Raw genomic sequence first — 57,671 nt, 5'->3', positions numbered from 1 at the left:
GGGAAAGAGGTATACATTTTTTCGGTGCAGGACATCATGCTACAGAGCGTGGCGGTATCCAAGCATTAGGCGAATGGCTAAAACGTCATCATGGATTAGAGGTGACTTTTATTGATATTGAGAATCCCGTTTAGGTTAACGCCTTAAATACTCATAAAAAGATGATGTTCTCTTAACCCTTTCACAAATAACTGATAATGTAATCTAACGTATCATTGACCTATTGTGACAGTCACTAGGGAGTGAGCCTTGTTAGAGACGCGTTATTATATGTTGGGAGAAAAGACACTGGTCATCGAATCACCACCGCCAGTGTCTCTTTCTGTCCAACAACGTATTTGGGGACTTGCACAGACGGTCATTCATGAACCGACAGTGGCGGAAGTGGTTCCGGGTATGAATAACATTACCATCCATCTCACGCATATACCCACCTCTAAGCAGGAAGCGATAGCCTGTCTAAAACGTTGGTGGAATGATGCAGAATCTTACCAACCCCATTCTCGCAATATTGATATTCCGGTTATTTATGGTAAGCACTACGGCCCGGATCTTTTGTCGATGGCAGAGCAGGTAGGATTGACTCCCCAACAGGTTGTCGAACAACATACTGCAGCGCGCTATACCGTCTTTTTTATTGGGTTTCAGCCAGGATTCCCTTACTTATCGGGACTCTCTCCTGCACTAGCCTGTCCACGTCTTGCTGTTCCACGATTGCGGGTCCCAGCAGGCAGTGTAGGCATAGCGGGTAGCCAGACGGGAATCTATCCTCTTGCCTCTCCTGGAGGATGGCAAATCATTGGTCAAACGTCTCATCAATTATTTGATGAGAAAAGAGCTGACCCTTTCTTGCTCAGACCGGGTGATACGGTACGTTTTTTACCGCAAAAGGAGGGCGTATGCTAACGGTGATTAAAGCGGGTTTAGCTACGTCACTGCAAGACCAAGGACGTTTTGGTTTAGCGCAATTTGGGGTAGGTCGATGTGGCGCACTTGACCTTCCAGCAATGCAGACCGCGAATTTGCTGGTGGCAAATCCGAGAGAGTCAGCGGTAATTGAAATCACACAAGGTAATGCGGTATTTCAATTTGAGCGTGACTGTTGGTTTGCTTTGACCGGTGCAGAGTGCCAAAGTACCTTATCTGGACAAGCGGTGGTCACGGGATGGCGATATCATGCACGTGCGGGAGAGTGTTTACGATTACACTCCCCAATAAGAGGGATGCGGAGTTACTTAGCGGTCAGTGGCGGATTTAACTTACCGACCGTGATGGGGTCACAAAGCACTGATTTAAATGCTGGTTTCGGTGGATTTCAAGGTCGATTCTTGCAAAATGGTGATGTCCTGACCTTTAATGATCCATCACGAACCTTCAAGCGTTCGGTAGGGGTAAGACAGATCCTTTGGGGAAATCGTGTCAGGGTTATTCCCGGACCCGAATTTAAACAGTTTAGTCGTGACTCTCAACTGGCGTTTTGGCGTACTGGATGGACAGTGACGACGCAAAGTAACCGTATGGGACATCGACTACAGGGTCGAGTGCTAAAATTGACTCATCATCAAGAGTTACTTTCTCATGGAGTATTACCTGGAACCATTCAAGTCCCCCCCAGCGGTCAACCCGTTGTCCTATTAGCCGATGCCCAAACTACCGGTGGCTACGCTCGCATAGGGCAAGTCATCGATTGTGATCTTTATCATTTGGCACAATTGCGTCCACGTGAGCCGTTACATTTTATCTATTGTACTTTGGAGCAAGCTAAGATCGCTGCACGCGCACAGCAGCAAGTGCTGACGATGATCGAGTGGGGCGTTACACGAAATCAGTAAACGATAATTCTGCGCTATCTCATTGTTTTGAAGTGGCTATCTGAGAGTAAAACATGCACTTTTAGTGTCACGAGGGTGTTGTAGTTGACATTTGTTGACTACACTTATCCTATATTACTCTGGCTACCGTATTTAATAGGTACCGGTCCCATTAAATTTAACAAGGAGTTTTCACGTGGCAAAAAAAATTAATTTTCTGAGTGATCTCACCGGCTCGTTCTCTACACCTTGTAGTGAAAATCCAACGGTACGCATGATCGAAGCGGCTTACCAGAACGAAGGGATGAACGCGCGTTTTATCACTTGCGAAGTGGGACCCGAAACATTGTCACATGCGATCAATGGCGCGATTGCTATGGGATGGAAAGGATTTAGCTGCTCGCTGCCAAATAAACAAGAAGTCATTCAATATCTTGATGATTTAGATACCTCAGCACAGGTAATCGGTGCCGTAAACTGTGTAGTGATTAAAGAAGGGAAACTGACAGGGTATAACACGGACGGAAAAGGATTTATCGAAGCGCTTTGTGATATTACATCGGTTAAAGGAAAACATATCACGTTGTTAGGTGCGGGAGGGGCGGCCCGAGCCATTGCTGTCGAGGCGGCCTTAGCTGGAGCAAAACATATCACCCTCGTTAATCGTAATCAGGAACGTGGTGAAGCTCTTGTGAAGTTGATAGAAGAAAACACTAAAGCTAAAGCATCGTTCGTTAAGTGGACTAAACATGTCAGCATAGAAAGTGAAACTGAAATTTTGGTTAATGCCACCTCCATTGGCCTTAATGATGCACAAGCGATCCCTGATATTGATATGGATAGCCTTCACAAAGAGATGATTATCGCAGATGTGATCCCAAACCCACCGGAAACCAAGTTACTGCGTGAAGCCGCGAAGAAAGGGTGTACAACGCTTAACGGACTAAATATGTTGGTGAATCAAGGTGCGCAAAATATTTATAATTGGTTTGGAAAAAAAGTAGATCGTGAACCTATGAAAGCCTCTCTTAAAGAGATATTCGAGGCCAAATAAGTAAAAATGGGGAGCTAAAAGCTCCCCATTTTTACTGGATATGTTTAGCGTTTCGATTCAAATTTGCGTTCAGCATATCCGGTATACAGTTGACGAGGTCGTGCGATTTTCATTCCCTCTTCATGCATCTCGATCCAGTGAGAAATCCATCCAACTGTTCTCGCCATAGCGAAAATAACCGTAAACATAGAGGTTGGTATTCCCATTGCTTTCAAGATCAATCCTGAGTAAAAATCCACATTAGGATAGAGCTTACGTTCGATAAAATAAGGATCATTAAGGGCAATATGCTCAAGCTGCATCGCGACTTCTAAAAGATCGTCTTTCATACCGAGTTCTTCAAGAACTTCGTGGCAGGTTTCACGCATTACCGTGGCACGTGGGTCGTAATTTTTGTACACGCGATGCCCAAATCCCATTAAGCGGAATGAGTCATTTTTATCCTTCGCTCGACGTACGAACTCAGGAATATGCTCAACGCTGCTAATTTGTTCAAGCATATGCAAGGTTGCTTCGTTAGCCCCTCCATGAGCGGGCCCCCAAAGTGAAGCAATACCCGCAGCAATACATGCAAATGGGTTTGCACCTGAAGAACCAGCGGTTCTGACTGTAGACGTCGAGGCATTTTGTTCGTGATCAGCATGTAGGATAAGAATACGATCCATCGCTCGTTCAAGAACAGGGTTAATTTTGTACTCTTCACAAGGTGTGGCAAACATCATGTGTAAGAAGTTACCGGCATAAGAGAGATCGTTGCGCGGATAAACAAAAGGTTGACCGATTGAATACTTGTAACACATTGCTGCGACGGTTGGCATTTTAGAGAGAAGTCGGAAAGCAGCGATTTCCCGATGGCGAGGATTATTAACATCCATCGAATCGTGATAAAACGCGGCTAATGCGCCCGTAACGCCACACATGACAGCCATTGGATGTGAATCCCGACGAAATCCATGGAACAGTCGAGTAATTTGCTCGTGGATCATCGTATGGCGGGTCACTTGTGTTTTAAATTGCTGGTACTGTTCAGCAGTAGGAACTTCACCATTCAGGAGTATATAGCAAACTTCAAGGTAGTCAGATTGAGTTGCTAATTCGGCAATTGGGAATCCGCGATGTAGTAGGATACCTTCCTCACCATCAATATAGGTAATTTTAGATTCGCAAGAGGCGGTAGATGTGAAACCAGGATCGAAAGTGAAGACGCCATGAGTTCCTAACGTACGTACATCTATAACATCTTGGCCTAATGTTCCTTTAAGTACATTAAGGTCGACGACTGACTCACCGGAGCCTAGTGTAAGTGTCACCTTTTTATCTGTCATTTATTGCCTCCAAAAAGAACGGTTGGAACGGTATCCCAATACAGTTTCGCGAAATTGTTAAATTTTTGTCATCAATTTATATCAAAACTGAGTAAGGTCGTATAGAGCTCATCATGGGCTAAAATAAGGCGTTATCCTACGATATTTTCGTAACTAAGTAGGATGCCCTTGTTTTAAAATCATTTTACTTAATATTGCTGGATTTGAATGCTCAATAAAAAAAATCAGTTTCGTGATCGGGTCGATGGTTTCATAACCTTTAGCTATGAAACCATCGGCTCACAATAACAAAATTTCATTTTATGTTTTAGTGTGATTAGCTGTAAGAATAGTTATTTATTTACATCAAATCAGTAGATTAGCAATCGGTAAATATCAGTTATAGTGAGAGAGATCACTGATTTGTTTTTATTTACACAAAGAAATTGTAGAGTAATTGTAATAATAATGTGATCTATCTATAATCCCTACTAGGTCTCCGGATTTACCTGTTTCAGGAGGCAGCCAGCGTTTTTCGTCTAACACTGGATGTAACTGTTCTGTGCGTGAGCTTCACCAGAAGCTGGCAAACAGCAGGGCCGGAGGAGACAAAATAAAAAAGAGCTGTGTGGGCAAAACCGTGAATAAACAAAGACCTGTCAACTTGGATCTCTCGACGATCCGGTTTCCCGTTACTGCAATAGCATCCATTCTCCACCGTGTTTCAGGGGTTATTACCTTTGTTGCACTAGGTATTCTTCTTTGGCTGTTAGGGCTCTCTCTCTCATCTCCAGAAGGTTTCGATAAAGCCGCCGCTATTATGGGAAGTTTCTTCGTGAAATTCATCCTATGGGGAATTCTGACTGCGCTGGCTTACCACATTGTCGGAGGTATCCGTCATCTACTTGCGGACTTTGGCTTTATGGAAGAAACGATGGTTGCTGGCAAACGAAGTGCAATCGCTTCATTTGTTATTGCCGCCATATTGTCGATTTTAGCGGGGGTTCTCGTATGGTAAACAATGTATCCGCACTGGGAAGGAATGGCGTCCATGACTGGCTATTATTGCGTGCGGCAGCGATAGTCATTGCATTGTATGTAGTCTATATTCTCGGTTTTTTTGTTGTAAGTGGTCCAATAAACTACGATATATGGCGTGGGTTCTTTGCGACGTCATTCACTAAAGTCTTTACGCTCCTTACCCTACTGTCCATTCTTATTCACGGCTGGATCGGCATGTGGCAAGTCTTGACTGACTACGTTAAGAATTTAGCCATCCGTCTTGTTGTGCAACTGATCATCATCGTCGCATTAGCTAGCTATGCGATCTATGGAACATTTGTCGTGTGGGGTGCGTAATGAAACTGCCTGTTAGAGAATTTGATGCCATTGTTATTGGTGCGGGTGGCGCAGGAATGCGTGCCGCATTACAAATTTCAGAATCTGGTCAAAGTTGTGCATTATTGTCCAAAGTCTTTCCAACGCGTTCACATACCGTCTCTGCACAAGGTGGGATTACCGTTGCACTAGGAAATACTCACGAAGATAACTGGGAATGGCATATGTATGATACCGTCAAAGGTTCCGATTACATCGGCGACCAAGACGCGATCGAGTATATGTGTAAAACCGGCCCGGAAGCGATCTTAGAACTTGAACATATGGGGCTGCCGTTCTCTCGTCTGGAAGATGGACGCGTTTATCAACGTCCATTTGGTGGGCAATCCAAAAATTTCGGCGGTGAGCAAGCTGCACGTACCGCAGCGGCGGCTGACCGTACTGGACATGCTCTACTGCATACGCTGTATCAACAAAACTTAAAAAAGCAGACAACTATTTTTTCTGAATGGTACGCTTTAGATTTGGTGAAAAATGCCGATGGAGCAATAGTTGGTTGTACGGCCATTTGTATTGAAACTGGAGAAGTGGTCTATTTTAAAGCGCAAGCGACTGTTCTTGCGACGGGTGGCGCAGGGCGTATTTATCAGTCGACGACGAATGCACACATTAATACTGGCGATGGTGTGGGTATGGCGCTACGCGCGGGTGTGCCAGTTCAAGATATGGAAATGTGGCAATTCCACCCAACGGGTATTGCAGGTGCCGGCGTCCTCGTCACTGAGGGATGTCGTGGTGAAGGTGGCTACTTATTGAACAAGCATGGTGAGCGTTTTATGGAGCGTTATGCACCTAACGCCAAAGACCTTGCGGGTCGTGATGTCGTCGCGCGTTCGATGATGATAGAAATCCGTGAAGGGCGCGGGTGTGATGGTCCTTGGGGACCCCATCTGAAGCTTAAACTGGATCATCTCGGCAGTGAGGTGTTGGAATCACGTCTTCCCGGTATTCTTGAGCTATCACGTACCTTCGCGCATGTCGATCCAATTAAAGAGCCAATCCCAGTTATCCCAACTTGCCATTATATGATGGGCGGCATCCCAACCAAAGTATCAGGTCAAGCCTTGACGGTTGACGAGCAAGGTAATGATGTCGTCATACCAGGATTGTTTGCTGTGGGTGAGATTGCTTGCGTATCGGTACACGGGGCAAACCGCTTAGGTGGGAATTCGCTATTAGATTTGGTCGTTTTTGGCCGCGCTGCCGGTATACACTTACAAGAATCGATCACATCTCAAGGTAAACTGCGTGACGCTACGGAAGAAGAGATTAACCAAGCGATGAGTCGTTATCAGCGTTGGGAAAACAACCGTGAAGGTGAAGATCCTGCTGAAATTCGCAAAGCGCTTCAAACCTGTATGCAGCATAACTTCTCAGTTTTCCGTGAGGGGGATGCGATGGCAAACGGTCTTGAAGAGCTTAAATCTATCCGTCAACGTTTACAAAATGCACGTCTTGATGATCGTTCGCCAGATTTCAACACACAGCGTATTGAATGTCTTGAACTCGATAACTTGATGGAAACGGCCTATGCAACCGCGGTTGCCGCTAACTATCGTACGGAAAGTCGTGGTGCACACAGTCGTTTTGATTATCCAGATCGTGATGACGAAAAATGGTTATGTCATAGCCTCTATCTGCCACAGAGTGAGAGTATGACCCGGCGAGAGGTGAATATGCAGCCTACACTGCGTGCACCATTCCCTCCTAAAGTGCGTACTTATTAATTGGCGGAGAGACCGATGAAACTCGAATTTTCTGTATATCGCTATAACCCAGAAGTCGACGATGCTCCGCGTATGCAAGATTATACGCTGGAGGCGGAAGAAGGGCGTGACATGATGTTGCTGGATGCGCTCATCAAGTTAAAAGAGCAAGATCCGACCTTAGCTTTTCGTCGCTCATGCCGTGAAGGGGTTTGCGGCTCCGACGGCATCAATATGAATGGTAAGAATGGGCTGGCTTGTATTACCCCGGTATCTGCCCTATCAGGAAAAGGTAAAATTGTCATTCGTCCCTTACCTGGTTTGCCGGTTATTCGTGACCTAGTAGTCGATATGGCACAGTTTTATACTCAATATGAAAAGATTAAACCTTTCTTGTTGAATGATAATAAAAATCCACCAGCGCGTGAATTTTTACAATCACCTGATGAACGTGCTCATCTTGATGGGTTATATGAATGTATACTTTGCGCGTGTTGTTCCACCTCGTGCCCCTCTTTCTGGTGGAATCCCGATAAATTTATCGGTCCGGCTGGGTTACTTGCAGCTTATCGATTCCTGATCGATAGCCGAGATACAGAGACGGAATCGCGCTTAGATAATTTGGACGATGCATTTAGTGTATTTCGTTGCCATAGCATTATGAATTGTGTCAATGTTTGTCCTAAAGGGCTCAATCCTACTAAAGCGATTGGTCATATTAAATCCATGTTACTAAAACGTGGTGCATAAAGCGGATTTACGGGGGGAATTTCCCCCCGTTTGCTTATGGATGCTTTGCCAATTGGACTAAAGACTGTCAGTCTGCTTGGCAAAGGTTCCCCTACGGGAGCAGGATTTATCGCACTCGTATTGCTGGACCGTTAGAACAGAGAGGTTTCTGTTCGGGTATCTCCGTTTAACGGTGAAATTATATTACGAAAAGCATAGCATTGCTTAAGGGATCACCATGCAGAATAGCGCAATGAAATCCTGGCTAGACACCTCTTGGCTGGCCGGCGCGAACCAGTCTTATATCGAACAGTTATACGAGGACTACCTCACTGATCCTGATTCGGTAGATAGTGTCTGGCGTGAAAGGTTCGCTCAGTTCCCCGCGGACGCTTTAAAACCTGATCAATTTCATTCCACAACTCGAGAGTATTTTCGGCGATTAGCCAAAGATGCGACGCGATACACCACATCAGTCAGTGATCCTGAAACTAACTCTAAACAAGTTAAAGTATTACAGCTGATCAATGCCTACCGCTTCCGTGGCCACCAAAAAGCGAATTTAGATCCGCTAGGGTTATGGCAGCAAGAAGATGTCGCGGATCTGGATCCCGCTTTTCATGGTTTAAGTCCTAGCGATTTTGACGAGAGTTTCAATGTAGGGTCTTTTGCATCGGGCAAAGAAACCATGAAACTCTCGGAAATTTATGCAGCATTGAAACAAACTTATTGCGGTTCAATTGGTGCAGAATATATGCATATCACCAATACCGAAGAGAAGCGTTGGATCCAACAACGTATTGAGTCAGTCGCGGGTCAGGCGACGTTCAGTACAGAAGAAAAGATTAAATTCCTAAAAGAACTCACTGCTGCTGAAGGCATGGAAAAGTATTTGGGGGCTAAATTCCCAGGAGCAAAACGCTTCTCGCTGGAAGGTGGGGATGCACTCATTCCCATGCTGCGCGAAATGATCCGCCATGCTGGGAAACAAGGTACGCAAGAAGTGGTCTTGGGCATGGCTCACCGTGGCCGCCTTAACGTTTTAATCAACGTACTGGGTAAGAAGACTCAAGATCTTTTTGATGAATTTGCAGGTAAGCACCATGAGCATCTCGGGGCAGGAGATGTGAAGTACCATATGGGCTTCTCATCAGATCTCGAAACCGAAGGTGGGCTAGTTCACCTAGCTTTAGCGTTCAACCCCTCGCATTTAGAAATTGTTAGCCCGGTGGTAATGGGGTCGGTACGAGCACGTTTAGATCGTCTGGACGAGCCTTCATCCATCAACAAAGTATTGCCCATTACTATACACGGTGATGCGGCGGTGATAGGGCAGGGTGTTGTTCAAGAAACGTTGAACATGTCACAAGCACGTGGGTTTATGGTTGGCGGTACGGTGCGTATCGTAATTAACAACCAAGTTGGTTTCACCACCTCTAATCCAAAAGACGCACGTTCGACCCCTTACTGTACTGATATTGGAAAGATGATCCAAACGCCAATCTTCCATGTCAATGCAGATGATCCAGAAGCCGTTGCTTTTGTCACGCGCTTAGCGCTGGATTACCGCAATACCTTTAAACGTGATGTCTTTATTGATCTCGTCTGTTACCGTCGTCACGGACATAACGAAGCTGATGAGCCAAGTGCGACTCAGCCTTTAATGTATAAAAAAATCAAGCAACATCCGACACCACGTAAGATCTATGCCGATAAACTGGCAGCACAAAACATCGTCACTGCGGGTGAAATCACCGAATTAGTGAATATTTATCGTGATGCGTTAGATGCTGGTGAGTGTGTCGTTGAAGAGTGGCGTCCGATGACAGTCAACTCTTGCACGTGGTCACCTTATTTGAATCATGAATGGGATGAAGCCTATCCGGCAACAGTTGACCAGACTCGTTTAAAACAATTAGCGATTAATCTTAGTCAAATTCCCCATGAAATCGAAGCACAGTCTCGTGTTAAAAAAATCTATAACGACCGTCATGAAATGGCTGAAGGGAATAAACCCTTTGATTGGGGTGGCGCGGAGAACTTAGCCTACGCAACGCTCGTTGACGAAGGGGTTTCTGTGCGTTTATCTGGGGAAGACTCGGGCCGTGGGACATTCTTCCATCGCCATGCGGTAATCCACAATCAAACCAATGGTTCAACGTTTACGCCGCTGCATCATGTGCGTAAAGGGCAGGGCGTATTTAAAGTCTGGGATTCGGTACTTTCTGAAGAAGCCGTATTAGCTTTCGAGTATGGTTATGCAACGGCTGAGCCGCGCACCCTGACTATTTGGGAAGCGCAATTTGGCGATTTTGCAAACGGTGCCCAAGTCGTTATCGACCAATTTATTAGTTCTGGTGAACAAAAATGGGGGCGGATGTGTGGGCTGGTGATGTTATTGCCTCATGGCTATGAAGGGCAAGGCCCTGAGCACTCTTCTGCGCGTCTCGAGCGTTATTTACAGCTGTGTGCCGATCAGAATATGCAGATCTGCGTTCCTTCAACGCCCGCTCAGGTCTACCATATGCTCCGCCGTCAAGCCTTACGCGGGATGCGTCGCCCCTTAGTCGTCATGTCGCCAAAATCGTTACTCCGTCATCCGTTAGCGATTTCAACGATGGATGAACTGGCTCAGGGTGAATTTCTCCCAGCGATTCCTGAAATCGATAGTTTAGATCCGCAGGGTGTGAAGCGCGTGGTACTTTGCTCAGGAAAAGTCTATTACGATCTGTTGGAGCAACGCCGGAAGAATGAGCAAGAAAATGTTGCCATCATTCGTATTGAGCAGTTGTATCCCTTCCCTCATAAAGCAGTACAGCACGCAATTAGCGCTTACAGTCATGTCACCGATTTTGTTTGGTGCCAAGAAGAGCCATTGAACCAAGGCGCTTGGTATTGTTGCCAACATAATTTCCATGATGTTGTCCCTGCGGGCGCCAAATTACGTTATGCAGGCCGAGCCGCTTCTGCTTCGCCAGCGGTCGGATATATGTCTATTCACCAAAAGCAGCAGCAAGAATTAGTTAATGATGCGCTGAACGTTGATTGTTAAAAAGGAAAGACAATGAGTAGCTTAGAAATTTTCGTTCCCGATTTGCCGGAATCCGTTGCCGATGCCACTGTAGCAACATGGCATAAGCAGCCCGGTGACAGCGTCCAGCGCGATGAAGTGCTGGTTGAAATCGAAACCGATAAAGTGATTTTAGAAGTTCCAGCGGCCGCAGACGGCATTCTCGAAGCGATTATTGAGGCAGAAGGTGCAACGGTTGTTGCTCGTCAACTACTCGGACGCCTGAAAGAAGGAAACAGTGCCGGTAAAGAGAGCTCTGTATCACCAACGACGTCTCAAAGCCCAGCCGTCGCGCCGACAGATTCTTCGGTTACCGCTGATGAAGAGTCCAATGACTTCTTAACGCCGGCGATCCGTCGTCTTATTGCGGAGCATACGTTGGATGCTACGCAAATTAAGGGAACGGGAGTAGGTGGGCGAATCACGCGTGAAGATGTTGAGAAACATCTTGCGGCAGCAAAACAGTCGCCAAAACCCGAGACAACGGTACCAACCACCCCAGTCCCGCTCTCTAATCGTAGCGAAAAACGCGTACCGATGACACGTTTACGTAAACGTGTTGCGGAACGTTTACTGGAAGCAAAAAACAGTACAGCCATGTTGACCACGTTTAACGAAGTCAATATGAAGCCAATCATGCAAATGCGTAAGCAGTATGGCGAAGCCTTTGAGAAACGTCATGGTGTCCGTTTAGGTTTTATGTCTTTCTATATAAAGGCTGTGGTTGAAGCACTCAAACGCTACCCGGAAGTCAATGCGTCAATCGATGGCGACGATGTTGTATACCACAACTATTTTGATGTCAGCATTGCCGTCTCAACGCCTCGTGGACTGGTAACGCCAGTACTAAAAGACGTGGATGCGCTGAGTATGGCGGATATCGAGAAAAAAATTAAAGAACTGGCAATCAAAGGTCGTGATGGCAAATTAACCGTTGAAGAGCTCACCGGTGGTAACTTCACCATTACAAATGGGGGCGTATTCGGTTCGTTAATGTCGACACCAATTATCAATCCGCCGCAAAGTGCAATTCTCGGTATGCATGCGATAAAAGATCGCCCAATGGCGGTAAATGGCCAAGTTGAAATTCTGCCGATGATGTATTTGGCCCTCTCTTATGACCATCGTTTAATTGACGGGCGCGAGTCTGTGGGTTATCTCGTTGCTATTAAAGAACTGCTCGAAGATCCTGCCCGCCTATTACTGGATGTTTAATTACTGTAGGCGCGTGTTAAGCGCGCCTCTTTTTTGACCTGAATGGATAATACCCTATGAATTTACATGAATATCAGGCGAAACAGCTCTTTGCACGTTATGGTCTACCTGCTCCAACAGGTTACGCGTGCACGACGCCACGTGAAGCAGAAGAAGCTGCATCAAAAATAGGTAACGGCCCTTGGGTTGTAAAATGCCAAGTTCATGCGGGCGGGCGTGGCAAAGCGGGCGGCGTAAAAGTTGTTCATAGCAAAGAAGAAATAAGAAGTTTCGCTGAAGGTTGGTTAGGTAAGCGCTTAGTGACTTATCAGACTGATGCCCAAGGCCAGCCTGTTAACCAAATTTTAGTCGAAGCAGCGACCGATATTGATAAAGAATTATACCTTGGTGCGGTGGTGGATCGTAGTAGCCGTCGCGTTGTCTTTATGGCCTCCACTGAGGGTGGGGTTGAAATTGAGAAAGTGGCAGAAGAAACGCCACACTTAATTCACAAAATGGCGGTAGATCCGTTAACGGGTCCAATGCCTTATCAAGGCCGCGAGTTAGCATTTAAGCTTGGTCTGGAAGGCAAACAAGTCGGTCAATTTGCTAAAATTTTTATGGGATTAGCTAAACTTTTCTTAGAGCGTGATTTAGCCCTCGTGGAAATTAACCCATTAGTTATCACGACCCAAGGCGATCTCATCTGTTTAGATGGTAAGCTCGCTGCGGACAGTAATGCGATGTTCCGCCAGCCCGAACTCCGTGAAATGCACGATCCAAGCCAAGAAGATCCGCGCGAAGCACATGCAGCGCAGTGGGAACTAAACTATGTTGCGCTTGACGGAAATATCGGCTGTATGGTCAATGGTGCTGGCCTAGCTATGGGCACAATGGATATTGTCAAGCACCACGGTGGTCAACCTGCTAACTTCCTTGATGTGGGTGGCGGTGCGACGAAAGAACGCGTTACTGAAGCCTTTAAAATTATTCTTTCTGATGACGCGGTAAAAGCGGTGTTGGTTAATATTTTTGGGGGTATTGTACGCTGCGATCTAATTGCCGATGGTATTATCGGGGCGGTTGAAGAAGTAGGTGTAAGTATACCCGTCGTTGTTCGCTTGGAAGGAAACAATGCTGAGCTAGGGGCACAACGCCTTGCGCAGAGTGGGTTAAATATCATTGCTGCGACCAGCTTAACGGATGCTGCCCAGCAAGTTGTAGCGGCGGCGGAGGGGAAATAATGTCTATTTTAATCGATAAAAATACCAAAGTGATCTGCCAAGGCTTCACGGGGGGGCAAGGAACATTTCACTCCGAACAAGCTCTCGCTTATGGCACACAAATGGTCGGTGGTGTGACTCCTGGTAAGGGCGGAACGACACATTTAGGTCTACCAGTCTTTAATACCGTTCGTGAAGCTGTCGAGGCCACGGGAGCGACGGCTTCCGTCATCTATGTACCGGCTCCTTTCTGTAAAGACAGTATTTTGGAAGCAATCGATGCGGGAATAAAATTAATCATCACTATCACTGAAGGGATCCCAACCTTAGATATGTTGACGGTGAAAGTTAAATTAGACCAAGCTGGTGTCCGCATGATCGGCCCTAACTGTCCAGGGGTTATCACACCGGGTGAATGTAAAATAGGTATCATGCCAGGTCATATTCATCAACCGGGACGTATTGGGATTGTTTCTCGTTCAGGAACCTTGACATACGAAGCGGTTAAACAAACGACGGATATTGGCTATGGCCAATCGACTTGTGTGGGAATTGGTGGTGATCCTATCCCAGGTTCAAGTTTTATCGACATATTAGCCTTATTTGAACAAGATCCGCAGACTGAAGCCATAGTGATGATTGGTGAGATAGGTGGGAGTGCGGAAGAAGAGGCAGCAGCCTATATCAAAGCCCATGTCACTAAACCTGTGGTGAGTTACATTGCTGGTGTGACTGCCCCTAAAGGTAAACGTATGGGCCATGCAGGCGCAATTATCGCTGGTGGTAAGGGGACCGCAGATGAAAAATTTGCAGCCTTAGAAGCCGCTGGAGTGAAAACGGTTCGCAGTCTGGCCGATATTGGTGATGCCGTAAAAGCGGTACTGCCTGCTAAATAAAAAAAAGTGAAGTCACTACCAAGCCATCGAAATATCGGTGGCTTTTTTTATTAAAAATAAAACAAATTTAAAGCATAAATTTAACATTATACTTTTCTAAAAATATAGTTATAAAAATATAGATCAAGATCAATTTACCCTTCGCTAGTTTCTAGAAATAATTAATCACTAAGATTACATTATCTTTCACTATCTACTTGTTGATCCTAAATCGTCCAAAATAATTAGCATTTTCAGCACACGTTAATAATTGGTTTTTAGGAAAAAAAGTGGATAACGAGCAGCCTAACAATAATTGATATTCATTAATATTACGCTGGGTTATTAACACTCTTAATTTAGATTTCATTAAGTTTATTGCAACTACCTTCCAGTAACTGGTGAAAACTAGAGTTAAACAAGGAGTAAGAATGTTTGATATTGTCGAACTCTCTCGCCTACAGTTTGCTTTGACTGCAATGTACCATTTCCTTTTCGTACCCCTGACCCTCGGTATGGCGTTTTTGCTCGCCATTATGGAAACGGTCTATGTATTTACTGGAAAGCAAATTTATAAAGACATGACGAAATTTTGGGGAAAATTGTTTGGGATCAATTTTGCTCTGGGTGTAGCGACCGGTTTAACCATGGAGTTTCAATTCGGTACTAACTGGTCTTATTATTCGCATTATGTTGGGGACATATTCGGTGCGCCGCTCGCGATTGAAGGGTTGATGGCGTTCTTTTTAGAATCAACTTTTGTTGGCTTATTTTTCTTTGGTTGGGATCGTTTAGGTAAAATTCAACATTTGGCGGTAACGTGGCTAGTCGCACTGGGATCAAACCTCTCTGCGCTCTGGATATTAGTGGCAAATGGATGGATGCAAAATCCAGTCGCATCAGAATTCAATTTTGAAACCATGCGCATGGAAATGGTAAGTTTTTCTGAATTAGTCCTAAATCCTGTTGCACAGGTAAAATTCGTCCACACGGTGGCGTCAGGTTATACCACTGGTGCAATCTTTGTGTTGGCAATTAGTGCATGGTATTTACTTAAAGGGCGAGATATCGCTTTTGCGAAACGTTCATTTGCGATTGCGGCCAGCTTTGGTATCGCAGCTGTGCTTTCGGTCATTATCCTGGGTGATGAATCTGGCTATGAAATGGGGGATGTACAAAAAACCAAATTAGCGGCCATTGAAGCGGAGTGGGAAACCCAACCGGCGCCGGCTGCTTTTACTCTTTTTGGAATTCCTGATCAACAAGCTGAGAAAAATCACTATGCTATCCGAATCCCGTATTTACTCGGACTAATTGCTACTCGTTCAACGGATAAGCCGGTATTAGGGTTAAAAGATCTGCTTGCCGAGCACGAAATTCGTATCCGTAATGGTATGAAAGCGTATGAATTACTGAGTGAACTGCGTAGTGGCAACCAAGAAAGTAGCGTGCGTGAAGCCTTCTCCCACTATAAAAAAGATTTGGGATATGGTTTGTTGCTTAAACGCTATACGCCTAATGTAAGCGATGCGACGGAAGCCCAAATTCAACTCGCGACAAAAGACTCTATTCCGAGTGTTGCACCGCTCTATTTTTCATTCCGAATTATGGTGTTGTGCGGCGTGTTAATTTTCTTAGTGATAGCAGCTTCGTTTATTTCGGTCATCCGTAACCGTATTGGACAAAATCGCTTCTTACTTAAAGCTGCAATCTGTGCGTTACCGCTACCTTGGATCGCTGTCGAATCAGGATGGTTTGTTGCCGAATATGGCCGTCAGCCTTGGGCGATCGGTGAAGTATTACCGACGGCTGTGGCTAACTCATCGCTAACGGTAGGTGACTTGCTCTTTTCCATGACACTCGTGCTGGGTCTTTATACCTTATTCATTATTGCCGAAATGTATTTGATGATTAAGTTTGCCCGCTTAGGGCCGTCAAGTTTAAAAACGGGCCGTTACCATCATGAGCAATCTACGGATAAAGCTTAAGTCTCAATAATCGAGGACGCATTCATGTTTGATTACGAAGTATTACGCTTTGTGTGGTGGCTACTCATCGGTATCTTATTCATTGGTTTCGCTGTAACCGATGGTTTTGACATGGGGGTCGGGATGCTAGGGCGACTCATTGGTCGCACTGATACCGAACGCAGAATCATGATCAATAGTATTGCTCCCCATTGGGATGGTAACCAAGTATGGTTGATCACCGCAGGGGGGGCACTATTCGCCGCATGGCCAATGGTATACGCCGCAGCATTTTCAGGATTTTACGTTGCAATGATTTTAGTGCTTGCATCGTTATTTTTCCGCCCAATTGGTTTTGATTACCGTTCAAAACTCGAAGATCCAAAGTGGCGTGGTATGTGGGATTGGGGAATTTTTATCGGAAGTTTTGTTCCCCCCCTAGTGATTGGGGTCGCATTTGGAAATCTGTTACAGGGCGTTCCTTTTCATTTTGATAACGACCTACGTTTATTTTACACCGGTAACTTTTTTCAACTGTTGAATCCGTTTGCGTTGTTAACCGGGATTGTCAGCCTTACGATGATTTTAACTCAAGGGGCTACTTATCTGATGATGCGTACTGATTCGGTGCTATTGAAGCGTAGTCAACGCGTAGTGCAAATCAGTTCAGCGGTAATGTTTATCTGCTTTGCATTAGCTGGCATTTGGTTAGCAGTGGGTATTGACGGTTATCAATTAGCCTCGACACTTGATCACGCTGCGCAATCGAACCCGCTAGGTAAAGAAGTGGTCACCGAGGTGGGATTATGGATGACGAATTATTCAACCACGCCAATTTTATGGATTTTCCCAATCGGTGGGCTGCTCTGCGCGATAGTGACCTTCTTACTCGGCTTTACGCGACGTGGCGGTTGGGCTTTCTTGAGCTCATCATTGACGATTGCCTGTGTCATTATGACCGTAGGGGTGACCATGTTTCCATTTATTATGCCGTCCAGTACCGTTATTAATAATAGCTTAACGATGTGGGACGCAACGTCGAGTCAGTTAACTCTAACCACCATGACATTTGCCGCAATCATATTCGTACCGATCGTCTTGGCATATACCATTTGGTGTTATTACAAAATGTTTGGTCGGGTGACTCATCAAGACATTGAAAAGAACACACACTCACTGTACTAGGAGAAAACGGTCATGTGGTATTTTGCTTGGATATTAGGCACATTGTTGGCCTGTTCATTTGGCGTAATGACGGCTTTAGCATTAGAAAACAGTGAAAAAGAGAAAAACCCTAATTCTCAATAACCTTTTCTTGATGAAGTTTGTTTAACTCTCTATCTAACCCCATTGCTTAAAAACGATGGGGTTTTTTACGTTAAAAGTTAACACTTTGATTATTAAGGCTATTAAATTTTAATTTATACCGGTTAATGCTATCAATACGTAAAGAAAAATAATTATTTTATCAAGCAGAGTTTGCCCCATTCCCAAGCTCATTGCTCTTGCGTATAGTAGCAACGTTTACACTATTATAGGGATGTGGAGTGAGTCAAATGCTGTTTCGTTGGCCAATCAGAGTTTACTTTGAAGACACTGATGCCGGAGGCGTGGTTTACCATGCAAGCTATGTCGCATTTTATGAGCGTGCAAGAACAGAAATGTTACGTGCCAAAGCGATTAATCAACAGCTTTTACTGGAAAACCAAATAGGTTTTGTGGTGCGAAAAATGAGTATTGATTACCGCGCGGCTGCCCGTTTAGACGATATGCTTGAGGTGACAACTGAAGTTGTCAAAATGACACGCGCCACCATTACTTTTCTCCAGCGAATAGTAAATGCTCAAGGAGAGGTAATTAATGAAGCAGAGGTGTTGATTGCCTGCATTAATTTACACCAGATGAAGCCAATTGCGCTTCCTACGTTTATTGTCGCGGAGTTCAAGCAGTGACTGACATGAATATTCTTGATTTGTTCCTCAAGGCAAGCCTTTTGGTCAAATTCATCATGTTGATTTTAATAGCTTTTTCAATTGTTTCTTGGGCTATTATTATTCAGCGCACCCGGATTCTCAATGCAGCTTCGCGTGAAGTTGTTGAATTTGAAGAGAAATTTTGGTCTGGTGTTGATTTATCTAAATTATATCAAGAGAGCCTCGCGAGGCGTGATGAGTTAACCGGTACAGAGCAAATCTTCTATTCCGGCTTTAAAGAATTCGCGCGTTTGCACAAAATTAATACTCCAGCACCTGATGCTGTCGTCGAAGGCGCGACGCGTGCTATGCGTATTTCTACTAATCGTGAACTAGAAACGCTGGAAGCCCATATCCCCTTCCTTGGAACGGTGGGATCGATCAGTCCTTATATTGGATTGTTCGGGACTGTCTGGGGGATCATGCATGCCTTTATTTCCCTTGGTGCCGTCAAGCAAGCTACTTTACAAATGGTTGCTCCCGGCATTGCTGAAGCACTTATTGCTACAGCAATCGGTCTTTTCGCGGCGATCCCTGCGGTAATGGCCTATAACCGTCTTAATCAACGCGTTAATAAGCTTGAACAGGGTTATGACAATTTTGCAGAAGAATTTACTGCCATATTGCATCGCCAGGCTTATAGCAGCGAAGTGACCAAGTAATTAGGGGTTGACTCATGGCAAGATCGCGCGGTCGCGCACGTCGTGACTTAAAATCAGAAATTAACATCGTCCCATTATTGGACGTTTTACTTGTTTTATTACTGATATTCATGGCAACGGCTCCTATCATTACGCAAAGCGTAGAGGTAAACCTGCCAGATGCGACGGATTCTACAACGGTATCGAGTGATGATAATCCACCGGTCATTGTTGAAGTCGCAGGGGTCGGTCAATACAGTATTATTGTCGATCATAATCGTATGTCACAGCTTCCACCTGAACAGGTAGTGAATGAAGCACAGCGTCAATTAGAACAAAATCCTAAAACGGTTTTTCTAATTGGGGGTGCGAAAGAAGTGCCGTACGACGAAATTATTAAGGCGCTGAATCTCCTACACCAAGCAGGAGTAAAATCAGTAGGCTTAATGACACAACCCATTTAATAGCGAATCAGATCGGGAATCGTGAGTGTCGAAGTTAACGGAACAAAACGATAAGTTAAAAAGGGCTATCATTATTTCAATAGCATTGCACGTTGTGCTTTTTGCTATTTTGATTGTTAGCTCAATGAACGAACATATCGAAACAAGCTCTGGTGGCGGTGGTGGTAGTGACATTGATGCAGTAATGGTAGATCCCGGCGCCGTAGTGGAACAATATAACGCATCAAAACAGAGTCAACACGACTCTAAGGCAGAGCAGGCGAAGGAAGACGCCGAACAAGCAAAAGCCGCCGCTGCTCAAGCGAAGGCAGAAGCGGCTAAACAGCAGAAAGAAGCCGCGGCCCAAGCGAAAGCAGAAGCCGCAGAAGAAGCTAAACAAGCCGCCGCTCAGGCGAAGGCAGAAGCGGCTAAGCAGCAGAAAGAAGCTGAGGCCCAAGCGAAAGCAGAAGCCGCAGAAGAAGCTAAGCAAGCCGCTGCCCAAGCGAAAGCAGAAGCCGCTGAACAGGCTAAGCAAGCTGCCGCTCAAGCGAAAGCAGAAGCCGCTGAACAGGCTAAGCAAGCCGCCGTTCAAGCGAAAGCAGAAGCCGCTGAACAGGCTAAGCAAGCCGCTGCTCAAGCGAAAGCAGAAGCCGCTGAAGAAGCCAAACAAGCAGCCGCTGAAGCAAAACTAAAAGCGGCGCAAGAAGCTAAAGCACAAGCTGCAGAGGCAAGAGAAAAAGCAGCCCAAGAGGCTAAAGCTCAAGCTGCAGAGGCAAAAGAAAAAGCAGCCCAAGAAGCGAAAGCACAAGCTGCTGCAGAGGCAAAAGAAAAGGCGGCTCAAGAAGCAAAAGCCGCTCGGGAAGCGAAAGCACAAGCGGCTGCTGAGGCAAAAGCGAAAGCTGCCCAAGAAGCCAAAGCACAAGCAGCTGCTGAAGCCAAAGAGAAAGCCGCTGCAGAGGCGAAAGCCAAAGCAGAAGCCGCTGCTAAAGCGAAAGCCGAGGCTAAAGCAGAAGCTGCTGCCAAAGCGAAAGCCGAGGCTAAAGCAGAAGCTGCTGCCAAAGCGAAAGCTGAAGCTAAAGCCGCCGCGGCTGCCGAAGCGAAGGCGAAAGCGGCTAAAAGTGATGCTGCATTAAATGATCTATTAGGTGGATTATCCTCAGGGAAGAATGCCCCTAAATCTGCAGCAAGTGGTGGGGCATCAGGAGAAGGGCATCAGAAAAAATCGGGTGCTTCAGGTGCAGCAATACAAAGCTACTTAGGACAAGTGCAAAGTGCTATTCAGAGCAAGTTTTACGATGCAGATAATTATGTCGGCAAACAATGCTCAGTGCATATAAAATTAGCTCCTGATGGGTTATTAATTACGGCAACGTCGGCAGGGGGAGATCCAGCGTTATGTCAGGCAGCTTTAACGGCATCACGAATGGCTCATATTCCGAAACCGCCTAGTCAAGATGTTTGGGAAGCGGTAAAAGAAGCGACGATTACCTTTAAACCCGGTCAATAAGTTTGATGTAGTACAACCTGTGGTGACAGGGAACGCTGGAGGGATTGCAGTCGCAATTTCTCCAGATATTAGGAAACCACTTATCACGGGCTATATAGTTCGGATATGGGAGATGAAATGAAACAGGCATTACGAATAACGTTAAGCTTTTTTCTGCTGGTCTGGGCGGCTGTCGCTCAAGCAGAGGTGCATATTGAAATTACGCAAGGTGTAAACACTGCTCGTCCTATTGGTGTCGTGCCTTTCCAATGGAGTGGCGGAGGGGCTGCTCCTGAAGATATTGGCGGGATTGTTGCGGCTGACTTACGTAATAGTGGAAAGTTTAATCCGCTGGATCGTTCCCGTCTTCCTCAACAACCAGCGAGTGCTCAAGAGGTACAGCCTGCGGCATGGTCTGCTTTGGGTATTGATGCTGTGGTTGTTGGGCAAGTTAAAGGTAATGCTGATGGCAGCTATCAAATCAGTTATCAACTTGTCGATACAGCTGCTGCCCCGGGTACTGTTCTTGCTCAGAATTCATACAAAGTCACTAAGCAGTGGTTACGCTATGCGGCCCATACTGCAAGTGATGAAGTATTCCAAAAACTGACCGGGATTAAAGGGGCTTTCCGTACGCGTATTGCTTATGTGGTACAAACTAATGGTGGTCAATTCCCTTACGAGTTACGGGTTTCTGATTATGATGGTTATAACCAGTTTGTTGTGCATCGTTCAAGTGAGCCGCTTATGTCGCCGGCTTGGTCACCAGATGGAAGCAAAGTTGCTTATGTAACCTTTGAAAGCGGCCGTTCAGCGTTAGTGGTACAAACTTTAGCGAACAGCAGCATCCGTCAAATAGCCTCGTTCCCTCGTCATAATGGAGCACCTGCTTTCTCCCCTGACGGGACTAAACTTGCTTTTGCACTGTCTAAAACCGGAAGTCTCAATCTGTATGTTATGGATCTTTCTTCAGGTCAGATTACTCAGTTAACTAATGGCCGTTATAACAGTACGGAGCCAACATGGTTCCCAGATAGTCAAAATATTGCGTATACCTCTGACCAAGGTGGTTTACCGCAAATTTATAAATTAAATATCAACGGTGGCGCATCTTCGCGTATAACTTGGCAAGGTGGTCAAAACCAAGATGCAGATGTAGCAAGCGATGGTAAATCAATGGTGATGGTGAGCACTGCAAATGGTGCGCAACACATCGCTCGACAAGATCTAGAGACGGGAGCAGTACAAATACTGTCAAACTCCTATCTGGATGAGACGCCAAGTCTAGCACCTAACGGCACGATGGTGATCTATAGCTCCACTCAGGGTTATGGTTCCGTATTGCAGTTGGTTTCGACCGACGGGCGTTTCAAAGCGCGTCTTCCGACGACAGATGGACAGGTTAAATTTCCTGCCTGGTCGCCGTATCTGTGATGCATGTGTAAATATGTATGGCAAACTATAATAGGATTTTTGAAATGCAATTCAATAAAGTGCTGAAAGGTTTACTGCTGGCCCTGCCAGTGTTGGCGGTTGCTGCGTGTTCTTCTCATAAGAACAACAATGACCAATCAGGCTCTACCACAGGTGCTGATAGTGCTTACGGTAACGGCATGTCGGGCAATGGTAGTAATGGCAATATGTCTTCTGATGAGCAAGCTCGTCAGCAGATGCAGCAGTTACAACAAAACAATATCGTTTACTTTGGTCTGGATAAGTACGACATTCTGCCTGAGTTCGCACAAATGTTAGATCAACACGCTAACTTCTTACGTAGCAACCCATCTTACAAAGTGACTATCGAAGGTCACGCGGATGAGCGCGGTACGCCGGAATACAACATCGCCCTGGGCGAACGTCGTGCTAACGCGGTCAAAATGTATTTACAAGGTAAAGGCGTAGGTCAAGACCAAATGTCTATCGTCTCTTACGGTAAAGAAAAACCAGCAGTTCTTGGTCACGACCAAGCTGCATGGGCGAAAAACCGTCGTGCTGTATTGGTATACTAAGAGAAAACTATGATTAGTAACTTCAGACTTCATGCATTGGGTCTGTCGTTACTGATTGGCGTAGCGGCCGTTCCGGCCGCTCATGCCCAGGCGTCAATCAGTAGCGCTGGCTCGGGCTCAACCGAAGACCGTGTCACCACCCTCGAACGAATTTCCAACGCACAATCTCAACTTTTACAGCAACTGCAACAACAGTTGAGTGATACACAAAATGATATCGATTCATTGCGTGGCGAGATCCAACAAAATACGTATCAACTAAATCAAGTGGTTGATCGTCAGAAACAACTTTATCAACAAATCGATACGCTAAGCAGCAACTCAGCAGCAACTTCTGCTGCCAATGGTGCGGATAATAGTCAAGCTGCAGCAGCCTCGACTTCTACCCCTGACACGTCGTCAGCCGGGCAGGTTGGAACGCAAACCGGCGATGTGAATAAAGATTATAATGCCGCTGTCGATTTAGTGTTAAAGCAAAATAAGCCGGATGATGCGATGGTGGCATTACAGGCTTGGGTGAAAAAATATCCAGACTCCACGTATCAACCCAATGCTAATTTTTGGTTAGGGCAGTTGTATTACAATAAGGGTCAGAAAGATGATGCGGCCTATTATTTTGCAACAGTGGTGAAAAATTATCCGAAGTCACCAAAATCAGCGGAAGCGTTGCTTAAAATTGGTGTCATCATGAAGGATAAAAACCAGCTTGATAAAGCAAAAGCGGTATGGCAACAAGTGATCCAGCTTTACCCGAATACCCCATCGGCGAAAGCGGCTCAAAAAGCATTAGCTGAATAATAGTAAGATTTTTTCAGCTATTTCTGACTGAATAGTGTCCGTGTCGCTGTAAAGGTAAGCAATCAGTCATTTATTTTTAATTAATGGTTGCGCTGTCTCGGTAAATCAGTAATATATGCCGCCGTTGCCAAGACAAACTTAAACAGTGATTTTGGCAAGGAAAATCGGGTCGTTAGCTCAGTTGGTAGAGCAGTTGACTTTTAATCAATTGGTCGCAGGTTCGAATCCTGCACGACCCACCAAATATTGACTTGAGGATTTTTCCTCTTGTATAAGCCACATTAGTCCTGACTAGTGTGGCTTTTTTTATGGTGATTTCCCACGATTAGCCATCACGGTTATAGCTGTCGTTGTGTCGGGATATTACCCATGAAAGGCAGTCTCAATTGTAAAGGAAAAAAGTTTATCCCTAAATCAACACCCAGGAGGTTCATCTCAAGTCCTTCTTGCCTGCCAATATTCACCCCCAATACTCCTAGCAATGAAAATTGAAAGCCGCTTCCTGAAGGTGGACGACCAATGGGATCACGTAAGGGACGATAATCTTTGCCTATCGCGTTAGCGGGCATATTCAGGGAAAGTTGTGGGACTTCACGGGCGATATGTGCAATAAACGTATTACTATTAGGTCCGGGCCAAGCACGATAAGTATGCGGGTAGGGGTAGCTGTTAACGGCAGCGTTCAGCTGGCCAATCATCGCTTCGGCGGTAGCACCTCGATATTCAACTAAGAGATGAGGCCTTGCGCCAAACCAATAGCCGTCCGCAATAGCATAATTTCGTCTGATCACGGCGTCAGGACCCCATCCGACCACCTCATAGCGAGTGTAGTGATCATCACCAGCCCGTTTAAATACCAACCAAGTGTGAACGGCAAATCGTCCTCGCCATCCATATGTTTTTGCTGCAAATACGGCAACGATTGCAGTATGAATGACCTGATTGGGATCATCGAGGAGATGAGCAGAATCACGACGCGTCTGTGACCAGTGATTCGTTGTCACTGAATGAGATGCCGAGTTACCGGTTATTTCGCTGCAAAGCAACGCAGTGAGGCTAACAATACCGTATACAAGTAAAAACTTTCCTATAATTTTGATAGCTACGCTCCGCAGTGATATTGACTCATAAAACTAAGTGTAGAAAGCGTTGGACAGAATACCCACTTTGTCTTGCAGAGATTTTTTGGCGGTATAGTGTAATAACCGCATTTTAATCGAGACAAAATACAAAAAAGCCAGTATCTTGTTTAGTATACTAAACAGAGGATTTTCTTATGAACTTTTTCAGTATTAATACGTTGCTTGTCCATATTCCACTCGGTAAACAAGGTTACGATCTGTCGTGGATAGAAGCCGTCGGAACAATATGTGGATTGCTGTGTATTTGGTGGGCAAGTAAAGAAAAGGTAATTAATTATTTTTTTGGGATCATTAACGTTGCCTTGTTCGCTGTAATTTTTTACCAAATACAACTTTACTCAAGTTTGTTACTACAAATTTTCTTTATTCTTGCGAATATTTATGGCTGGTATGCATGGACAAGACAAACTCCTTCGCAGCAGGTTGAGCTTCAAATTCGTTGGCTACCCGCGCGTTTACGCTGGATTTGGGGAATGGCATCAGCCGTTGCTATCCTCGTGATGACCATTTATATCGATACGATATTTGGTGCTTTTGCGCGACTTACTGTGACATTACTGAACGAATTGGGTTTACAGGCGCAGCTCCCGGTGCTTCAACCCGATGCTTACCCATTCTGGGACGCTTGTATGACGGTTCTCTCGGTCGTGGCTATGATTTTAATGACGCGTAAATGGGTTGAAAACTGGATCCTGTGGGTAATTATTAATCTGATCAGTGTCGCGATTTTTACTTTACAAGGCGTTTACGCGATGTCGATTGAGTACATTATTTTGACTTTTATCGCCATTAATGGTGTTCGTTTATGGGCACAAAAAGCCGCGTCTTAGGGGGCTTATCCTTTTTATCATCAGGTTGAATGTAAAAGTGTCAAAGGGGGTTTGCAGTTTTAGAGAGGCGCGTTAGAGTATCCTCAGGATTACGGCACACTTATCGTGATGGAATAATAATGAGCTATAAAAACGACGATTTACGGATTAAAGAAATTAAAGAACTCTTACCCCCAGTGGCACTACTTGAAAAATTCCCGGCGACAGATCGCGCAGCAGAAACCGTTGCGAAGAGTCGCCGGGCAATTCAGCAAGTATTACAGCAGCAAGATGATCGCTTACTGGTTGTGATTGGACCCTGTTCAATTCATGACACCGCAGCCGCGATGGAATATGCACAGCGTTTGCTAAAGGTTCGCGAGACGTTAAAAGCAGATTTGGAAATAGTGATGCGGGTGTACTTTGAAAAGCCACGCACAACAGTCGGTTGGAAAGGGTTAATTAATGATCCTTATATGGATGGCAGTTTTGATATTAATCAAGGGCTCCGTTTAGGGCGTAAACTATTGCTCGACATTAATGATCTAGGCCTTCCTACCGCGGGTGAGTTTCTCGATATGATCACGCCACAATATCTCGCCGATTTAATGAGTTGGGGAGCGATTGGCGCGCGGACGACAGAGTCTCAAGTGCACCGTGAGTTAGCATCCGGTCTTTCATGTCCTGTCGGATTTAAAAATGGTACAGATGGCACTATTAAAGTGGCGATTGATGCCATTAATGCGGCGTCAGCTGGCCATTGTTTTTTATCTGTGACCAAGTACGGGCATTCGGCAATTGTTGAAACGGCAGGGAATCAAGACTGCCATATCATTTTGCGTGGCGGTAAACAGCCTAACTATAGTGCTGAAGATGTTGCAGCGGTGAAAAACGGATTAATACAGGCCGGTCTTACCCCACAGGTGATGATAGATTTCAGCCATGCTAACAGTTCTAAGCAGTATCAAAAGCAGCTAGATGTGGCCAACGATGTCGCGACACAGATCTCGCGCGGAGATAATGCGATTATGGGTGTGATGATTGAAAGTCATCTGGTTGAGGGTAGCCAAAGTCTAGACAGCGGTAAGCCGCTTACCTATGGCCAGAGTGTTACAGATGCTTGTATTGGGTGGGCAGCCACTGAACAAGTGCTACACCAGTTGGCAGAAGCCGTGAGACATCGCCGTCAGGCATAAAAAAAGGCCGGATTATCCGGCCTTAAATATTATTTGGCTTTACCTTGGTTCGCAACTGCTGCTGCGCGTGCAGCCACTTCGTCTGCATCGCCTAAGTAATAGCGTTTCAATGGTTTGAAGTTCTCATCGAATTCATAAACTAACGGTACACCCGTAGGAATATTCAGTTCTAGAATTTCATCTTCTGAAAGACCTTCAAGGTATTTGACCAATGCACGTAAAGAGTTACCGTGTGCAGCAATAATCACTTTTTCACCACTCTTGATGCGTGGCAAAATGGTTTCATTCCAATAAGGGATTACGCGCTCAATCGTAGTTGCTAAGCTCTCAGTAACTGGAAGCTCTTCTGCGCTCAGTGAAGCATAACGTGGGTCATGGCCAGGGAAACGCTCATCTGAACGCTCAAGCTCAGGAGGGGTAACGGCGAAACCGCGACGCCATTGTTTCACTTGTTCGTCACCGTATTTTTCAGCCGTCTCTGCTTTATTCAGGCCTTGCAGTGCACCGTAGTGACGTTCATTCAATCGCCAGCTCTTTTCGACAGGTAGCCATGCTTGATCAAGTTCATCTAGCACGGACCACAGGGTATGAATGGCACGCTGTAGAACAGAAGTATAAGCGAAGTCAAAAGAGAACCCCTCTTTCTTGAGAAGTTTGCCTGCAGCTTGCGCTTCTCCACGTCCTTTTTCAGAAAGGTCGACGTCATACCAACCGGTGAAGCGGTTTTCTTGGTTCCACTGGCTTTCGCCGTGGCGGACCAGTACAAGCTTAGTTACTGCCATCGTAAAGCTCCTTCAATGTTTAATCATTCACGTGTAAATTTTTCTTACCGCAAAATATCTCGGTCAAGACACTACTGCCACTACCATAGCGGAAAAGGACACATCGTGTAAGCCTTCCCCGCACTTTGCGACGACTTTTTATGCAATGGTAAATTGATACCCCAATTTGATCTGACGAACCTCGTCCGGGGATAACCAACATCCTGCTGGGGGATTTGCATTGACAGCATCCGGAAGATAACCGGGCTCTAAGGCAATCCCTTGATAATTACGGTACTCACCCGTACTCGATGGCGTTCCTGCGAGGTAATTACCGCTATAAACCTGCAACGCAGGTTCACGACTAAATAATGATAATTGTAATTGTCCATCAGCAGCGAGTAGAATTGCAATCGGTCTTTCAGTAAGGGGCTTATCAATAATAAAAGCATGATCATAGCCGCCTACCGCCTGTTGAAATGGGTCTGAAAGAAAATCTTTTGCAAGCGTTTTTGGATGACGAAAATCAAAACTCGTTCCTGCGACAGCAAGGCATTTACCGTCAGGTAAACCTTGGGGATCTACCGGTTGAAAAGCTTCGCTATAGACCGTCAATTGATGTTGTCGAACATCTTGCTGATCAGCATCAAGATTAAAATAAGCATGATTGGTCAAAGAGAGCGGGGTGAGTGTATCGCTTTTGGCGGTAAAGCAGAAATCAACTCGGTTAGCATCGTTGAGACTAATGGTCAGTTGCAGATCAAGGTTGCCTGGAAAACCTTGATCGTTATCAGCAGAATGTAATTGGTAGGTAAGTGTATCAGAGCCCTCATTGAGCAGTTCCCAACGACGGTGACTAAAACCTTCCGGCCCACCATGTAATTGATGTGATCCTTGATTAGGGGTGACTGAACGAGACACACGCATCAAATAAGCCTGTCGGATCCGGTTAGCGTAGCGACCTACTGTTGCGCCCATATAAGCTGACTGTTGTAAGTAACGCTCAGGGGTACCACAGCTAAGGAGTGCCTCACGCAGTGTCCCATCGGCAAGTGGAATCTGAGCGCTAATCCAGGTTGCTCCCCAATCCATAAAGCGTACCGTCATGCCTTGTGCATTACGAAGTGTCGATATTTTCCAGGGGCGACCATCTGGGGCAAGGGTTTTTGTAGCTAGCATTGGCTGGCCCCCTGTGAGGCACGGCATAAATAATAGGTCTCTTGTATGCCCGTGATGGCATGATAGCTATTAGCCATAGCGGCTTTAATCTGTGAGACACGCTCAGCGGCGAAGAGCGCCACTACACAGCCTCCAAAGCCCCCGCCAGTCATCCTTGCACCACCGTGTTGACCGATAGCCTGTTGTAATAATTCAACCAATTGATCAACTTGTGGGACAGTTATCTCAAAATCATCGCGCATCGAACGATGGGACTCCGCCATTAATTCGCCCATACGCTGTAAGTCACCCATCGCTAAGGCTTGAGTGGCATCGAGTGTGCGTTGATTTTCGGTAAGAATATGGCGTACTCGTTTTGCAACGATAGGATCCATCTCGTTCTGACGTGCAGAAAATTCTTGCAAAGAGACGTCTCGTAATGCGGTTTTACCGAAAAATGCAGCCCCTTGCTGACACTGTTCTCGGCGCGTGTTGTATTCGCTACCGACTAAAGTACGGCGAAAGTTAGAGTTAACAATGAGTACAGCCATATCCTTTGGCATGGCGACAGATTGTGTTTCAAGGGTACGGCAATCGAGTAATAATGCGTGATCGTTCTGACCTAGTGCAGAAATCATCTGATCCATGATGCCACAGTTACAGCCAACAAAGTGATTCTCCGCCGCTTGACCCATTAAAGCGATCTCAGCGGGGGTTAGTGCAAGTTTCCATAACTGTTGGATGGCGGTACCGATCGCGACCTCTAATGACGCTGAGGAACTTAAGCCCGCACCTTGGGGAACGTTGCCGCTGATCACCATATCCATACCCCCGAACTGGTCGTTATGTTGGCGCAAATGCTTGACCACTCCACGTACATAGTTTGCCCACATCATTGAGGGATGGGCGACAATCGGCTCTAAGCACGAAAACTCATCGGTTTGCTCTTCGTAATCAACCGCAACAACGCGGATAATTGCATCTTCACGTTTCGCACAACTGATGACTGTTTGGTAATTAATGGCACAAGGCAATACAAAACCTTGGTTGTAATCGGTATGTTCACCGATAAGGTTGACGCGCCCAGGAGCTTGAAAAGTATCTGTCGGTGCATAACCAAAATGCTGAGTAAAGTGTGTGTTACAGCGTTGTTTGAGTTCTATGGTCATCATTTCTGTTCCCGATAATGATAGTCACTGACTGCACGTAGGCGTTCTGCCGCTTGCTCTGGCGTTAAATCACGTTGGCCTTCAGCGAGCATTTCATAACCGACCATAAATTTACGTACTGTCGCTGAGCGCAGTAGTGGCGGGTAAAAATGGGCATGCAGCTGCCAGTGTTCGGTATTACCTTCAACGAAAGGCGCGCCATGCCACCCCATAGAGTAAGGGAATGAACATTGAAAAAGATTATCATAGCGGCAGGTCAATTTTTTTAATGCGTTAGCTAAATCATCGCGCTGTTCAGCGTTGAGTTCGGTTAATCGCATAATTTTTTCTTTGGGAATTAATAATGTTTCAAACGGCCATACTGCCCACCAAGGAACGAGGGCAACCCAGTATTGAGTCTCGATCACTATGCGGGTTTGTTGAGCCAATTCCTTGTGAACGTAATCCCACAGTAACGGAGAGTGAGTTTTATTGTAATAGTCGAGTTGTTGGTGATCTTCATTCATGACTTCATTAGGAATAAAACTATTCGCCCAGACTTGGCCATGAGGGTGAGGATTTGAGCAGCCCATTGCCGCCCCTTTATTCTCGAAAATCTGTACCCAGGGATAACGTTTTCCCAACTCGTTGAGTTGCTGTTGCCAGACGTTAATCACCGCACGAATAGCATTAAGACTTAACTGGGGTAAGGTTTTACTATGATCAGGTGAAAAACAAATAACACGGCTAACGCCTTGTGCGCTCTCAACGCGAAAGAGGGGATCACCATTTTTAATAGCATGAGGTGTATCGGGTAAAAGTGCAGAAAAATCATTCGTAAAGACAAATGGCTCACTATAGTGGGGATTCTGTTCGCCGTTGATACGCGGATTTCCAGGGCAAAGATAACACTCAGGATCGTGCTCAGGAAGTTGCTGGTGATCAATGATTTCTTCAGCCCCTTGCCAAGGACGTTTAGCGCGATGCGGAGAAACTAAAACCCATTCTCCTGTCAACGCATTGAAGCGGCGATGTGGATGATTAAGCAGGTCGAAACTTTGCATAGTATTCTCATGGTAATAGCGCAGTATTAGCGAAGCGTAGCATGAGAATGACGCTATTTTCTGTGATCGATCTTTAAATTATGGAAACGTTTACACTGATTGGAATCGGGCGTGGGCAACAAAGTATGACACCTTGTTGCTCACGCAAGGGGTTTACAAAATAGCCGTCAACGTTATCCGGAGTAAAACCGTTATCTGCGGCGCTTACGGTCGGCAGTGAGAGTCGGCATTAGTCTACGGCACGTTGTTCGTAACCATAGCCCCCTTCGGGCTTAGGGACAAAACGTAAGCGGTGGGTAATACAACTGGGTGCATCCTCCGCATGATGTGAAACAAATAATAATTGCGTGCTTCCTTGTGCAATCAGTATGGAAACAAACTGCTTAATCAGTTGACGATTGAGGGCATCGAGTCCTTGTAACGGCTCATCAAGAATAAGTAATCTGGGGTGTTTCACTAATGCTCTAACGATAAGCACTAAACGTTGTTGTCCCCAAGATAAGTCGTGAAAAGGTTGATTAGCCTGCTCGCCGCTTATTCCAATTAGCGATAACCACTGTTCAGCCAACGCTTGCTGCCGATCACCCGGCACTTGATAAAGCCCGATAGAATCGAAATAACCGGATAAAACCACCGTGCGTATTGACGCGCTAACACGATAATCAAGATGTAAGCTACTGCTGACATAGCCGATATGTTTTTTGATATCCCATAATGTTTCACCGCTCCCACGACGAATACCAAATAAGGTCAGATCATTACTGTAGCCTTGGGGATGATCACCGGTAATCAAACTCAGCAATGTCGATTTCCCTGCACCGTTTGGGCCCGTAATCTGCCAATGTTCACCGGGATTTACCTGCCATGTAAGGTTATCAATAATGACATTGTCATCCCATGACACGCGTCCTGATTGTAAACGGATAAGAGTAGAAGTGTTGGTCTGATCTTCGCTAACGCTAGGGATATCCGCTTCAGGCAGTTGTTCGATATGTAAAGTTTCTAGGTGCTGTAACTGAGTGACAATATTATCAGCAAGCACTTTTTCTCGTGCGGCAAGGGGATGCAAAGTCCCTTCAATCAGGATACCGACGCGACTCACAAATGTGGGAATATCATCAAAACGGTTTAAAACCAGTATTAGGGTTAAGCCTTGTTGATGCAATTCATATAGAAGTTGTTGTAATGCAGCACGGGCATCGATATCGAGCCCGTCAAACGGCTCATCAAGGATCAGTAAATCCGGTTCTGACATTAGGGCTTGGCACAGTAACGTTTTGCGGGTTTCCCCCGTCGATAATACTTTGAAGGGACGATCTAACAAGGCGCGGATACCAAAGCGTTCAGCTAAGGCTTCGCAACGCACAGGATCTTGATACGACTCTTGAATTACATCTCGGGTAAGTTTACCGTCACTGTTTTCTCCTTCGCTGAACAGGTCGCTATTATTTTTCTCCCACTCCTGGTTAACAAAAGCGGAGAGCTGCTCGAAAGAGAGTCGTGTCACTGAGGTAAATTGACTCAGCCATGTCCCTTTAGCGCTAGTCAGTTCGCCCTTTAACGCGAGGGTCAACGAAGATTTACCACTGCCGTTACTCCCGACTAAGGCGACGCTTTCACCTTCGGTAAGCGTAAATTCATCGATCTGTAACTGCCACCGTTCTCCACGATAAAATCTGCATTGCGAAATGTGCAATATTTTCATATTTGGTTCCATTTTATGCATTTGTTTTAGTTGTAGCGGGCGCCCTGACGCTTGTCAATCGTCGCTTTTACCAGACAGTCTCAACAAAGGCACAAAAAGGGGTTTCGTCAAAGAGGTACTGTCGTTAGACTAGCGCTTTTAATGTCGAAGAGGTCTAACGATGCTGGAACTAGTGAAAAGTTTACTTATGGCGATCATCATGGTGCCTGTATTGATGACTATCATTCTCGGATTAATTTGGGGACTAGGTGAGTTGTTTAACCTTATCTCTAGAACGAAGAACGAAAAACATTCAGCATAATGTGTCGCCTATGCCGATAGGGCATAGGCAGAGTGCTTAAAGCAGTTTTGTCTCAATAAATTCCGCGATGGACGGTAGTTCGTTACTGCCAATGACATACTGGCAACGCTCTTTTATCTCCTGTTTCGCCTCCCCCATAGCGACACCGATACCGGCAAGCTCAAGCATACTCAAATCGTTGTTATTGTCGCCGAAAGCGACGACTTGCTCCATCGATAACCGTTGTGCATTAACCCATTCGGCTAGCCTTTTCCCTTTACTATTTCCGCGTTTTGCAATATCAATCTGATCTTTCCATGACCATTCACAAACGACTTGTGCGACCTTCTCAACGCGCTCTGCAAACGTGTGTAATTGTGTCAGGTCGGCATGCGCTAATGCAAATTTCCATAAAGGCTCGCCACTGTTTACGACAGATCTTAAATCATCGACTTGGCGGAAAACAGGACGTAATTCACTAGGATACTGTTCAGCCCATGCTTGCATACGCGTCACATGCGGTGTTGGCTGTTCATAATACATCGCCTCTCCGGCGTAAAGTAGCCCGTGGATCTTTGCTTGGCGTAATGCATCGATAACAATTTCAGTATCGTGAGCGGGTAATGGATCGCTGCTGATGACTTCTCGAGCGGAGTAGTTGTAGGAGTAAGTCCCATTGCAACATATTGCGGGATCCGTTAACTGTAGAGCCTGATAAATTGGGTGAATAGCGCTATGATGACGCCCCGTAACAATCAGAACATGATAACCTGCGGCTTTTGCTCTGGCGATGGCGTTTATTGATTCAGGGAGAATTTGTTTTTTACCGTTTAATAATGTCCCATCTAAATCTACTGCGATAACTCGATAATCCATAATAGTGTCACCTAGGTGTATGCTGTTGTAAAAGTCTACACCTGAATTCAGCGATGCATCAAATCCAGCACAAAATCACTGTCACACTTATAGATTTCGTTCAGAATAGATCATACAGAAAACTAAGGAGAGCGCATGAAACAAGTTATTTACACCGCCAGCCCAGAAAGTGAAGAGATCCATGTATGGCAACTGTCTGAACAAGGTGACTTAACCTTGTTACAGACAGTGAATGCGCCTGGTCAGCCTCAACCGTTAGCCATTAATGCACGCCAACAGGTGCTTTATGCAGGCGTGAAACCAGAGTTTCGAGTCGCGGCATGGAAAATTGGCCCGACAGGGATGCTTACGTGGTTGGATGAAGCACCGCTTCCGGGAAGTGCCACCTATATTTCAACTGATCGTGACGGCGACGCCCTCTACATTGGCTACTATCACGATGGTTTTGTGAGTTATGGCGCGCTGGATGCACAAGGCCGTCCGAGTGAACCAACCCAAGTGATTAGTGGGTTAGAAGGCTGTCACTCTGCTAACATCAATATTGAGAATAATCAGCTGTACGTTCCTGCGCTAAAACAAGATCGCATCTGCGTTTACCCTCTACGAGCGGATAAAAGTCTCGATGAGGCGAGTGTGACACAAATTGATTCGGCGAAGGGAGCAGGGCCACGACATATGGCTTTCCATCCGCAAGGTCATTTCGCTTATACCATTAATGAACTCGACAGTACCGTTATGGTGATCGCCCTTCACCAAGATGGCGACCACGTTGTGCAAACGCTCGCGACTCAACCGGAAGATTTCACCGGTACTCCTTGGGCGGCAGATATTCATCTTACGCCAGACGGTAAATTCCTTTATACCTGCGATCGGACAAGCAGTTTGCTGACCATTTTCGCAGTGTCTGCTACGGGTGATGCTCTGACTTTGGTTGGTTATCATCCCACTGAAACGCAACCGCGCGGATTTACTCTAGATAAAACAGGTAAATTTCTGTTGGCAACAGGGCAGAAGTCTCACCATATTGCGGTATACAGCATTGATAAACAAAGTGGAAAACTTACTGATTTAGGTCGTCATCCAGCCGGTAAAGGACCGATGTGGGCGATCGCTCATACTCCGGAATAATTGAGAATGTGCCACATAAGTGGCACTTTTCTTAGGCATAAATAGCGGTTAACGTCGCACTCGCCAATTGATGAAAATGCAGAGTAAAACCGAGCATTGCACCGCTAGATGTCTCATCGACTGGTAAGGACTCGATGTCCAAGGCATGTAGGGTAAATATATAGCGATGCGATTCACCAGCGGGGGGCGCGGCACCGCCATAACCAGCAGTCCCGAAATCGGTACGCGTTTGCGTAGCAGCTTTGGGGAGTAATCCGGGAACACTGCCAGCACCTTGCACGAGTTCTGTTAGGGTCGCAGGGATATTCGCGACGCCCCAATGCCACCAGCCTGAACCCGTTGGTGCATCAGGGTCAAAGCAGGTAATAACCAGACTCTTTGTCCCTTCAGGTATGTCCGACCAGCATAAATGCGGAGAGAGATTATCTCCGTGATAGCCCATGCCATTAAAAACATGGCGTTCAGGCAGTTTTTCCCCATCTTGAAAATCATGGCTCTCAAGTTTCATTTTTAGCTCCTCGCTCGATCATTATTGGTCACCGTTAAAATGAGTCGGGTGGTATAAAAAGTGCGTCTTGTTCGACGGCATTAAAGATAGCCGCCATGAGTTTCGCCAGTTGTTCCTCACTGATCACATACGGTGGCATCAAATAAATCAGTTTTCCAAAAGGTCGGATCCAGACACCTTGATTGACAAAGAAGGCTTGGATTTCAGCCATTGCAACAGGGCGATGACACTCCACCACACCGATCGCACCAAGTACCCTCACATCGTTAACATTTTTATGTTCACGCAGCGGGTAGAGCCCAGTCTTCAGTTGTTGTTCAATCCTAGTTACCTGCTGGGACCAATCACCTTTTGCTAAAATTTTCAGACTTTCGGTTGCCACAGCGCATGCCAATGGATTACCCATAAAAGTTGGGCCGTGCATAAAACAGCCTGCTGGGCTGTTACTGATGCCCTTAGCGACACGATCAGTGGTGATTGTCGCGGCGAGGGTCATCGTTCCGCCGGTAAGCCCTTTTCCAACACAAAGGATATCGGGTGTAATTTTAGCATGCTCACACGCAAACATTTTTCCGGTACGGCCAAAGCCGGTAGCAATTTCATCAGCAATCAGCAGAACGTCGTAGCGATCACACAGCTCACGTATCCGTTTAAGTAACTGAGGATGATAAAAACGCATCCCCCCTGCACCTTGTACAATCGGCTCTACAATCACCGCAGCGAGGGAGTGATGGTGTTCAGCAAAAGCTGCCCTCAAGGCATCGGCTTCACTTTCCTGCCAGGGGTGATCGAATGCACATTGAGGTACTGGTACAAAAAGGTGTTCCGGCAAATAGCCTTTCCATAACGAATGCATCGAGTTGTCAGGATCGCAGACTGACATTGCAGCATAGGTATCCCCGTGGTAACCGCCACGTAATGTCAGGAATTTTTGTTTTCGTTGTTGGCCACCACTCCAAAACTGCATCGCCATTTTCATCGCCACTTCGACCGAGACCGAGCCTGAGTCGGCAAGAAAAATCTTACTCAGTCCTTGCGGCACGATCGCTAAGAGTTGTCGGCCAAGCGCTACTGCTGGGCGATGCGTTAATCCGCCAAACATAACGTGGGACATTTTTACCATCTGTTCGCTGAGCGCACGATTTAGATCAGGGTGGTTATAACCATGAATGGCGGCCCACCACGATGACATACCTTCGACCAACTGTTGTCCTGTCTCTAAAGTAATACAGCATCCTTGTGCGCTGGCCACGGGATAGCAGGGTAGAGGATTGAGCATTGAAGTGTAGGGATGCCAAAGATGATGACGATCGAATTCACTGTCTTCTGTCGAGAACATATTTATTGTAAACTGTTTTAGAAAAATTTAGTTTACAAGTATAGCCACAATAACAAGATGTTTAAAGTTACGGAGCAAGCCATGTCACAACGTTGGACACGTCAGCAAGTCACTGAACTGTTTGAGATGCCCTTTTTAGAATTAATGTTTAAGGCACAACAGATCCATCGTGAACACTTCGATCCTGCCAAAGTTCAGGTCAGCACGTTATTATCAATTAAAACCGGTGCTTGTCCTGAAGATTGCAAATATTGTCCGCAAAGTGCGCGTTATAAAACGGGCTTAGAGTCTGAAAAACTCATGGAAGTTGAGGAAGTATTAACTTCAGCCCGTAAAGCGAAAGCCGCCGGTTCCGGACGCTTCTGTATGGGCGCTGCATGGAAGAATCCTCATGCTCGTGATATGCCTTACCTCAAAAAGATGGTAGAAGGTGTCAAAGCAATGGGGTTAGAAACCTGTATGACTCTCGGTACTCTCTCCCCCGAACAAGCTGATGAATTAGCCGATGCAGGGCTTGATTATTATAACCATAACCTTGATACGTCACCGGAGTTTTATGGCAACATCATCACAACACGTAGCTATCAAGAGCGTCTCGATACCTTATCCCATGTAAGGGGTGCGGGGATTAAAGTCTGTTCAGGCGGTATTGTTGGCCTTGGGGAAACGATTGACGATCGTGCAGGATTATTGATGCAATTAGCGAATCTTCCTGTTCCCCCTGAAAGTGTGCCAGTCAACATGTTGGTCAAAGTGAAAGGGACACCATTAGCCGATAATGCTGACGTTGATCCTTTTGATTTTATTCGTACCATCGCCGTCGCTCGTGTACTCATGCCGACATCATACGTTCGCCTTTCTGCAGGGCGCGAGCAGATGAGCGAGCAGACCCAAGCGATGTGTTTTATGGCAGGCGCCAATTCGATTTTCTACGGATGCAAGTTATTGACCACTGAAAATCCAGAAGAAGACAGTGATGTTCGACTTTTCCGCAAGCTAGGGCTTAAACCCGCCCATGCGCATACTGAACTAGGCGTAGAATCTGAATCTGAGCGCCTTCATCAGCAGATACAACATGCGGATACTGCGCTATTTTACAATGCGGCTGTCTAATGTCTTGGCAACAACGTATTGAAAAAACCCTGTATCAACGTCAGCAGCAAGGATTGCTGCGGCGTCGTTCAGCGGTAACATTATCCACTCAGGCAACGCTAAGAAGTGGCACACAGCTTTTCACTCATTTTTCTTCCAATGATTATTTAGGGTTGAGTCAACATCCGAGTGTGATTGATGCATGGTGCAAAGGTGCACAGCAATGGGGAACTGGGGCAGGGGCTTCGGGACATGTCACCGGCTATTCACCCACGCATCAACAACTGGAGCAGACACTGGCCAGCTGGCTGGGCTTTCCTCGGGCTATTTTATTCACCTCGGGTTTTGCCGCTAATCAAGCCTTGGTGTTTGCCTTGGCAGAGTCAAATGACACTCTGATTGCCGATAAGTTAATGCATGCCTCCTTACAAGAGGCCGCGGCATTATCCCCTGCACAGTACCGACGTTATCCCCATAACTCGGTTGAAGGGCTGGCGCGTCAACTGGCTGCCACAGAAAGTGAAAACTGCTTGGTGATCACCGAAGGCGTGTTCAGTATGGATGGTGATAGTGCTCCTCTATCGACGATCGACGCACTCTGTCGATCCAAGCAAGCGTGGTTAATGGTCGATGATGCACATGGTATCGGTGTGGTTGGCGAAGAGGGGCGTGGTAGCTGTGCCCAACAGAATGTACAGCCCGATATCCTCGTGGTCACTTTTGGTAAAGCCTTAGGGGTAGGGGGTGCAGCAATCTTGTGTTCAGATGCTGTTGCCCAATATATTGAGCAAGTGGCCCGACATCTTATTTACAGCACCGCTTTTCCGGCTGCACAGGCGCAAGCCGTCCTCGCAAGTATTGATTTAGTACGGCATCACCCTGAATTTCGACAACAACTCACACGAAATATCGATTTATTTCGTGAACGTTGTCGCGATCGTGAAATTCCTTTAACCGATTCGATAACGGCAATCCAGCCAATCATTATTGGTGACAACCATCGAACCTTAGCGGTGGCGGAAGCATTGAAAACTGCAGGATACTGGGTGCAGGCCATTCGCCCGCCCACAGTGCCAGTGGGGAGTGCCAGATTAAGGATAACGTTGAGTGCGGCACACAGTGAATTGCAAATTAACGGTTTAGTCGAGGCGCTCAGCCATGCCTTATAGCCTCGTAGATAAAAACGCGATTGCCCAAGCATTTGGCCGTGCAGCAAAGCATTATGACCAGTTTGCTGATTTTCAACGCCAAGTTGGTGAAGCGTTACTCGCACATTGCCATTGGCATGCTCCAGGTATGCTGGTGGACGCCGGTGCTGGATCAGGCTGGTATAGTCGTTATTTTCGACAACTCGGACACTGTGTCACGGCTTTTGACCTCTCTAACGGCATGTTGCAGCAGGCAAGGCAACAACAGGCGGCAGATAATTATATAAGAGGGGACTTGGAGTCTTTTCCTTTTCTTCCACAGAGTGTCGACTATCTGTGGAGTAATTTAGCCTTACAATGGTGCAGTGATATTGCAGCGACCCTGCAACACTTTCAACGTGCACTCAAGCCAAAGGGTCAATTAGCTGTGTCCACCTTAGCGGCAGGATCGTTACCAGAGCTCGAACAAGTATGGCAACAATGCGGACGTAAGGCACCCATCAACCGTTGGCCGAGCGGAGAGTTTCTCGTTGAGACGGCGCAATCATTAGGAATTGACGCATGGCAGGCACCGATTGTTTGCCATTTCTCGTCGCCCTTAGCGGCGCTCTGGTCATTAAAAGGTATTGGTGCGTCACATCTGCATGACGGGCGTCAGGCTGGATTAGGGGGACGCCAATTCTTTCGTGATCTCGATAGGTATTGGCCACGCGATGCTGAGGGATATCGCTTAACATATCAAATTGTTTTTGGAGTCAGTACATGACGAAACGCTATTTTATAACCGGTACTGATACTGATGTTGGTAAGACATTGGTGTCTGCCGCTTTGCTGTGTGCGGCAAACAAAGCGGGATATACCACAGCTGGATATAAACCTGTGGCATCGGGTTCTGATTGGGTTGATGGGCAACTGAGAAATCGTGATGCGTTGACATTACAGCGTTACAGTAACCTTTCCTTATCCTATGCAGCGGTAAACCCATTTACCTTCGAGCCGCCGACATCACCGCATATAGCGAGTCAACGAGCCGGATGTCCCATTGGCTTTCAATCGCTCAGTTCGGGATTAACCCAGTTAGCGCAACAGGCTGATTGGATAGTGGTTGAGGGGGCAGGGGGATGGTTTACACCGTTAACATCGCAACACCACTACGGCGAATGGGTGGCTGTCGAGCAATTGCCCGTAATTTTGGTGGTTGGCATGAAGCTCGGCTGTATTAATCATGCGTTATTAACACAGTCAGCGATTCAACATGCGGGATTAACATTGGTCGGTTGGGTCGCAAATAGTCTTAGTGCTGCACCGCATGAGTATGATGAGTATCTCTCATACCTCACTCAGCACATGACTGCCCCCTTATTGGGAGAAATTCCCTTTCTTAGTGATACTGATAACCTTGATAACGCCGCGCAATACCTCACATTACCCTAGGCGTTGACGTTCCAGCGACCAATGTCTCTATGCCGCCGAACCGCAGTAAATCGGCGGCAGTCCCGGTTAATACACTCCGACCATGATGCAATAAAGTGAATGTATCAGCGACACGCCGCACGAAAGCGAGATTGTTATCCATCAGTAAAACACTAATATTGTGACGCTGAGTTAAGGTAGCGATAATCGATACGAGTTGATCCTCCTCGCTCGCAGATAACCCTTCTGAAGGCTCATCCAGCAACACTAATTTTGGGTGGGTAATCACTGCCCGCGCTAAGGCAAGTTGACCTTGCAGCCCCTTTGTTAATGCACCGCTACGTTGATGACGTTGTACAAGCAATGCTGGGAAGAGCTCACGAATAATGGTTGGCAGTGCAGCGGGCCGATCGCTAGGCTGTCCGGCTTTTAAGGCGACGAGTAAGTTATCTTCCACACTAAGTTGTGAAAAGATTGGACTACCTTGTGCAACATAATTAATCCCTAACTGCGTGCGTTGTTGGCTAGGAAGAGAAATGAGGCTACAAGGCAATGTATTTTTTGGTTGCCAAGTCATCTCGCCGCTCATAATGGGGAGAAAACCCAGAATACAGTGAAACAGGGTCGTTTTACCGGTACCGTGTTGGCCGACAATGGCGGAGCAGCTATTTTGGGCAACTTCCAGATTGATATCCCAAAGTGTGTGGTGATTGTCATAGGCCTGATTAATTTCTCTAAGTTGCAGCATGTCGGGTATCCCTATTTCGTTAGCAAGCTATACAATAAAGATAACAAGCAAGAAGAGTGCCACATTGTGAATGAGTGTCATCAAGGTTGAGACGTCGAGTAGTGAAAGGTCAGTGAAGGGGGTGTACGTTATTGGTGCAGTCCGTTTTATAAAAAGGCAGTTTTTTTCATTTTTAATATTGACTTTTTAGTGTCTCTTTAGCCTTTTTACAGTTTGGTGTGCTGATTACCCCTCCTAAAAAAAGTGGCATAACATGAAAAAAATTTTTTTTTAGCAATTGTCATATTTTTGAAAAATTATACACAGCGCACCGTTCCTGGCCTGCAAGCAGTTATCCACCATTCCTGTGGATAACCATGTGCATTACCTTCTGAAAACAGGGGCGAGACGATGAATGATGCGGGTTGGCATTGGAGTGGTTGTAAACTACACTTATTTTTATATAAATTTAAAATCAATATGTTACGCAAAAGCAATAGTCGCCACGGCGATGCATAACACGCACGATAAACTTTTTGACAAAAGCTTGACAAAAATAAAAAGCATTTTGCCTCGCGGTGGATAACCCACCCCTGTGGCAGACAGCATAACTTTTGCTCTTTCCCTGGAATAGGGCGGGATGAATCTCAGGTTAAGCTGTATATTTATACAGTTTTTACGTGAAGTTCTTAACGCTTAAGAGTAAAATAACGGCCTATCCCGAAACTGACTAACCGGAATTGATTATTATGAGTAAAGTTTTTACCTTACACTCTGAATTTAAACCTTCTGGTGATCAGCCTGAAGCGATAAGAAAATTAGAAGAAGGGTTGGACGATGGGCTAGCACATCAAACCTTGTTGGGCGTAACCGGATCGGGTAAGACGTTTACCATTGCCAATGTTATTGCTGATTCAAATCGTCCAACCATGATCATGGCCCCCAATAAAACCCTCGCTGCCCAGCTCTATGGCGAAATGAAAGCTTTTTTCCCGGAGAATGCGGTAGAATATTTTGTCTCATATTATGACTACTACCAACCTGAGGCCTACGTTCCAAGCTCTGACACATTTATAGAAAAAGATGCGTCGGTGAATGAGCATATTGAACAGATGCGCCTATCTGCGACTAAAGCGTTACTTGAACGAAAGGATGTGATCGTGGTGGCCTCAGTCTCTGCGATTTATGGCCTGGGGGATCCCGATGCTTATCTTAAAATGATGCTGCATCTTACGCGTGGAATGATCATTGACCAGCGTAGTATTTTACGGCGTCTTTCTGAACTTCAATATACACGTAATGATCAAGCCTTCCAGCGTGCAACGTTTCGGGTAAGAGGCGATGTTATTGATGTTTTTCCTGCCGAGTCTGATGACTTAGCGCTACGGATTGAACTCTTCGACGAAGAAGTCGAGCGTCTCTCGCTATTTGACCCTCTTACTGGACAAATCGAGCAATCGGTAGCACGTTTTACTATTTATCCCAAAACACACTATGTCACGCCTCGCGAACGCATACTCCAAGCGATGGAAGAGATTAAGGTTGAACTTGCTGACCGCAAGAAGGTACTTCTTGAGAATAATAAATTACTTGAAGAGCAGCGTATTACGCAACGGACCCAATTTGATCTTGAAATGATGAATGAGCTTGGCTACTGCTCGGGCATTGAAAACTATTCACGGTACCTTTCAGGCCGTGGCCCAGGGCAAGCTCCCCCTACGTTGTTTGATTATCTGCCTGCTGACGGTCTGCTGGTGGTGGATGAATCACACGTGACTATTCCACAAATTGGTGGCATGTATAAGGGCGACCGTGCGCGGAAAGAAAATCTGGTTGAATATGGTTTCCGCCTGCCTTCAGCCTTAGATAACCGGCCAATGAAATTTGAAGAATTTGAAGCCTTAGCGCCGCAAACCATCTATGTCTCAGCCACCCCGGGGAAGTATGAGTTGGAAAAATCGGGGGATGAGATTGTAGACCAAGTGGTTCGGCCAACAGGACTCTTAGACCCGATTTTAGAAATTAGACCGGTAGCAACACAGGTTGATGATCTCTTATCAGAAATTCGCCAGCGAGTGGAAATTAATGAACGTGTATTAGTTACCGTATTGACTAAGCGTATGGCGGAAGATCTGACAGAATATTTAGAGGAACATGGCGAAAAGGTGCGCTACCTTCACTCTGATATTGATACGGTAGAGCGGATGGAAATTATCCGCGATTTACGATTAGGGAAGTTTGATGTTTTGGTGGGAATTAACTTACTGCGTGAAGGTCTTGATATGCCAGAGGTATCATTAGTGGCTATCTTGGATGCTGATAAAGAAGGATTTTTGCGCTCAGATCGCTCGCTGATTCAAACCATAGGACGTGCGGCGCGTAATGTGAGCGGTAAGGCGATTTTATACGCTGATAGAATTACCCCTTCGATGGCGCGCGCGATAGAAGAGACCGAACGACGCCGCGAAAAGCAACAGGCCTGGAACAAAGAGCATGGCATTACACCGACTAAACTAAACAAGAAAATCACGGATATTCTTGAAATAGGCGGCGCTTCAACTTCAGGTAAAAAATCGGCCCCTTCTAAAGGGGACTTTGAACTGAAAGCTGCCGAGACGGCCGCAGAATATTCTCTAATGACCGCTCCTGAACTACAGAAAAAAATCGCAGAATATGAGCGCACTATGCAAAAACATGCACAGAATCTCGAATTTGAGGAGGCCGCACGGTTACGTGACGAGTTACATCGATTGCGTGATCTCCTGCTGATTGCGATGTAAAACCGGCTGGCAACATGCGCTCATCAGCAGTTTGTGTTGCCAGTCGCTTAGTGTAAGGCCTGAAAGGCATCTTCTAAGGCTTGACGCAGTAATTGTCGATCATGGCGATATCCCACGTCGGCAGCATCCAATGGTCGCTGGATCCGTAGGCGTTGTGTGATACCACTACTGTCGCTCTGTGGACCTAAAATAACGCCATCAATAACCCGCCGTCCGATTTCGTTTTCAATTAATGCCAGTTTCTGATCGACTGAAAGATGACCTGCCGGGCTAAGTTCTATCCCTAAATTATCAATAAACAACATTTTAGACGGTGTTCGACGCAATGCTTGGCTAATCTCTTTGACTAAAATGACCGGCATAATACTGGTGTAAAAGCTGCCTGGCCCTAGAATAATTAAGTCTGCGTCTAATATAGCTTCAATCGCTTCGCGAGTTGCTTTAACGGGGACGGTCAGATCCAACTTTGTTGGCCACTCTTTCATCGCATCGATCTCGGTCTCACCATGGATAAGGTTACCCTGTGTATCGGTAGCGACTAAGTCAACCGGTTGTTCCGACATCGGGATTAAGAATGCATCGACTTTAAGCACATTACGAATAAGATTAATCGCTTCAAGGGGACGTACACTGAGACTATCGAGGGCACGAAGCATTAAATTTCCCAAATTATGACCGGCTAATTCACCTTGGCCAGAAAAGCGGTATTCAAACATCGCGGAGGCAACGCTCGGTTGTGTAATTAACTGATTCAAACAATTACGCATATCTCCCCACGCAATGCCGCCCTCTGAACGACGTATTCTTCCCGTTGAGCCGCCATTATCTGTCGTGGTGACAATGCCAGTCAATCGAGAGCCTAGAGAAGAGAGCGAAGACATTACTCGACCCAATCCGTGCCCACCACCAATGGCTACAACACGGTCTAAATCTGCTAAGGTACGGTTCATCTGCGGCATCATCCTTTACTTTATTTATTATTACTGTTCTGGAACAGGCATTCATTATCTGTTGAACTATACTTAATACCTATCACAAATTGAAAAAAGTCCGAGAAATGGCGGCCTGAACATGACACCTTTTCTTATTCAGGCTAGGATAACATTATCGCTTCTCGGTCTTTTCATCTTAATAACAAAGAAGTGAATGATATCCCAATCGCGAACCGTTGAAGAGGCACCCCTTTGTTACCTTTAGCTGATACTTTCCAACGAAAATTTTACTATCTACGTCTCTCAATTACTGATGTCTGTAATTTCCGTTGCACGTATTGCCTACCCGATGGCTATAAACCCAATAAAGAACGTTCAGCGTTTCTCTCTGTAGACGAAATTTCTCGGGTCGCACAGGCCTTCGGGGAGTTGGGAACCTCTAAAATTCGCTTAACTGGCGGTGAGCCATCAATGCGCAGGGACTTCACTGAGATCATTACCGCGATTCATGACCAACCAGCAATTAAACAGATAGCGATGACGACTAACGGCTATCGATTAGCGAAAGAGGCTGCTAATTGGCGCATGGCCGGTTTAACCTCGGTGAACGTGAGTTTGGATAGCTTAGATGCACGTCAGTTCCAACAAATTACTGGACAGAACAAGTTTCAAGAGGTGATGGCGGGTATTGATGCTTGCTTTGACGCTGGTTTTCCAACCGTCAAAATCAATGTGGTGCTGATGAAGCACCTCACGCAACAATTGCCGACTTTCTTAGCATGGATTAAGTATCGCTCAATACAGTTACGTTTTATTGAGCTGATGGAGACGGGAGAGGGAAGTCACTATTTTAATCAGCATCACCTCTCTGGCGAGCAAATTCGTGGTCAATTACTCGCAATGGGGTGGCAACGCAGGGCTAGCGAGCCAGAAGCGGGTCCCGCACAAATTTTTAGTCATCCAGATTATCAAGGTGAAATCGGACTGATTATGCCCTATGACAAACATTTTTGTGAGAGTTGTAACCGTTTACGGGTGTCAGCAATAGGACAATTGCATCTCTGTTTATTCGGTGAGAACGGCATCACACTGCGTGATTTACTACAATCCGATACGCAACAAACTGCATTGCAAGAACGTATTCGTATCAGTCTGATAGAAAAGAAACAGACGCATTTTCTTCATCAAGGAATGACGGGTCTGGCGCGTAATCTTTCGTATATTGGTGGTTAATTTTAGGAGTCGAAATGGGTGAGCAACACGAAAAAAAACCGTCATTAAATATTGCGATTATTACTGTATCGAATCATCGCACGCAAGATAACGACACCTCAGGTGACTATCTTCAGCAGGCGGTTGAGTTAGCGGGGCATCGTGTGAGCGAACGCTCGATATGCCCAGATAATCGTTACGCCTTACGGGCAATAGTGTCTCAAGCCATTGCGAGCGAACACCTTCAAGTCGTTTTAGTGAATGGCGGAACTGGGTTTCACGAGCAAAATTCGACACCTGAAGCATTGATACCCTTATTTGATAAGGAAATTAATGGCTTTGGCGAATTATTTAGAATGCTTTCTTTTGAGCAGATTCAACAGTCAACCTTGCAATCTCGTGCCATCGCAGGCCTAGCCAATAAAACGGTAATATTCGCTTTTCCCGGATCAACCTCTGCCTGCCAACTGGCTTGGGAACAGATCATCGATACGCAATTAGATGCCAGTACCAAACCCTGTAATTTTGTTTCACAACTAAAAAAAGTAAAAGAATGAACTCGTTATCCCATCTTAATCACGCCGGAGAGGCGAATATGGTCGATGTTTCTGATAAATCGATGACATTACGTCAAGCTCGAGCAGAAGCATTCGTTGTACTAAGTGAACAAACACTTGCGCTAATCATGCAAGGTAAACACCCTAAGGGGGATGTTTTTGCGGTTGCGCGAATTGCAGGGATCCAAGCAGCGAAAAAAACGTCGGATCTTATTCCTCTTTGTCATCCTTTGATGCTCAGTAAGGTTGAAGTCACGATTACCGCTCTTAATGAACCAAGTCGTATTCATATCGAAACATTATGCCGGTTAACTGGGCAAACTGGGGTTGAGATGGAAGCGCTGACGGCAGCATCGGTGGCGGCATTAACGCTTTATGATATGTGTAAAGCGGTGCAAAAGGATATGGTTATTGAAAGTATCCGTTTGGTGGAGAAACGTGGGGGTAAATCCGGTGACTATCAGGTAGGCACTAATGATTAAAGTCTTATTTTTCGCACAAACGCGAGAGCTGGTCGAGTGTGGAATGTTAATGCTGGACCAAACATTTACCGACGTTGAGCAACTGCGTCGCACATTACAACAACGAGGGAAGCGTTGGGAGCTCGCACTGGCCGATGGGCGATTACTGGTTGCGGTCAATCAAGAAATATGTTCATTTTCACATCCCTTGCAAAGCGGTGATGAAGTCGCCTTTTTCCCGCCAGTGACGGGAGGGTAATGATGCCACAGCAAACCCTGATACGTGTCACCCCGGACCTTTTTTCCGTTGATAAAGAGTACCGCTCGGTGGCGAGTGACCACCAAGACGGAGCACTGGTTTTCTTTGTTGGAAAAGTGCGTGACATGAACTTAGGCCAAGCGGTCAATCGGCTGACTTTAGAACATTACCCAGGCATGACTGAACGTGTCTTAGGGGATCTGGCACAAGAAGCCAGAGGTCGTTTTGCGGTTAACCATATTACTATCATCCATCGTGTCGGTACGTTTTCACTTGGTGAAGAGATAGTATTAGTGGTTGTTAGTGCCGCTCACCGCCATGCGGCCTTTATGGCCGCCGAATTTATTATGGATATATTGAAAAGCCAGGCCCCTTTTTGGAAACGCGAAGAGACGGAAAAAGGTACGCAATGGCTATCCCCAACCCCACAAGACTTGATTGCACCGCAAAAATGGCGAGAAAAGGGCACATCGTCGTGAAAATATTGCAAGGATTGCAATATCCAGTTATCGCGGTGATGGGAGTGCTACTGACAAGTTGCTCTGCGCCTTCACCGACACCAGCCCCCCGACCTAAAGTCGCTGTCACTACGCAGATTAAACAGCTACTCCCTGCTACTGTCTCGAACAAAACAGCGTGGTCGGAAGATATTTATCAGGCATTTACCCATCAAAAGTTAGAAACCAGTGTCAGTAACCTTTGTTCCGTTATCGCAATCGCGGGTCAAGAGTCCAATTTTAATGCTGATGCTCCGGTCGCAGGTCTACCCCATATTGCTTGGCAGGAGATTGACCGTCGTGCTGCTGCCTTACATATTCCAGCGTTTGTGGTACGAACGGCGCTAAGTGTGACGTCACCGACGGGGAAAAGCTATGCTGAGCGTCTAGACCATGTACGTAGCGAACGGGAACTGAGTGATATTTATGATGACTTAATCAACACCGTCCCGCTTGGTCAACAATTGCTCGGGCGCTTTAATCCGATTCATACCGGCGGGCCGATGCAAGTCAGTATTGCTTTTGCAGAACAGCATGCGGAAAACTACCCTTATAAAAAGGGAAACAGTATCCGTAAAGAGGTCTTGTCACAACGTGGCGGCGTCTATTTTGGGGCATTGCACCTATTGGGTTACCCGGCAAACTATACTGTGCCATTATATCGATTTGCTGATTATAATGCGGGGTGGTATGCCAGTCGAAATGCTGCATTTCAAGCAGCAGTCGCGTACCTAAGTGGTGTTCCCTTGGTTTTGGACGGCGATCTGATTAATTATCAGGATGATAAGCCCAGCCAAACTGAGTTGGCGATACGGTCAATTGGCTTTACACTGCAGTTGAGCCAGCAAAATATTCATCAACAATTAATGCTTGGGCAGTCAATAGCGTTTGAACAAAGCCCGTTATGGAAGCAGGTTTTTGCGGCCGCGGATAAAAAACGTGGTCAACGTTGGCCTCATGAACGATTACCGGGTATCACCTTACAGAGCCCGAAAATTTCACGGAACCTGACTACCGCTTGGTTTGCACAGCGTGTAAACCAACGTTATCAAAATTGTTTACTTCAATCTAGGAGGGAGTAATGGAGAGTTATCAACGTCCGACATCTTTGGGTCAAACCTCGTCAGCCAGTCGCGTGCAGGCCTATATGACGCAAGTCTATGGCTGGATGACGACCGGTTTATTATTAACTGCCTTTGTTAGTTGGTTCGCCGCAAGAACCCCCGCGGTAATGGAAGCCATTTTCTCCAGTCGAATTACCTTTTTTGGCTTGATTATTGCCCAGTTGGCGGTTGTTTTTGTCCTGTCAGGGTTAGTGCATAAAATGAGTGCAGCGCTCGCGACCGGCCTCTTTATGCTCTACTCAGTACTTACCGGTTTAACGATGGCCAGTATCTTTCTTGCTTTCACCTACTCGTCTATCGCCAGCACCTTTGTGGTCACGGCGGGGATGTTTGGTGCCATGACATTTTATGGCGCCGTAACCAAGCGTGATCTTAGTAAGCTGGGAAGTTTATTGTTCATGGCGCTGATTGGAATATTGATCGCATCACTGGTTAATTATTGGTTAAAAAGCACGGCATTGATGTGGGCGATTACTTATATCGGCGTAGTGGTTTTTGTTGGTTTAACCGCCTATGACACGCAAAAACTCCGCCAGCTTGGTGAAAATATTGATGCCACAGATAAAACAAATTTACGCCGCTATAGTATTGTTGGTGCATTAACCCTTTACTTAGATTTTATCAACCTTTTCATGATGTTATTACGCATTTTTGGTGATAGGCGTTAGGAGAATAGTCGATAATCGTGAAAAGAGGGGAGTTCCCCTCTTTTTTTTGTGTAAAAAAACAGCCGTCGATTCGGCGATAAAGCTGCCCGTGTGTCGCGTTTATTACTCAATAACTCATTGATTAAAAATAAAAACTATTTTTTCCCTCGCCAAGAAAAGCCCATTATTCTTCTTAAGAATGGATTTAATATATTACTCTGATTTGTGCCGATTTAATGGTTATTTGCAGTATTATCCGCTAATTAATATCCTAGTTTGAAACAAAACATGATATTTCTGAAAACTTGTGGCAGACTGAACCTGTTTTCTTACAGAATTTTCTGAAGAAAAGGAGGGGGAGTACAGCCATCCATTCTGGATTCGGCGCCCGACTTTTTTAGATTTGGATTGGAAAACAGTTACTGGCGATAGGGTGCTTTGTTCTATCGTGAGTATAACTAGGAGATAACTATGAAATGGTCTAACCGTGTTCAGATTGTCACTGGGCAAACGTGTTTTCATATCGCGATGCATTTAACGATCGCGGCTTCATTAATTTGGGGTTTTAAACACAAATTGTTAGTTGAAGTCAGTGCCGGATTGGTCGCAACTTACGTCGTTTTGCTGTTAGCGATGCTTATTACGCAAAATGTCACGCGCTTACGCGCTGTGAGAGACTACTTGGAAGAAGCCTCAACCACTTACTATTTTGGTGCGGCAATGCTTTCGCTCTTCTTATTCTCTCGTGTATTGCACAATCCGCTACTGATTTGTGGATTAGGTGTGGCGGTACTTATCGGACCCGCACTTTTTTCTCTATTAGCCAAAGGCTCCCACCAACAGGTTGAGAAAAAACGCAGCTAATCGCCCTAGGCCAGTCAATCGACTGGCCTATTAACCCGCTCGCAGTAGGTCATAAAGTCTGATACACTGCCTCTTACTTATCGCATTGTAGTTTTGCGTCGATCTCTTTGAAATTAGTGACACTTCCCCCCTGAAAACTGCACCGTGAAAAGACGGTCAGGGCGTCCCTGGAGCAATACCCCATGACTTTCGATTCACTCGGTTTACATGCCGAGATTTTGCGTGCTGTGAATGAACAGGGCTACACTACCCCTACGCCAATCCAACAACAAGCGATTCCTATTGTACTGGCAGGGGATGATTTATTAGCCAGCGCACAAACCGGAACAGGCAAAACAGCCGGATTTACTTTGCCGTTGTTACATCGCCTTGCTGCGGATGAAACACCGATCAAAGGTCGTAGGCCGGTGCGGGCGTTAATTTTAACGCCAACACGCGAATTGGCCGCGCAGGTGGGTGAAAATGTCCAAAACTATAGCCGTTATCTTAAACTGCGTTCACTGGTTGTCTTTGGTGGTGTGAGTATTAACCCACAAATGATGAAGTTACGCGGGGGGGTGGATATCCTTGTCGCCACTCCAGGACGCTTACTGGATTTAGTCCATCAGAATGCGGTACAACTTTCTAATATTGAAATTCTGGTGTTGGATGAAGCTGACCGTATGTTAGATATGGGCTTTATTCATGATATTCGCCGTATCCTCGCTAAATTGCCTGCTCGTCGTCAAAATTTACTGTTCTCAGCTACGTTTTCTGATGAAATTAAAGCGTTAGCGGAAAAATTATTGGATCGCCCTAAATTGGTTGAAGTTGCGCGCCGCAATACGGCCTCAGAGCAAGTGTCACAACAGGTCCATTTTATCGATAAAAAACGTAAGCGTGAGTTGCTGTCTTATTTGATTGGAAAAGAGAATTGGCAACAAGTTTTAGTCTTCACGCGTACTAAACATGGTGCGAATCATCTGGCGGAACAGCTTAATAAAGATGGTATTACGGCTGCTGCGATTCACGGTAATAAAAGTCAAGGTGCGCGGACTCGTGCATTGGATAACTTTAAAACCGGTGATGTTCGAGTCTTAGTCGCGACAGACATTGCGGCACGGGGTATCGATATTGAAGAGCTACCGCATGTGGTTAACTATGAACTGCCTAACGTTGCAGAAGATTATGTTCACCGTATTGGCCGTACAGGTCGGGCGGCAGCAAGCGGTTCAGCGTTATCCTTAGTATGTGTCGACGAGCACAAACTTTTGCGCGATATCGAAAAATTGCTGAAAAAAGAGATCCCACGCTTGGCTATTCCTGGTTATGAGCCCGATCCGTCCATTAAAGCTGAGCCTATCCAAAACGGCCGTCAAGGTGGGCGAGGTCAGGGGCCTGGACGAGGTGGTCGTTCTGATAACGGTGCTTCCCGTGGTCAAGGTCGTCCTCAAGGTCAACATTCACCACGTGCTCGTTCAGGAAATAGCTCCGCGGCAAAACCTGCGGTGAAAAAGCCCCAAGGCCAACGCTAGTCCGATGCGTGTTCTGTTAGCCCCCATGGAAGGGGTATTAGATGCCTTAGTCAGGGAACTCCTGACTAAGGTCAATGATTACGATCTCTGTGTGACCGAATTTTTACGGGTTGTCGATCAACGACTGCCGATAAAGTCTTTTTATCGTTTGTGCCCTGAACTCGCTCATCAGAGTCGTACCCCCTCCGGTACCTTAGTCCGTCTACAGCTGCTTGGCCAGCACCCCCAATGGTTAGCGGAAAATGCACAGAGAGCCGTTGAACTGGGTTCTTGGGGCGTTGATCTTAACTGCGGCTGTCCGTCAAAAACGGTGAATGGGAGCGGTGGGGGAGCCTCTTTACTAAAAGATCCTGAATTAATTTATCATGCGGCAAAGGCGATGCGTCAAGCCGTACCGCACGCTTTACCGGTTACGGTTAAGGTGCGTTTAGGATGGGACTCCATCGATCATAGTTATGAAATTGCTGATGCAGTCGCACAAGCAGGGGCGAGTGAAATTGTCATTCACGGTAGAACCAAACAAGACGGTTATCGTGCTGAGGCCATAAATTGGTCGGCGATTGCACAAATTCGCCAACGACTCACTATTCCGGTGATTGCAAATGGTGAGATTTGGGATTGGGCCTCCGCTCAGGCCTGTATTAGGACAACCGGCTGTACTGATGTGATGGTTGGGCGAGGTGCCCTACATATTCCTAATCTCAGTAAAATGATCAAATATAATCATCCGCCAATGCCTTGGCCAGAAGTGGTCGCACTGTTGGGGAATTATTGTGATCTTGAAAAGCAGGGTGATACGGGGATGTACCATGTTGCACGTATCAAACAGTGGTTGGGCTATTTAAAGAAATCTTATCCGCAGGCCGATGAACTCTTCAGACATATTCGCCCACTAACACATTCTTCAGCCATTGCTCAGGAAATTAATAAAGAATTAACAAGGTTAACATAAAGTTAACCTAATAATCTAACCGCGTAATGGGTATATGCTATGCTGAAGATATTCCTATTTCTTTATTGGTGTGAGTATGCTTCAGCAAAATCAACCGACACGTGGTCAATTAAATCAACGTATTTTATCGGTGATGATTTTTACGTTCTTTTGTTATCTTTCCGTTGGACTCCCTCTTGCCGTACTTCCCGGATTTGTTCATCAACAGCTAGGGTATTCACCTTTTATTTCTGGATTGATTATCAGCCTGCAATACTTTGCGACACTGATTAGTCGACCACAGAGTGGCAAGCTGGCGGATCTTTTTGGGCCGAAAAAAGTCGTTATGCTGGGCATGGTGTTATGTGGGCTGAGTGGTTTAATGACAATTCTCGCGGCACTGTTTGCCAGTTATCCTCTAGTCAGTCTGTCGCTGCTTATTTTTGGGCGAATTTTCCTAGGTGTTGGCGAAAGTTTCAGCAGCACCGGTGCGACCTTGTGGGGAATGAACTTAGTGGGGTCGGTACATACTGCGCGAGTGATCTCTTGGAATGGCGTTGCAACCTATTTTGCTATGGCTGTAGGGGCACCCTTTGGGGTCATGCTTAATCAATGGTTAGGCATTAGCGGTTTTGCTGGATTAGTGCTAGTAATGGGCATATCCGGCTTTATATTCGCGCGCAGTAAGGCTGATATTTCAATAACGTTAACTGCACCGCGGTTACCATTTCGCCAAGTCTTGGGATTGGTCACTCCCTATGGCTTAGGGCTGGCATTAGGCACGTTAGGGTTTGGGGTGATTGCTACGTTTATTACGCTCTATTTTTCGAGCCGTGGTTGGCAAGGTGCCGCTTTAACTTTAAGTTTATACAGCCTCGGTTTCGTACTCTCCCGTTTTCTCTTCAGTAATATGATCACGCGTTTCGGTGGATTAATGGTTTCTTTAGGCTGTTTATTGACAGAAGCCATTGGGTTATTTTTTCTATGGCATGCAGAAAGCGTATTTTGGGCTGATATTGGCGCATTCCTCACTGGAGCCGGCTTTTCATTAGTTTTCCCAGCACTGGGGGTTGAGGCTGTCCGAAAAGTCAGTGAACAAAGCAAAGGCTCGGCATTAGGCACTTATTCAGCCTTCCTCGATCTAGCATTAGGGCTGACTGGACCTGTTGCAGGGTTATTGATGAATCACACGGGGATACGGACTATTTATTTGGCCGCTGCAATGATGGTTTGTCTCGGAGCGGTATTAGTCACCTATTTACTGCTGAGCAATCATCGTCGGGTAACGTCAACGGAGTAGGGAAGGGAGGCCACAACAAGAGCTGTGGCCTAATTGGGGATTATTCTTCAACAGGCGGTGGCTGAGTAATGGCCGAATCGCTTGCCCCTTTAGCCGAGAAATTAGAGTCAGGTGTCTCGCTAGGTTGAGCGTCGCTCTGTTCAGTAACAGGCAGGGGAGCATTGGCATGTGCCTCGGCAACCCCGTTCACTTTAACCGGCATACCGGAACGATTCTTCAACACTTGGTTGACGACATCTTGATTGACGCTAGGATCAGATAGCAGCTTACTTACCGATGCAGGTAAGGTGATAGGAACTATCGCATTAGAACTAAATTGTTCTTCAGTTGTGGAAAGCGGGTTATGCACTTCAAGGTAACGTGAACCGTCAGGCTCTACAGCCGCTTTCACTGGCTGATTAACAAATTGGACGCGGGTGCCGACCGGCACGTGTTCAAATAACCACTTAATATCTTGTCCACGCAGACGCACACAACCGTGGCTAACGCGTAATCCAATACCGAAATCAGCATTGGTTCCGTGAATCGCAAACATCTTACCAATATACAGCGCATATAAGCCCATCGGGTTATCAGGACCAGCAGGGAAAATAGTCGGTAAATTTTTTCCGTTTTCCGCGTATTCTTCATGCATTTTAGCGGTAGGTGTCCATGTTGGGAAAGGACGTTTGCTCTCAACCTTGGTTACCCAATCCAGAGGGGTATCTTTCCCTAATTGCCCAATACCAATCGGCAGTACGACGACAGTATTGCTCCCTTTTGGAAAGTAATAGAGGCGCATTTCAGCACTGTTAACGACAATGCCTTCCCGAGGGGCGTCAGGTAGGATCAATTGCTGTGGAATAATTAAGTTAGAGCCGGCCTTCGGAAGATAGACATCGATACCGGGATTCGCCTCCAAGATATTACTCAGTCCCATCTCATATTGTGCCGCAAAAGCTTCCAGCGGTAGCCTGCTGTCAGTAGGAATAGAGACTTCGAGATTCTCACCAGTAATACTACTGTTGGCCGCCGGAAGCGGATATACCACCGCCTGTGCAGTCTGAGAAAAAGCTGCAACAGTCATGGCAGCAGAGATCAACGCGCGGATGCTTTTTTTCATAAAATGTATGGCTTAAACCTGATTAACGATGACGTGAACAAAGTAATAGGTTGAATCACTTTCAACCTTGCGCCTAGTATATGTGCAGATCTGTTGAATGAACATCTGCTTTTTAATTTCAGATAAATATTCTGATATTTCTGGTCGTTATTTTGTAGGTTGACGTGTTCTCAACCATTGGATCAACGTCCAAGCGCCCCAAATCACTAGCGCTGCCGCAACAATCCACAATATCGGTTCAAGATAACCTTCAATTCGACTCAGCCAAGGGGTAATCACTTTTCCTGCATAAAACCCGAGACTGGCGAACAGACTGGCCCAAAGCGCCGCACCAATCACGTTTAATAACACGAATAGCCAGGCATGCAAGCCGCTCGAACCAATAATAATAGGCCCAATAATACGAAAGCCGTACATAAATCGAGCGCCAATAACAAAGAGCGCGGGATGTCGATGGATAAGTTTATTAGCCTTATCGATCTTACTTTGCTGTTTCTCGAATTTATGTAGGAATTTTGTGCCGTAACGCCAGCCAAGAAAGAAAAGAATTTGGTCACCAATGATGCCACCCAACATCGAGGCTGCGATCACCCAGTAAAGATGTAATAACCCTTCATGAGCGGCAATCCCCCCAAGCAGAACAAACGTTTCGCCTTCGGCCATACAACCGACAACCAGTGCAAGGTAGCCGTAATGAGAGATAAGTGTGTGTATATCGATAGACAAAATAGAGTCCTAAAGTTAGTGAAATAGCCTTTTTATCATCATGTTGGCTATCAATGATGTCATTTTTTCAGTGTTGACAGATTTTTTTACAAATACGTGAGTAAATCAATAAACAGACTTAGCTTTTTCTGTGCCGTACCGCGTATGATGCTGTCGCCAGCGAATCCCTTTTAGGAATATTGCAGCCTGTATTGCATACAGAAAATTGACTTTGACAATAATAGACGAAAAATGCCAGTAAAACGCCATCATTACATCCTCGCAGTATTTTTAATGTGTTGCTCTTCCGTGTCAGCGAAGGTGACTCCGAGTAAGTATAGTGCAAGCCACGAGAATCGATTAGTTCAACCGCAGATTGCTTCGGGCAGCGCGATGGTAGTCGATTTAAAAACCAATGCGGTGATTTTTTCGCTACACCCTGATCGTGTGAGGCCTATCGCATCGCTAACAAAATTAATGACGGTAATGGTCGCTTTAGATGCGAAGCAACCTCTTGATGAGCTGTTGACGGTTGATATCCATCAAACGGCGGAAATGCGGGGGGTATTTTCTCGCGTCAAAGTAAATAGCCAAATTAGCCGACGGGAAATGATGCTACTGGCGCTGATGTCTTCAGAAAATCGTGCAGCAGCCAGCCTTGCCGCCAATTATCGCGGTGGATATCCCGCTTTTATCCAAGCAATGAATGCGAAGGCGCGTGCATTGGGTATGACGCATACTCATTATGTCGAACCGACCGGGTTATCGATTCATAATGTGTCTGATGCACAAGATTTAATTAAATTATTGAAAGCAACCCGTGACTATCCGTTGATAGGACAATTGAGTACCACTCAGGAAACGACAGCCTCCTTCCAACAGCCGCGCTACACGCTACCTTTCCGCAACACGAATCATCTTATCTATAATAAGACGTGGCAAATTGCACTAACGAAAACCGGTTATACCGACCAAGCTGGGCATTGTTTAGCAATGCGTACCGTGATTAATGGGCGGCCAGTGGCATTAGTTATTTTAGATGCTTTTGGTAAGTATACCCATTTTGCTGATGCTAACCGTATTCGTAGCTGGTTAGAGACAGGAAAAGCCGCTCCCGTACCGGCGGCAGCATTGGCTTATAAAGCCGACACTGAATAAGACCTTTAGCTATTCTCGGTGACCGTGTTTGTGGGCATAAAGGTCACCCCTTCCTATACTTGGTAGTAGCGACTCTAGTTAAGAAATTTAGGAATATCTATGAGTAGTTTCAAAAAAGTCTCAACGTTACTCTGCATACTGTTTGCATTATGGGCACCGCTTACCGCAGTGATGGCGGATGATAACACTGATCAGAGCAGTAGTTCTTCAGCAACTCAGGTAGATCCCGCGGTTGAATTACCTAAGATGCAAGTAGTCTTGGATAAAATCAAAGGGCAAGTTTCAGATGTCACGGATGAGACTCAGCTAGGTGAACTGAATGATATGGCGGTTGAGCTTGGTGAAAATGCTAACACTTTAGTACAAAGCCTCGTTCCGCAAAGCCAACAGGTCGATGCCCAACTTGCCGTACTGGGTCCCGCTCCTCAACCAGGGAGTGGAGTAAAAGAGACG

Annotated in this window: 58 protein-coding genes and 1 tRNA gene (2 of these 59 running past the window's edge); 45 read left to right on the top strand and 14 right to left on the bottom strand. The window is 46.0% G+C overall.

The genetic code is table 11. The features are described 5' to 3' along the window. The 4 genes from HGT73_RS06600 to aroE all read left to right on the top strand — a co-directional run. Positions 1-134: the final stretch of a type 2 GTP cyclohydrolase I gene (locus HGT73_RS06600; RefSeq protein WP_214212887.1), read on the top strand. Its footprint begins 610 nt before the window's first position; 134 of the gene's 744 nt are visible here — the last part of the coding sequence; its start codon lies beyond the left edge, outside the window; the stop codon is at positions 132-134. A gap of 115 nt (positions 135-249) precedes the next feature. Next, complete coding sequence (gene pxpB / locus HGT73_RS06595) at positions 250-906, top strand: 5-oxoprolinase subunit PxpB (protein ID WP_214212885.1); 657 nt, start codon at positions 250-252, stop codon at positions 904-906. After that, positions 900-1,832, top strand: a complete 933-nt coding sequence (locus HGT73_RS06590) for a 5-oxoprolinase subunit C family protein (protein ID WP_214212883.1) — start codon at positions 900-902, stop codon at positions 1,830-1,832. The genes pxpB and HGT73_RS06590 overlap by 7 nt, the downstream gene beginning before the upstream one ends. A 175-nt stretch (positions 1,833-2,007) precedes the next feature. Then, positions 2,008-2,865, top strand: coding sequence for a shikimate dehydrogenase (gene aroE, locus HGT73_RS06585; RefSeq protein ID WP_214212881.1), 858 nt, complete (start codon positions 2,008-2,010; stop codon positions 2,863-2,865). A 44-nt stretch (positions 2,866-2,909) separates the two neighbouring features. Here aroE and HGT73_RS06580 read toward each other — a convergent pair whose 3' ends face one another. Continuing rightward, positions 2,910-4,190 carry a citrate synthase gene (locus HGT73_RS06580; protein WP_214212879.1) on the bottom strand — a complete coding sequence of 427 codons (1,281 nt, stop codon included), beginning with the start codon at positions 4,188-4,190 and terminating at the stop codon, positions 2,910-2,912. Between the two features lie 607 nt (positions 4,191-4,797). Here HGT73_RS06580 and sdhC point away from each other — a divergent pair. The 19 genes from sdhC to HGT73_RS06485 all read left to right on the top strand — a co-directional run bounded on the left by sdhC (position 4,798) and on the right by HGT73_RS06485 (position 23,923). Then, on the top strand, positions 4,798-5,187 hold the full coding sequence (gene sdhC, locus HGT73_RS06575) for a succinate dehydrogenase cytochrome b556 subunit (RefSeq protein WP_214212877.1): 390 nt from the start codon (positions 4,798-4,800) through the stop codon (positions 5,185-5,187). Further along, positions 5,181-5,528 carry a succinate dehydrogenase membrane anchor subunit gene (sdhD, locus tag HGT73_RS06570; protein WP_214212875.1) on the top strand — a complete coding sequence of 116 codons (348 nt, stop codon included), beginning with the start codon at positions 5,181-5,183 and terminating at the stop codon, positions 5,526-5,528. Before sdhC ends, sdhD begins: the two co-directional genes overlap by 7 nt. Continuing rightward, complete coding sequence (sdhA, locus tag HGT73_RS06565) at positions 5,528-7,294, top strand: succinate dehydrogenase flavoprotein subunit (RefSeq protein WP_214212873.1); 1,767 nt, start codon at positions 5,528-5,530, stop codon at positions 7,292-7,294. The genes sdhD and sdhA overlap by 1 nt, the downstream gene beginning before the upstream one ends. A 15-nt stretch (positions 7,295-7,309) precedes the next feature. Beyond that, positions 7,310-8,023 carry a succinate dehydrogenase iron-sulfur subunit gene (locus tag HGT73_RS06560; RefSeq protein ID WP_214212871.1) on the top strand — a complete coding sequence of 238 codons (714 nt, stop codon included), beginning with the start codon at positions 7,310-7,312 and terminating at the stop codon, positions 8,021-8,023. Between the two features lie 217 nt (positions 8,024-8,240). Then, the gene (gene sucA / locus HGT73_RS06555; protein ID WP_214212869.1) at positions 8,241-11,054 is read left to right on the top strand and encodes a 2-oxoglutarate dehydrogenase E1 component; all 2,814 of its coding nucleotides are present in this window, start codon (positions 8,241-8,243) and stop codon (positions 11,052-11,054) included. Positions 11,055-11,066: 12 nt separating this feature from the next. Continuing rightward, a complete protein-coding gene (gene odhB, locus HGT73_RS06550) occupies positions 11,067-12,287 on the top strand; it encodes a 2-oxoglutarate dehydrogenase complex dihydrolipoyllysine-residue succinyltransferase (RefSeq protein ID WP_214212867.1) in 1,221 nt (406 codons plus the stop codon). A 56-nt stretch (positions 12,288-12,343) separates the two neighbouring features. Continuing rightward, positions 12,344-13,510 (top strand): ADP-forming succinate--CoA ligase subunit beta, encoded by a 1,167-nt coding sequence (gene sucC, locus HGT73_RS06545; protein ID WP_214212865.1) that lies wholly within the window; start codon positions 12,344-12,346, stop codon positions 13,508-13,510. Continuing rightward, the gene (gene sucD, locus HGT73_RS06540) at positions 13,510-14,385 is read left to right on the top strand and encodes a succinate--CoA ligase subunit alpha (RefSeq protein ID WP_214212863.1); all 876 of its coding nucleotides are present in this window, start codon (positions 13,510-13,512) and stop codon (positions 14,383-14,385) included. Before sucC ends, sucD begins: the two co-directional genes overlap by 1 nt. A gap of 410 nt (positions 14,386-14,795) precedes the next feature. Beyond that, a complete protein-coding gene (gene cydA / locus HGT73_RS06535; RefSeq protein ID WP_214212861.1) occupies positions 14,796-16,352 on the top strand; it encodes a cytochrome ubiquinol oxidase subunit I in 1,557 nt (518 codons plus the stop codon). A gap of 24 nt (positions 16,353-16,376) precedes the next feature. After that, positions 16,377-17,516, top strand: coding sequence for a cytochrome d ubiquinol oxidase subunit II (cydB, locus tag HGT73_RS06530; RefSeq protein WP_214212859.1), 1,140 nt, complete (start codon positions 16,377-16,379; stop codon positions 17,514-17,516). Between the two features lie 12 nt (positions 17,517-17,528). Then, positions 17,529-17,639: a cytochrome bd-I oxidase subunit CydX gene (gene cydX / locus HGT73_RS06525; RefSeq protein WP_214212857.1), complete on the top strand. Its 111-nt coding sequence runs from the start codon at positions 17,529-17,531 to the stop codon at positions 17,637-17,639. Positions 17,640-17,878: 239 nt separating this feature from the next. Further along, positions 17,879-18,283, top strand: coding sequence for a tol-pal system-associated acyl-CoA thioesterase (gene ybgC, locus HGT73_RS06520; RefSeq protein WP_214212856.1), 405 nt, complete (start codon positions 17,879-17,881; stop codon positions 18,281-18,283). Then, positions 18,280-18,966, top strand: a complete 687-nt coding sequence (tolQ, locus tag HGT73_RS06515) for a Tol-Pal system protein TolQ (protein WP_214212855.1) — start codon at positions 18,280-18,282, stop codon at positions 18,964-18,966. The genes ybgC and tolQ overlap by 4 nt, the downstream gene beginning before the upstream one ends. Positions 18,967-18,980: 14 nt before the next feature. Then, positions 18,981-19,409: a colicin uptake protein TolR gene (gene tolR, locus HGT73_RS06510; RefSeq protein WP_214212854.1), complete on the top strand. Its 429-nt coding sequence runs from the start codon at positions 18,981-18,983 to the stop codon at positions 19,407-19,409. A gap of 25 nt (positions 19,410-19,434) precedes the next feature. After that, entirely contained in the window at positions 19,435-20,895 is a 1,461-nt protein-coding gene (gene tolA / locus HGT73_RS06505; protein ID WP_214212853.1) for a cell envelope integrity protein TolA, read from the top strand. A 117-nt stretch (positions 20,896-21,012) separates the two neighbouring features. After that, positions 21,013-22,308, top strand: a complete 1,296-nt coding sequence (gene tolB / locus HGT73_RS06500; RefSeq protein WP_214212852.1) for a Tol-Pal system beta propeller repeat protein TolB — start codon at positions 21,013-21,015, stop codon at positions 22,306-22,308. 44 nt (positions 22,309-22,352) lie between these two features. Next, a complete protein-coding gene (gene pal / locus HGT73_RS06495) occupies positions 22,353-22,883 on the top strand; it encodes a peptidoglycan-associated lipoprotein Pal (RefSeq protein ID WP_214212851.1) in 531 nt (176 codons plus the stop codon). 9 nt (positions 22,884-22,892) lie between these two features. Continuing rightward, positions 22,893-23,681, top strand: coding sequence for a cell division protein CpoB (cpoB, locus tag HGT73_RS06490; protein WP_214212850.1), 789 nt, complete (start codon positions 22,893-22,895; stop codon positions 23,679-23,681). 166 nt (positions 23,682-23,847) lie between these two features. Then, a tRNA-Lys gene (locus tag HGT73_RS06485) sits at positions 23,848-23,923 on the top strand. 96 nt (positions 23,924-24,019) lie between these two features. Here HGT73_RS06485 and HGT73_RS06480 read toward each other — a convergent pair. Further along, positions 24,020-24,781, bottom strand: a complete 762-nt coding sequence (locus tag HGT73_RS06480; RefSeq protein ID WP_214212945.1) for a DUF3750 domain-containing protein — start codon at positions 24,779-24,781, stop codon at positions 24,020-24,022. A gap of 176 nt (positions 24,782-24,957) precedes the next feature. On the opposite strand from HGT73_RS06480, the gene pnuC reads away from it, so the two are divergent. After that, on the top strand, positions 24,958-25,653 hold the full coding sequence (gene pnuC / locus HGT73_RS06475; protein ID WP_214212849.1) for a nicotinamide riboside transporter PnuC: 696 nt from the start codon (positions 24,958-24,960) through the stop codon (positions 25,651-25,653). Positions 25,654-25,772: 119 nt separating this feature from the next. Beyond that, positions 25,773-26,828, top strand: a complete 1,056-nt coding sequence (gene aroG, locus HGT73_RS06470; RefSeq protein WP_214212848.1) for a 3-deoxy-7-phosphoheptulonate synthase AroG — start codon at positions 25,773-25,775, stop codon at positions 26,826-26,828. Between the two features lie 29 nt (positions 26,829-26,857). Here aroG and gpmA read toward each other — a convergent pair whose 3' ends face one another. The 5 genes from gpmA to modF form a co-directional block, all read right to left on the bottom strand. After that, positions 26,858-27,610, bottom strand: coding sequence for a 2,3-diphosphoglycerate-dependent phosphoglycerate mutase (gene gpmA / locus HGT73_RS06465; RefSeq protein ID WP_214212847.1), 753 nt, complete (start codon positions 27,608-27,610; stop codon positions 26,858-26,860). A 138-nt stretch (positions 27,611-27,748) separates the two neighbouring features. Beyond that, positions 27,749-28,768, bottom strand: coding sequence for a galactose-1-epimerase (locus HGT73_RS06460; protein WP_214212846.1), 1,020 nt, complete (start codon positions 28,766-28,768; stop codon positions 27,749-27,751). Further along, entirely contained in the window at positions 28,762-29,910 is a 1,149-nt protein-coding gene (gene galK, locus HGT73_RS06455) for a galactokinase (protein WP_214212942.1), read from the bottom strand. Before galK ends, HGT73_RS06460 begins: the two co-directional genes overlap by 7 nt. A gap of 5 nt (positions 29,911-29,915) precedes the next feature. Beyond that, entirely contained in the window at positions 29,916-30,959 is a 1,044-nt protein-coding gene (locus tag HGT73_RS06450; protein ID WP_214212845.1) for a UDP-glucose--hexose-1-phosphate uridylyltransferase, read from the bottom strand. A gap of 229 nt (positions 30,960-31,188) precedes the next feature. Continuing rightward, positions 31,189-32,664: a molybdate ABC transporter ATP-binding protein ModF gene (gene modF, locus HGT73_RS06445; protein ID WP_214212844.1), complete on the bottom strand. Its 1,476-nt coding sequence runs from the start codon at positions 32,662-32,664 to the stop codon at positions 31,189-31,191. A 160-nt stretch (positions 32,665-32,824) separates the two neighbouring features. Between modF and HGT73_RS06440 the strand changes: the two genes are divergently transcribed. Then, complete coding sequence (locus HGT73_RS06440) at positions 32,825-32,965, top strand: AcrZ family multidrug efflux pump-associated protein (protein ID WP_214212843.1); 141 nt, start codon at positions 32,825-32,827, stop codon at positions 32,963-32,965. Between the two features lie 36 nt (positions 32,966-33,001). Here HGT73_RS06440 and HGT73_RS06435 read toward each other — a convergent pair whose 3' ends face one another. Further along, a complete protein-coding gene (locus HGT73_RS06435; protein ID WP_214212842.1) occupies positions 33,002-33,820 on the bottom strand; it encodes a pyridoxal phosphatase in 819 nt (272 codons plus the stop codon). A gap of 135 nt (positions 33,821-33,955) precedes the next feature. Between HGT73_RS06435 and pgl the strand changes: the two genes are divergently transcribed. Then, the gene (pgl, locus tag HGT73_RS06430; RefSeq protein WP_214212841.1) at positions 33,956-34,948 is read left to right on the top strand and encodes a 6-phosphogluconolactonase; all 993 of its coding nucleotides are present in this window, start codon (positions 33,956-33,958) and stop codon (positions 34,946-34,948) included. A 31-nt stretch (positions 34,949-34,979) separates the two neighbouring features. Here pgl and HGT73_RS06425 read toward each other — a convergent pair whose 3' ends face one another. Together HGT73_RS06425 and bioA are read right to left on the bottom strand one after the other, a co-directional pair. After that, positions 34,980-35,456 (bottom strand): kinase inhibitor, encoded by a 477-nt coding sequence (locus HGT73_RS06425; RefSeq protein ID WP_214212840.1) that lies wholly within the window; start codon positions 35,454-35,456, stop codon positions 34,980-34,982. A 34-nt stretch (positions 35,457-35,490) separates the two neighbouring features. Beyond that, the gene (bioA, locus tag HGT73_RS06420; RefSeq protein WP_214212839.1) at positions 35,491-36,795 is read right to left on the bottom strand and encodes an adenosylmethionine--8-amino-7-oxononanoate transaminase; all 1,305 of its coding nucleotides are present in this window, start codon (positions 36,793-36,795) and stop codon (positions 35,491-35,493) included. A gap of 81 nt (positions 36,796-36,876) precedes the next feature. On the opposite strand from bioA, the gene bioB reads away from it, so the two are divergent. From bioB to bioD, 4 genes are read left to right on the top strand one after another with little or no spacing between them, the layout of a single operon-like run. Beyond that, a complete protein-coding gene (bioB, locus tag HGT73_RS06415; protein ID WP_214212838.1) occupies positions 36,877-37,908 on the top strand; it encodes a biotin synthase BioB in 1,032 nt (343 codons plus the stop codon). Further along, positions 37,908-39,056, top strand: a complete 1,149-nt coding sequence (bioF, locus tag HGT73_RS06410; RefSeq protein ID WP_214212837.1) for an 8-amino-7-oxononanoate synthase — start codon at positions 37,908-37,910, stop codon at positions 39,054-39,056. The genes bioB and bioF overlap by 1 nt, the downstream gene beginning before the upstream one ends. Then, positions 39,046-39,801 carry a methyltransferase domain-containing protein gene (locus HGT73_RS06405; RefSeq protein WP_214212836.1) on the top strand — a complete coding sequence of 252 codons (756 nt, stop codon included), beginning with the start codon at positions 39,046-39,048 and terminating at the stop codon, positions 39,799-39,801. Before bioF ends, HGT73_RS06405 begins: the two co-directional genes overlap by 11 nt. Then, positions 39,798-40,469, top strand: coding sequence for a dethiobiotin synthase (gene bioD / locus HGT73_RS06400; protein WP_214212835.1), 672 nt, complete (start codon positions 39,798-39,800; stop codon positions 40,467-40,469). The genes HGT73_RS06405 and bioD overlap by 4 nt, the downstream gene beginning before the upstream one ends. On the opposite strand, the gene HGT73_RS06395 is transcribed toward bioD, so the two are convergent. Further along, on the bottom strand, positions 40,456-41,196 hold the full coding sequence (locus HGT73_RS06395) for an ABC transporter ATP-binding protein (protein ID WP_214212834.1): 741 nt from the start codon (positions 41,194-41,196) through the stop codon (positions 40,456-40,458). The genes bioD and HGT73_RS06395 overlap by 14 nt on opposite strands. 728 nt (positions 41,197-41,924) lie before the next feature. Between HGT73_RS06395 and uvrB the strand changes: the two genes are divergently transcribed. Next, entirely contained in the window at positions 41,925-43,955 is a 2,031-nt protein-coding gene (gene uvrB / locus HGT73_RS06390; RefSeq protein WP_214212833.1) for an excinuclease ABC subunit UvrB, read from the top strand. A 47-nt stretch (positions 43,956-44,002) separates the two neighbouring features. Here the strand turns inward: uvrB and yvcK are convergent, their stop codons facing one another. After that, entirely contained in the window at positions 44,003-44,905 is a 903-nt protein-coding gene (gene yvcK, locus HGT73_RS06385; protein ID WP_214212832.1) for a uridine diphosphate-N-acetylglucosamine-binding protein YvcK, read from the bottom strand. 234 nt (positions 44,906-45,139) lie between these two features. Here yvcK and moaA point away from each other — a divergent pair, with 234 nt between their 5' ends. From moaA to HGT73_RS06330, 11 genes are all read left to right on the top strand, one after another. After that, positions 45,140-46,120, top strand: coding sequence for a GTP 3',8-cyclase MoaA (gene moaA / locus HGT73_RS06380; RefSeq protein WP_214212831.1), 981 nt, complete (start codon positions 45,140-45,142; stop codon positions 46,118-46,120). Between the two features lie 14 nt (positions 46,121-46,134). Further along, positions 46,135-46,656 carry a molybdenum cofactor biosynthesis protein B gene (gene moaB / locus HGT73_RS06375; protein ID WP_214212830.1) on the top strand — a complete coding sequence of 174 codons (522 nt, stop codon included), beginning with the start codon at positions 46,135-46,137 and terminating at the stop codon, positions 46,654-46,656. After that, complete coding sequence (moaC, locus tag HGT73_RS06370) at positions 46,653-47,138, top strand: cyclic pyranopterin monophosphate synthase MoaC (RefSeq protein ID WP_214212829.1); 486 nt, start codon at positions 46,653-46,655, stop codon at positions 47,136-47,138. The genes moaB and moaC overlap by 4 nt, the downstream gene beginning before the upstream one ends. Continuing rightward, a complete protein-coding gene (moaD, locus tag HGT73_RS06365) occupies positions 47,131-47,376 on the top strand; it encodes a molybdopterin synthase sulfur carrier subunit (RefSeq protein WP_214212828.1) in 246 nt (81 codons plus the stop codon). Before moaC ends, moaD begins: the two co-directional genes overlap by 8 nt. Then, a complete protein-coding gene (gene moaE, locus HGT73_RS06360) occupies positions 47,376-47,855 on the top strand; it encodes a molybdopterin synthase catalytic subunit MoaE (protein WP_214212827.1) in 480 nt (159 codons plus the stop codon). Before moaD ends, moaE begins: the two co-directional genes overlap by 1 nt. A 38-nt stretch (positions 47,856-47,893) precedes the next feature. Next, positions 47,894-48,955: a DUF1615 domain-containing protein gene (locus tag HGT73_RS06355; RefSeq protein WP_241622256.1), complete on the top strand. Its 1,062-nt coding sequence runs from the start codon at positions 47,894-47,896 to the stop codon at positions 48,953-48,955. After that, on the top strand, positions 48,955-49,665 hold the full coding sequence (locus HGT73_RS06350; RefSeq protein WP_214212826.1) for a Bax inhibitor-1/YccA family protein: 711 nt from the start codon (positions 48,955-48,957) through the stop codon (positions 49,663-49,665). Before HGT73_RS06355 ends, HGT73_RS06350 begins: the two co-directional genes overlap by 1 nt. 450 nt (positions 49,666-50,115) lie before the next feature. Continuing rightward, entirely contained in the window at positions 50,116-50,508 is a 393-nt protein-coding gene (locus tag HGT73_RS06345; protein WP_214212825.1) for a YbhQ family protein, read from the top strand. Positions 50,509-50,690: 182 nt separating this feature from the next. After that, positions 50,691-52,022 carry an ATP-dependent RNA helicase RhlE gene (gene rhlE / locus HGT73_RS06340; RefSeq protein WP_214212824.1) on the top strand — a complete coding sequence of 444 codons (1,332 nt, stop codon included), beginning with the start codon at positions 50,691-50,693 and terminating at the stop codon, positions 52,020-52,022. 4 nt (positions 52,023-52,026) lie between these two features. Further along, the gene (gene dusC / locus HGT73_RS06335) at positions 52,027-52,974 is read left to right on the top strand and encodes a tRNA dihydrouridine(16) synthase DusC (protein ID WP_214212823.1); all 948 of its coding nucleotides are present in this window, start codon (positions 52,027-52,029) and stop codon (positions 52,972-52,974) included. Positions 52,975-53,050: 76 nt separating this feature from the next. Further along, entirely contained in the window at positions 53,051-54,253 is a 1,203-nt protein-coding gene (locus tag HGT73_RS06330; RefSeq protein ID WP_214212822.1) for an MFS transporter, read from the top strand. Between the two features lie 40 nt (positions 54,254-54,293). Here the strand turns inward: HGT73_RS06330 and HGT73_RS06325 are convergent, their stop codons facing one another. Together HGT73_RS06325 and HGT73_RS06320 are read right to left on the bottom strand one after the other, a co-directional pair. Beyond that, the gene (locus tag HGT73_RS06325; RefSeq protein ID WP_214212821.1) at positions 54,294-55,355 is read right to left on the bottom strand and encodes a L,D-transpeptidase family protein; all 1,062 of its coding nucleotides are present in this window, start codon (positions 55,353-55,355) and stop codon (positions 54,294-54,296) included. 147 nt (positions 55,356-55,502) lie between these two features. Continuing rightward, positions 55,503-56,081 carry a DedA family protein gene (locus HGT73_RS06320; RefSeq protein ID WP_214212820.1) on the bottom strand — a complete coding sequence of 193 codons (579 nt, stop codon included), beginning with the start codon at positions 56,079-56,081 and terminating at the stop codon, positions 55,503-55,505. A 231-nt stretch (positions 56,082-56,312) separates the two neighbouring features. Between HGT73_RS06320 and pbpG the strand changes: the two genes are divergently transcribed. Both pbpG and HGT73_RS06310 read left to right on the top strand, forming a co-directional pair. Next, the gene (pbpG, locus tag HGT73_RS06315) at positions 56,313-57,218 is read left to right on the top strand and encodes a D-alanyl-D-alanine endopeptidase (protein WP_214212819.1); all 906 of its coding nucleotides are present in this window, start codon (positions 56,313-56,315) and stop codon (positions 57,216-57,218) included. 99 nt (positions 57,219-57,317) lie between these two features. Further along, a protein-coding gene (locus tag HGT73_RS06310; RefSeq protein WP_214212818.1) for a DUF3772 domain-containing protein crosses the window boundary here: on the top strand, positions 57,318-57,671 show its 5' portion. Its footprint extends 2,061 nt past the window's final position; the window shows 354 of its 2,415 coding nt (coding positions 1-354); its start codon is at positions 57,318-57,320; the stop codon falls past the right edge of the window.

Source organism: Rosenbergiella australiborealis (assembly GCF_018494035.1).
GTDB lineage: Bacteria > Pseudomonadota > Gammaproteobacteria > Enterobacterales > Enterobacteriaceae > Rosenbergiella > Rosenbergiella australiborealis.
Note: the sequence above shows the minus strand (reverse complement) of the source record. Positions and strands in the feature narration are given on the sequence as shown.

Excerpts from the sequence above, each read along its gene's own strand:
- HGT73_RS06590 (WP_214212883.1), top strand. The coding sequence starts at position 900 with ATGCTAACGGTGATTAAAGCGGGTTTAGCTACGTCACTGCAAGACCAA.
- HGT73_RS06580 (WP_214212879.1), bottom strand. The coding sequence starts at position 4,190 with ATGACAGATAAAAAGGTGACACTTACACTAGGCTCCGGTGAGTCAGTC.
- sdhD (WP_214212875.1), top strand. The coding sequence starts at position 5,181 with ATGGTAAACAATGTATCCGCACTGGGAAGGAATGGCGTCCATGACTGG.
- sdhA (WP_214212873.1), top strand. The coding sequence starts at position 5,528 with ATGAAACTGCCTGTTAGAGAATTTGATGCCATTGTTATTGGTGCGGGT.
- HGT73_RS06560 (WP_214212871.1), top strand. The coding sequence starts at position 7,310 with ATGAAACTCGAATTTTCTGTATATCGCTATAACCCAGAAGTCGACGAT.
- sucA (WP_214212869.1), top strand. The coding sequence starts at position 8,241 with ATGCAGAATAGCGCAATGAAATCCTGGCTAGACACCTCTTGGCTGGCC.
- odhB (WP_214212867.1), top strand. The coding sequence starts at position 11,067 with ATGAGTAGCTTAGAAATTTTCGTTCCCGATTTGCCGGAATCCGTTGCC.
- sucC (WP_214212865.1), top strand. The coding sequence starts at position 12,344 with ATGAATTTACATGAATATCAGGCGAAACAGCTCTTTGCACGTTATGGT.
- sucD (WP_214212863.1), top strand. The coding sequence starts at position 13,510 with ATGTCTATTTTAATCGATAAAAATACCAAAGTGATCTGCCAAGGCTTC.
- cydA (WP_214212861.1), top strand. The coding sequence starts at position 14,796 with ATGTTTGATATTGTCGAACTCTCTCGCCTACAGTTTGCTTTGACTGCA.
- cydB (WP_214212859.1), top strand. The coding sequence starts at position 16,377 with ATGTTTGATTACGAAGTATTACGCTTTGTGTGGTGGCTACTCATCGGT.
- cydX (WP_214212857.1), top strand. The coding sequence starts at position 17,529 with ATGTGGTATTTTGCTTGGATATTAGGCACATTGTTGGCCTGTTCATTT.
- tolR (WP_214212854.1), top strand. The coding sequence starts at position 18,981 with ATGGCAAGATCGCGCGGTCGCGCACGTCGTGACTTAAAATCAGAAATT.
- tolB (WP_214212852.1), top strand. The coding sequence starts at position 21,013 with ATGAAACAGGCATTACGAATAACGTTAAGCTTTTTTCTGCTGGTCTGG.
- pal (WP_214212851.1), top strand. The coding sequence starts at position 22,353 with ATGCAATTCAATAAAGTGCTGAAAGGTTTACTGCTGGCCCTGCCAGTG.
- cpoB (WP_214212850.1), top strand. The coding sequence starts at position 22,893 with ATGATTAGTAACTTCAGACTTCATGCATTGGGTCTGTCGTTACTGATT.
- pnuC (WP_214212849.1), top strand. The coding sequence starts at position 24,958 with ATGAACTTTTTCAGTATTAATACGTTGCTTGTCCATATTCCACTCGGT.
- aroG (WP_214212848.1), top strand. The coding sequence starts at position 25,773 with ATGAGCTATAAAAACGACGATTTACGGATTAAAGAAATTAAAGAACTC.
- gpmA (WP_214212847.1), bottom strand. The coding sequence starts at position 27,610 with ATGGCAGTAACTAAGCTTGTACTGGTCCGCCACGGCGAAAGCCAGTGG.
- HGT73_RS06460 (WP_214212846.1), bottom strand. The coding sequence starts at position 28,768 with ATGCTAGCTACAAAAACCCTTGCCCCAGATGGTCGCCCCTGGAAAATA.
- HGT73_RS06450 (WP_214212845.1), bottom strand. The coding sequence starts at position 30,959 with ATGCAAAGTTTCGACCTGCTTAATCATCCACATCGCCGCTTCAATGCG.
- modF (WP_214212844.1), bottom strand. The coding sequence starts at position 32,664 with ATGAAAATATTGCACATTTCGCAATGCAGATTTTATCGTGGAGAACGG.
- HGT73_RS06440 (WP_214212843.1), top strand. The coding sequence starts at position 32,825 with ATGCTGGAACTAGTGAAAAGTTTACTTATGGCGATCATCATGGTGCCT.
- HGT73_RS06435 (WP_214212842.1), bottom strand. The coding sequence starts at position 33,820 with ATGGATTATCGAGTTATCGCAGTAGATTTAGATGGGACATTATTAAAC.
- pgl (WP_214212841.1), top strand. The coding sequence starts at position 33,956 with ATGAAACAAGTTATTTACACCGCCAGCCCAGAAAGTGAAGAGATCCAT.
- HGT73_RS06425 (WP_214212840.1), bottom strand. The coding sequence starts at position 35,456 with ATGAAACTTGAGAGCCATGATTTTCAAGATGGGGAAAAACTGCCTGAA.
- bioA (WP_214212839.1), bottom strand. The coding sequence starts at position 36,795 with ATGTTCTCGACAGAAGACAGTGAATTCGATCGTCATCATCTTTGGCAT.
- bioB (WP_214212838.1), top strand. The coding sequence starts at position 36,877 with ATGTCACAACGTTGGACACGTCAGCAAGTCACTGAACTGTTTGAGATG.
- bioF (WP_214212837.1), top strand. The coding sequence starts at position 37,908 with ATGTCTTGGCAACAACGTATTGAAAAAACCCTGTATCAACGTCAGCAG.
- HGT73_RS06405 (WP_214212836.1), top strand. The coding sequence starts at position 39,046 with ATGCCTTATAGCCTCGTAGATAAAAACGCGATTGCCCAAGCATTTGGC.
- bioD (WP_214212835.1), top strand. The coding sequence starts at position 39,798 with ATGACGAAACGCTATTTTATAACCGGTACTGATACTGATGTTGGTAAG.
- HGT73_RS06395 (WP_214212834.1), bottom strand. The coding sequence starts at position 41,196 with ATGCTGCAACTTAGAGAAATTAATCAGGCCTATGACAATCACCACACA.
- uvrB (WP_214212833.1), top strand. The coding sequence starts at position 41,925 with ATGAGTAAAGTTTTTACCTTACACTCTGAATTTAAACCTTCTGGTGAT.
- yvcK (WP_214212832.1), bottom strand. The coding sequence starts at position 44,905 with ATGAACCGTACCTTAGCAGATTTAGACCGTGTTGTAGCCATTGGTGGT.
- moaB (WP_214212830.1), top strand. The coding sequence starts at position 46,135 with ATGGGTGAGCAACACGAAAAAAAACCGTCATTAAATATTGCGATTATT.
- moaC (WP_214212829.1), top strand. The coding sequence starts at position 46,653 with ATGAACTCGTTATCCCATCTTAATCACGCCGGAGAGGCGAATATGGTC.
- moaD (WP_214212828.1), top strand. The coding sequence starts at position 47,131 with ATGATTAAAGTCTTATTTTTCGCACAAACGCGAGAGCTGGTCGAGTGT.
- moaE (WP_214212827.1), top strand. The coding sequence starts at position 47,376 with ATGATGCCACAGCAAACCCTGATACGTGTCACCCCGGACCTTTTTTCC.
- HGT73_RS06355 (WP_241622256.1), top strand. The coding sequence starts at position 47,894 with ATGGGAGTGCTACTGACAAGTTGCTCTGCGCCTTCACCGACACCAGCC.
- HGT73_RS06350 (WP_214212826.1), top strand. The coding sequence starts at position 48,955 with ATGGAGAGTTATCAACGTCCGACATCTTTGGGTCAAACCTCGTCAGCC.
- HGT73_RS06345 (WP_214212825.1), top strand. The coding sequence starts at position 50,116 with ATGAAATGGTCTAACCGTGTTCAGATTGTCACTGGGCAAACGTGTTTT.
- rhlE (WP_214212824.1), top strand. The coding sequence starts at position 50,691 with ATGACTTTCGATTCACTCGGTTTACATGCCGAGATTTTGCGTGCTGTG.
- dusC (WP_214212823.1), top strand. The coding sequence starts at position 52,027 with ATGCGTGTTCTGTTAGCCCCCATGGAAGGGGTATTAGATGCCTTAGTC.
- HGT73_RS06330 (WP_214212822.1), top strand. The coding sequence starts at position 53,051 with ATGCTTCAGCAAAATCAACCGACACGTGGTCAATTAAATCAACGTATT.
- HGT73_RS06325 (WP_214212821.1), bottom strand. The coding sequence starts at position 55,355 with ATGAAAAAAAGCATCCGCGCGTTGATCTCTGCTGCCATGACTGTTGCA.
- pbpG (WP_214212819.1), top strand. The coding sequence starts at position 56,313 with ATGCCAGTAAAACGCCATCATTACATCCTCGCAGTATTTTTAATGTGT.